The following is a 57,671-nucleotide window of genomic DNA, read 5'->3' as shown; positions in this document are numbered from 1 at the left end:
AAACGGATCCGGGCGGTGTATCAGCAGTAAGTCAAGGTGATCAGTTTTCAGGTTCTGCAAAGAGTTGGTAACTGACTGACGGATATGCGCTTCTGAGGTGTCGTAGTATTTAACACGGCGGTTCGGGTATTTTTCTGACAGCAGCATGATGTCGCATTTCGACACCAACTGAATCTGGTCACGAAGTGAAGGAGTCGCTTCGAGCACCTGACCAAATACCTCTTCACAGGAGTAGTCACCATAGATGTCAGCGTGGTCAAAGGTGGTGATGCCTTGCTCCAGACACGCATCAACTTTCGCGCGAACATGCGCCTCTGAGGTGTTCTCATCATCCGACAAACGCCAAACGCCATAAACTAAGCGGCTGAAAGCAGACAGTGACGGATGCAGTTCTGTGTATTTCATTATTTGCGCTCTCCTGCGCCAAGTGGAGTCAAAGGGGTGGTCGCCGGAACACGGCCGTATTCTTCAGGCATTGAGCAGGTTTTAAGCTCTGGTAGAATTTTCTGGCCGACAATTTCACATTCAGATTTGTGCGGGTAGCCAGAGAAGATAAAGGCGCGGATACCCATTTTCTTGTAGCGTTCAATCTTGGTCAGCACCTGATCGACACTGCCCACCAACGCTGCACCACAACCAGAGCGGGCGCGGCCAACACCGGTCCAAAGATTCGGTTCGGTAAAACCAAACTGGTCTGCCTGTTCACGCTGTTTAGACTGAAAAGCAACACCAAGACTTTTCGAGTCCAACGCGCGCTCGCGAATCGATTGACCAAAGTCGTCGTCGAGCTTAGATACCAGAGACTCAGCATATTCACGGGCTTCTGCTTCGGTATCACGAACAATCATGTGAACACGAAGGCCATAGTCGAGTGTACGTCCATGACGTTGCGCCACTTCATTCACCGCTTTCATGCGTGATTCCAGCATGTCTTCGGTTTCTGGCCACATCAGGTACACGTCACAGTCTGAACCACACAGTTCAAGGGCATCCGGAGAGTAGCCACCGAAGTAAAGAAGTGGACCACCGTTTTGCTGATAGGGACGAACAGGATCGGCAGAAAGCGGGTCGAGTTTGTAGATTTCTCCGTCGTAGCGGATTTCATCTTGCGTCCAGGCTTGACGAAGAATATCGACCACTTCTTTTGAACGGCGGTAGCGGTAAGCGCTATCCGCTTTCTCACCAGGGAAATCAGAGGAGATGACATTCAGCGTCAAACGCCCTTTCATGATGTGATCAAGCGTCGCGACCGAACGGGCCAACATCGCCGGATGCACTTCTCCACATCGAATTGCTGCAAGCAAGTTGATGCGCTCAGTAAGCGGGCCCATCGCGGAAGCGAAGGTCAGGGTGTCTTGCCCAACCTGATACGAGGACGGGCAAAGAATGTTGCGAAAGCCCTGCTTCTCGGCAGTCAAAACGATATCGCGGGTATTCTCCCAGCTGCTTCGCAACGCGCCATCTGGCACACCTAAATAACGGTAATCGTCACTACAAAGCGGCGCAAACCAAGATACCTCGGCGGCATCTAACCCCTCACTCGTGATAGGCACGACACTCATCTGAACTCTCCTGTTCTTATTGTAAAAAGCCAACCAACGTTATTGTTCTTGTTGCTTTTCATTCCCATCGAAATGAAAATGATTAGTGAATGAATTGTTAATAAATGCTATAAGATTTACAAATAAAGTAAATCAATGATGAATGAATTCATTCACTCTCTGAGCGCGGAAACAGAAATAAGCTCAGTAACCTTCTAATATATCGACGGTTATCAATTTTGAGATTTTTAGAAAATGAGTGAATCAACACGATTACCCTTGTTCATCCAGATAAGCGAGTTGTTGCGAAGAGAAATCTCGGCAGGTTATTGGTTGCCGGGAGAGAGGCTGCCTACTGAAGCTGAACTGGCAAAAAAGCTGGGGGTTGCTGTCGGCACGCTGCGCAAAGCGCTGAACGAGCTTGAACAGAATGGATTGCTGGAAAGGATTCAGGGCTCCGGCACTTACGTGAAAAACACGCCTGACAATTCGGCTGTGTATCACTTTTTCCGCCTTGAGTTGAAATCAGGTGGTGGCTTGCCAAACGCCGACTTTCTGAGCGTGGAGCAACACACCAATACTTATGTGGCTTCTTTGTTGGGGTTGGAATCAAACGCGCAACTATGGCGTTTCCGCCGGTTGAGAAAACTCGACCAACAACCTGCTGCCATGGAAGAGATTTGGATCAGCGGAGAGCACAAAGACGATATCGCCCAAGACGATCTCGTGGAATCACTGTATGTGTATTACCGCGAAAAACTTGGCTTTTGGATTTCAAAGGTGCAGGACAGCATCACGGTCGATCATGTACCGGACTGGAAGCACCAAGACTTTAAACCTGAGATTGGCTCTGCATGCGGCTACATAGAGCGCTTGAGCTGGTCAAACCGGGATCGCATCGAAGAGGTTTCTTTCACTTGGTATGACCCGGTAAACGTGCGCTATGCAGCGCGATGGACATAACGACAACGATAGCCTCTCAGGCTACCAAACAAACTTAAGGGACGGACTGAATGACAGATCAAGTAATTCGCTACGGCATCCTCGGCTGCGGCATGATGGGACAAGAGCACATCCGGAACATCCAACTTTTAGAGAATGTAGAAATCACCGTGCTTGCCGAACCTAACGCAGAAATGCGCGAAAAAGCGCAGACGTTAGTGCCAACCGCCCGCACAGTTGAAGGTTTGGATGAATTACTTGAAGCAAACGATGTCGATGCCCTCGTTATCGCGACCCCTAACTTCCAGCATGCCGAGCAATTGCTAGGCATCATGAGCCGCTGCTCACTGCCAATCTTGATTGAGAAACCCATCTGCACGCAGATTGACGATGTGTCGCGTTTGGTTGAAGCTGCAAAATCCCACCCTGCTCCAATTTGGGTTGCGATGGAGTATCGCTACATGCCACCCATCACCTTATTGCTCGATTTGCTAGCACAAGGCGAGATTGGCCAACGCCATCTGTTTTCAATTCGCGAGCACCGCTTTCCTTTCCTGCATAAAGTGGATGACTGGAATCGTTTCAACCACAAAACCGGCGGTACACTAGTCGAGAAATGCTGCCACTTCTTTGATTTGATGCGACTGATGGCCAACGCTAACCCTATTCGAGTCTTTGCTTCCGGCAGTCAAGCCGTCAACCACAAGGACGAATCCTACAACGGCGAAGCACCGGACATCCTCGATAATGCCTATGTCACCGTGGAATTCGACAACGGCACCCGTGCCAGCTTGGAGCTTTGCATGTTCGCCGAAGGCTCCCGTTACCAAGAAGAGATCAGCGTTGTCGGCGACAAAGGCAAGGTGGAATGTCTGGTTCCCGGCCCTGGCCGTTTCTGGCCGACAGAAACCCTTGGCGAGCCCCCTGTCGCCCAAGTCATTTCCAGCCCCCGTGATCCCAAGGGACCAAAACAAATGGAAGTGCCTGTAGACCCGACTCTTCTCGAAGCGGGTGACCATAATGGCTCCACTTTCTACCAACATCAGAAATTCCAGCGCGCAGTGCTAGGTGAGCAAGATGTAGAAGTGTCATTGGAAGATGGTTTGAAAGCCGTGGTAATTGGGCTGGCGGCGCAGGAGGCTATTCGTACTCACAAAGTTGTAACGTTTATCGATAGCGGCCTCGGCTTCAAAGCCGCAAACTAATTGAGTCGTCACTTACCCAGTAGAAACAATTCTACCGATGGCGTTCTGGTATACACGAACGCCATATGAATCACATTTTTCGTCAACTCAAGTGTAAAAGTAAAAAACTCTCGCTATTGTCTACTCTGTAACTTCGTACAGCATTTTATATTGCCTCTTATTACCCACCCGCGTAGACCGTCCTAAATCAAAATTCTTGCACCAAGTTTTTGAGCAAGTCCCACGAATTTTTCCGGTTTTTTTTCTATCGGTACAAACCTATCGTTATCTCTGTAGCAACACGAAATCAATAACAATGCAATTGGAGATACGATTATGAAAACGACAATGACTGCAATCAGCCTGCTATTCGCTTCAATGTCTGTAACGGCAATGCCAAGTCACGGTCTTGATGTTTCAGTTAATGCTCGCAATGGTGCAGCTATCATCGAAGTACTTCGTGACGGTCAACCAGTCGAAGGCGCAAATGTTTCTGCGAAGAACTTTACACAAAGTACAAACGAGAATGGCACCACGTTTTTTAACCTGCTGTCTAACCGCTCACAGTACGTAGATTTCACCATTACTGACGATCAGGGCAACACAGAGACCGTACGCAAGTACGTTCCACGTGACCGCAGTTAATAGCTAACAAGCCAAGTAAAAAGACTCCTTTGGGAGTCTTTTTTGTTTCCGGCGACAGCCAACAATGTAAATTTACGCAAATGATAATCGTTATCATTGAATTCTTCACAAAGGCGACGTATTTTAGGGTGAAGTAAAGTAGTCAGAGAAGAATAATGAAGAAACCGAGCCCGATTCAGCTTACTGTCGAAGCAAGCACAGCCATTACTCCCAATATGCAGCGTATCGTGATGCATGGTGAAGGACTTTCCCGCTTTCCTGCCAACTGCGAAGGCGGATATATTAAGTTAATGTTTGCGCCGGATGGCAGCACAGATCTGAATTCACTTCCAGCGGGCGAAAGGCCTGTTATGCGCACCTACACTATCCGCGAGTTGGATTTCAGCACACACACGATCACAGTAGACTTTGTCCGCCATAAGGTTGATGACTGTGGTTGTGGCCATGCCGCTCGTTGGGCAATGAACGCCAAAGTTGGCGATACCATGACGATTGCTGGCCCAGGCACCATTCAGGAAATCAACAAAGAAGCAGATTGGTTCTTTATGGCTGCCGATATGACTGCCCTTCCAGCACTGTCTGTCAAAATTGCTTCGCTACCTCAACATGCAAAAGGCCATGCGGTCATTGAAGTGCTTTCTCAAGACGACATTCAGCCGATTCAAGCCCCTGAAGGGATGCAAATCGACTGGCTGGTTAAAGGCGAAAAAACACTGGCAGAGCAAGTTCAGGAAAAAGAATGGCTGGATGGTAACGCTGCCATCTGGTGTGCCTGCGAGTTCGATTCTATGCGCTCGCTACGCCAATATTTCCGCAATGAAAGAAACGTCGAGCGAGACAATATTTACATCAGCAGCTATTGGAAAAACGGCGTAACTGAAGAAGGCCACAAAGTGATCAAGCAGAAGGATGCTGAGGCTATTGCTTAAAGATCATCTTCGCTTATCTAAAATGCCGCGTTATTACGCGGCATTTTAGTTCTACCCTATACCCAACTAACCCGCTTTGAGCTTATATTCCTCAGCCAGCATTTCCGCCGCTTTTTCAGCGATGGGGTTCAACAGCCCACTTCCCAGCGCAGCAATAAGACTCTGCTTCATGTCGCGCGACCAGAAGCGGCGAATGTGGGAAGCGACTTCGTCGACCGTCTCTTGCTCGGTTCTGCCATGCTCGAGGTTGTCAGCGATTTGGTTCGCCATCGCATAAAGGCGTTCGTTACGATGAAGTTCACCGTCCATGTTCACTCCTGCTTAATCGCTGCTGTCTTGTATCGCCGCAGATAAATGGGCTTGTTGTTGTTCGTCGAACTCACGGAAACGTTGTTGCCAATCCGCCGGTTCCACTGCCACTTTCACCTGCACCGCCGTCACTTTGTATTCAGGGCAGTTTGTCGCCCAATCGGAATTTTCTGTCGTGATCACATTGGTGCCGGAAACCGGGTGATGGAAGGTGGTGTAAACCACGCCCGGTTGCATGCGGTTGCTGATTTTCGCGGGCAAGGTAATTTCACCTGCACGGCTCGCAATCCGGACTGGAGAGCCATCTGTAACGCCTCGATCTTCCGCATCCAACGGATGGATTTCCAACACATCTTCCTGATGCCACTGACTGTTGTCAGTACGACGTGTCTGAGCACCGACATTGTATTGCGATAGGATACGCCCTGTGGTCAGCAGCAGTGGGAAGCGTTTATTCACTTTCTCTTCTGTTGCCACGTACTCCGTCACCACAAAGCTGCCCTTACCTTTCACAAAGCCGCCGATGTGCATGGTTGGGGTCCCTAGGGGCGCTTCATCGTTACACGGCCATTGAATAGAGCCCAGCTCATCCAGTTTTTCGTAGCTGACACCATGGAAAGTCGGCGTCAGCTTGGCGATTTCATCCATGATTTCGGAAGGATGCTTGTAATGCATCTCGTAGCCAAGGGCGTTGGCGAGATCCATGGTCGCTTCCCAGTCTGCTTTACCGCAAAGCGGAGCCATCACTTTACGCACCGGCGAGATACGGCGCTCTGCATTGGTGAAGGTACCGTCTTTCTCCAAGAAGCTGGCACCCGGTAGGAATACATGCGCAAACTTCGCCGTTTCGTTGAGGAAGATGTCCTGAACGATCAGGCATTCCAGCGATGTCAGCGCCGCTTCGACGTGTTGGGTATTCGGATCAGATTGGGCGATGTCTTCACCCTGCACATACATGCCTTTAAATCGACCTGCGATAGCGGCGTCGAACATGTTGGGGATGCGAAGCCCAGGTTCATCATCAATCGGCACACCCCATTCACCCTCAAACAACGCACGTACTTCTGGATCTGACACATGACGATAACCCGGCAACTCATGCGGGAATGAGCCCATATCACAGCTACCTTGCACGTTGTTCTGACCGCGCAGTGGATTCACGCCCACACCTTCACGACCAACGTTACCTGTCGCCATCGCAAGATTGGCAATTGCCATGACCGCTGAGCTACCTTGGCTGTGCTCTGTCACCCCGAGGCCATAGTAAATGGCGCCGTTTCCAGCTTTGGCATACATACGCGCGGCTTCACGTATCAGCATGGCGGGAACGCCTGTGGCACTTTCCATCGCTTCCGGTGAATGATGTTCATCGGCAATAAAGTCGCGCCATTTTTTGTACGCTGCCATGTCGCAACGCGCTTCAATGTACGACGTGTCTTCCAACCCTTCATTGATGATGACGTGCGCCAATGCATTCAACACGGCGACATTGGTGCCCGGACGAAGTTGAAGATGGTATTGGGCACGGACATGCGCTGCGTTGACCAGATCAATTTCGCGAGGGTCGATAACTATCAGTTTTGCGCCACTGCGAAGACGACGTTTAAGCTGGGACGCGAACACCGGATGACCATCGGTTGGATTGGCGCCGATAACGATAATCGCATCGGCTTTTTGGACTGATTCGAAGGTCTGTGTCCCTGCCGATTCGCCCAGCGTGGTTTTCAGACCATAACCCGTTGGAGAGTGACAAACACGGGCACAGGTATCCACGTTGTTGGTGCCAAAGCCTGCACGAACCAGTTTTTGCACCAGATAGGTTTCTTCGTTAGTACAGCGGGAAGAGGTGATCCCACCCAGAGCATTGGCGCCGTGTTTATCGCGGATCGCTTTGATCTTATCTGCGGCAAAGCCAATCGCTTCTTCCCAACTTACCTTGCGCCAAGGTTCATCAATAGAATCGCGGATCATCGGGTCGGTCACACGATCTTTGTGGGTTGCATAGCCAAAGGCAAAACGCCCTTTCACACAAGAATGCCCCTGATTCGCTTTTCCGTCTTTGTGCGGCACCATTCGGATCAATTCATCACCGCGCATTTCGGCACGGAATGAACAACCTACGCCGCAATACGCGCAAGTCGTCACGCGATAATGGCTCGGAGTGCCAAGTTCTATCACGCTGTTTTCTGTCAATGCAGCCGTCGGACAGGCTTGTACACAAGCACCACAGGACACGCATTCAGAGTCCATAAACGATTCTGACCCAGCAACGATACGGGATTCAAAACCTCGACTTTCCACCGTCAGTGCGTGTTGACCCTGAATCTCTTCACAGGCACGCACACATCGGGAACAGACGATGCATTTGCTGGTATCAAAGGTGAAGTAAGGATTGGAGGTGTCCTTTTCCATATTGAGGTGGTTGTTACCTTCGAATCCGTAGCGCACGTCACGAAGACCAACTGCACCCGCCATGTCCTGCAATTCACAGTCGCCATTCACCGCACAGGTCAAACAATCCAGTGGATGGTCTGAAATGTATAATTCCATCACGTTACGGCGTAACTTGCGCAGCGCTTCATTTTGTGTGGTGACCACCATGCCCTCAGCAACGGGTGTGGTGCAGGCGGCGGGTTTTCCGCGCATTCCTTCAATTTCCACCACACACATACGGCATGAGCCAAACGCTTCGAGTGAATCAGTGGCACACAATTTTGGAATTTGAATATTCAGCATGGTAGACGCATGCATGACCGACGTACCCTCTGGCACTGAGATTGGCCATCCATCAATGGTCAGTGAGATTTGCTTAACGTCTTCGCCTTTAACAGCAGGCGTACCGAAGTCTTTGCTGCCTTGCTCAATGGGAATATAGAACTCAACCATTGTCTTCTCCTCGACGGCTTACTTGCCGCCACTGTTCACTTGGGCACCCGCATCTTTTGCGAGCCCGAAATCTTCTGGAAAGTGCTTCAATGCGCTTTTCACCGGAAAAGGCGTCATCCCACCCATGGCGCAGAGCGAACCCTGCTCCATGGTCTCGCACAGATCGTCCAGTAGTTCTTTACGTTCCAGCTTGTCATCGCCTTTCGCATCCAGCAGTTGATCAATCACTTCCGCGCCACGGACTGCGCCAATACGACAAGGCGTGCATTTCCCACAGGATTCCAGCTCGCAGAATTCCATCGCAAAACGCGCCATCTGGCTCATGTCGGTTTGATTGTCGAACGCGACAATGCCACCGTGCCCCAACATGGCGCCACGGGCAGCGAGATGTTCGTAATCCAGATCTGTATCCCAGTCATGTTCAGCAATGTAAGCGCCAAGTGGCCCGCCAATTTGCACGGCTTTAAGGGGTTTTCCTGTCTTGCTGCCCCCACCAAAATCAAACAGGAGTTCCCGAATCGTCACGCCAAAAGCCAACTCAAACAGACCGGGACGTTTCACATTCCCCGCCAGTTGGATTGGCATAGTGCCGAGGGATCTACCCTGACCAAAGTCTTTGTAGTAGTCCGCCCCTTTGGACAGGATGATTGGAACCGAAGCCAGCGAAATAACGTTATTGATGACGGTGGGTTTACCAAATAGACCTTCAATGGCCGGAAGTGGCGGCTTGCTTCTTACCAATCCACGTTTGCCTTCCAAGCTCTCCATCAGTGATGTTTCTTCACCACAGATATAAGCTCCCGCCCCCATCCGAAGCTCTAAATCGAAATGTTTGCCGCTGCCGCAGATATCCGCCCCCAGATAACCCGCCGCATAAGCGTTTTCTATCGCTTGGGTGAAGATCTTGCAGGCATTCGGATACTCAGATCGGGTATAGACATATCCCTGTGTGGCACCCACCGCGATGGCGCAAATGATCATCCCTTCAATCAGGGTGAACGGGTCGCCTTCCATCAGCATGCGGTCGGCAAAAGTCCCGGAATCGCCTTCGTCTGCATTACAAATCACATACTTTTGTCCTGCAGGTTGGTCTGAGACGGTTTGCCATTTAATGCCGGTTGGGAACGCCGCACCACCGCGACCACGCAGGCCAGAGGTTTTTACCTCGTCGAGAATTTCTTGGGTGCTCATACCCAGCGTTTTTTCCAGCCCGACGAACCCGCCTTTGCTGCAGTAATCTTCAACATCTAACGGGTCAACAAACCCAACACGTTCGAACGTCAGCCGTTGTTGTTTTTTCAGCCAGAGAATTTCCGTGGTCAGCCCCAAACAGAGTGGGTGCTCCAACGCAGCGCTGCCCTCTTCATCTGGCGCAAAGAAACGGAGTGCCAATAGGGAATCCACGTCATCTTCGAAAACCGGACCAAACGCCACTCGACCTTTAGCTGACTCCACTTCAATCATGGGTTCGAGCCAGAACAAGCCGTGGGAACCGTTACGGACAATGGTCAAAGATTCGCCCATGGTGACGGCACTATGAGCCAAACGTTGAGCGACTTTCTCAGCGCCTCGGGAAACAGAAGAAGAGTCGAGGGGAACATATATGCGATAACTCATGGCGCTTTCACCTCGATCACTTGGGTGAGCAACGAATCGACAAGGTTGTCGAATGCCTCATCGTTCATTTCACCGTGGATATCATCACCGACTCTCACACACGGCGAGTACATGCAGTTGCCCAGACAGTAGACGGGTTCGAGAGTGAAGTTGTTATCTTTGGTCGTTTCATGAAAGCTAATACCCAACCGCGATGTGGCGTGCTTTTCCAGCGAGCGTGAACCCATTGACTGACAAGATTCAGCACGGCAAATTTGAATAACGTGCCCACCCGGTGGCTGGTGACGAAACTCATGGTAAAAGCTGATCACGCCATGTACATCGGCATTGGACAAATTCAGTCCGTCCGCAATCATCGGCACAGATGCCGGGGGCACATAACTCAACTGATGCTGAATGTGGTGTAACACTGGCAACAACGCGCCCGGCTTGGCTTTAAGCGAATTGATCGCTTCCGCCACGACCGCGCGCTCTTGCTCCGTCAAAGCGCTACGCTGACCTTGGTTTTCCATTGGCTTTCCTTGCTTTCCAATCAATCACAACTGCCTGTCTACGTACACAGACTTGATCTAAGTGTAGAGCCATTCCACCTCCTTCCTGTTCCCGAATTGAGACCCGAAACAGCGGTAATGCGACGTGCGGGATAGTATGAGCATGGTCAAAACTGGCTGGTTTTTATACAAATTTTTTCTATGCCGTCACACAATGATTAATTGTTGCTCAACAGTAATTGACAGTTTACTCGCCTCATTTAAAACTAACATTTGTTTAACAACCAAACAGGTGTTAAGTGTCATGACGTCGCGCGAAGATGAAATCCTCCAATTGATCAAAGATGATCCTTTCATCCAGCAACAGAGTATTGCCGACAAGCTGAATATCAGTCGCTCTGCGGTCGCTGTGCATATTATGAACATGACGCGGAAAGGCGTGATTCGTGGAAAAGGCTATATTGTTGACCGTCCACAGTATGTGGTCGTGATTGGCGGCACCAATATGGACATTCTGGGTCAGCCGGAAGTGGCGATGGTCGAGCGTGATTCCAACCCCGGAAAAATCACGGGTTCGGCCGGCGGTGTAGGTCGGAATATTGCAGAAAACCTGGCGAGATTAGGCGTCGACACTAAATTGATTTCAGTGGTTGGGGATGATGCCTACGGCAATGTGGTACTGGAAGCTACGCGCAAAGCGGGCGTGGACGTTAAAGCGGTCAGTCAGCTTACCGGACAGACCACATCCACCTATCTTTCTCTACTGGATGCCCATGGAGATATGCTGGCTGCAGTGTCAGACATGTCGATTCTCGATCACCTGAATATTGGGCTACTCGCCCAACATACTGATCTTATCCAACACGCTGCGGCGATTATCATCGATACCAACCTCAACGACGATGTTCTCGCTTACCTGTTTAGTAAGTTTCACGATCAAGTCATCTATTTGGATACGGTGTCGACGGCGAAATCCATCAAAGCCAAACCGTATCTCAAACATATCCACACACTCAAACCGAACCTGTTGGAAGCGGAGACCATTTCTGGTTTACCGCTGAATTCCGATGAGGATATCGACGACATTGCAGACTGGTTCATTCAACAAGGCATCACCCGCTTGTTCCTGAGCCTTGGCGCCGATGGCATCCTCTATCGCTCGGCAGAAGACACCGCCTTAATCCGTCCGTCCAAAGTCAATGTGGTCAATGCCAATGGCGCAGGAGATGCCTTTCTCGCCGGATTGGTGTACGGACAAATGAATAATCTGACTGACGCAGAATCCTGCCGCTTTGCGCTCGGCTGCGCCATGTTAACGATGGAGCACATGCAAACCATCAACCCAACCATTACCGAATTGATGGTGCTACAGCGCCTAGAGGAAGCCTTATGTTAAACCCCTATCTCGACATTCACCCGGACGTTCAGCAAGCCTTGTCAGAAGGCAAACCTGTTGTCGCGTTGGAATCCACCATCATTTCCCACGGTATGCCTTATCCGGAAAATGTGGAAACTGCCCTGCGCGTTGAAAAGGCGGTGCGTGATAACGGGGCAATTCCTGCCACTATCGCGATCCTCAAAGGCCGTTTAAAAGTGGGTCTCAGCGAAGAAGAAATCACGTATCTAGGGCAGCAAGGTCAGTCAGCGATCAAAACCAGTCGTCGCGATATTCCTTTCATTGTCGCGAACAAAGCAGACGGTGCAACCACGGTCGCATCCACGATGATTCTGGCCGATATGGCAGGCATCCGTGTGTTTGCCACGGGGGGCATTGGTGGCGTTCACAGAGGTGCCGAAACCAGTTTTGATATCTCTGCTGACTTGGAAGAATTGGCAGAAACCAAGGTCGCCGTTGTGTGCGCGGGAATTAAGTCCATTCTCGATTTAGGACTGACACTTGAGTATCTCGAAACCAAAGGTGTTCCCGTGATTGGCTATGGCACAGAAACGCTGCCTGCGTTTTATACACGCGAAAGTCAGTTTGGTGTCGACTACCGAATCGACAGTCCTGAGTTGATCGCGGCGGCACTGAAAGCGAAGTGGGAAATGAAACTTAAAGGCGGCGCAGTGATTGCTAACCCTGTACCTGAAGAACATGCTCTGAAGAACGAAGAAATCGATAGCGTCATTGAAGCTGCGATTACAGAAATGGATGCCAAAGGCATAAAAGGTAAGGATTCCACACCATTTTTGTTGGCAAAAGTGGCCGAAAAGACCGCGGGAAACAGCCTAAAAGCCAACATTGCATTGGTACTTAACAATGCAGCACTCGCCGCTAAGATTGCAGTTGCATACAGCGATTAACGCTCACTCTCAATAATACCCTCAAATTTCATTACACCTCTAAACACCTTGAGTGCCGGAAATTCGGCCTCAAGGTGTCCGTTTTTATAAGAAATCTTCATTCCTTTTGTCTTAAAACAGAGCATTTAGCACATGACATCTGTGTTTCAAATAAATTAATTTTACTTTTTTTTAACATTGTCCTACCCATAGGGGAGAAGCTGCGTTCTGGACTGCGCCAATCTCTAAGAGCTGTAACTAAATTAAACAAGGACGGTTTAAAACAAACCGAGAATGGAGAGGTTCCTATGGGCACAGTATCCTCACTACGCCAAACAGTTAACATCGGTTTCTATCTGTGTGACCGCTTTACCATGCTAGCGATGGCTTCTGCGGTTGAAGTATTGCGCATGGCAAACCAGTTGTCAGGCGAGACCTTGTACCGCTGGCACACACTGAGCGAAGATGGCAAAGCGGTATCAGCCAGTGATTCGCTACAGATAGGTGTCGATGAAGGCATCCCTTCTCAGCAAGCTTTGGACATCGTGATTATTTGTGGTGGCTTAGATATTGAAAAGGCAGCCAATCCAAAGTTGCTGAATTGGCTGGGCTCACTGGACAGAAAGCAAGTGACCATTGGTGCTATCTGTACGGGCAGCTATCTCTTGGCGAAAGCCGGTATCATGCAGAACAAAGCTTGCTCTATCCACTGGGAATACCTCGCTGGATTTCAGGAGGCTTTCCCCACCGTCCGTGTCAGCAACAAACTTTTCTCTCTTGACGAGAAGCGCATGACAAGTGCGGGCGGAACTGCACCGATGGATATGATGCTCAATATGGTCACGAAAGAGCACGGCAACAAACTGAGTGCTGCCATCTCTGAAATGTTCATGTGCGAACGTGTGAGAAATACAGAAGACGTTCAGAAGATACCGTTGAGAAACCTGATCGGCACTGCGCAGCCTAAGTTGCTCGAAACCGTATCCTTAATGGAAGCCAATCTCGAAGAGCCTTTCTGCATCGACGAACTCGCTGGTCTCGTACAGCTCTCGCGTCGTCAACTCGAAAGACTGTTCCAACGACATATTCAGTGTTCGCCTTCACGTTACTATCTGCACCTCAGGCTCAGTCGGGCCAAACAACTTCTGATCCAGACCAATCTCTCGATCATCGAAATCTCGATTGCCTGCGGGTTTGTATCCACACCCCACTTCTCCAAATGCTACAGAGATTACTACGGCATTCCGCCAAGAGAAGAGCGTGTAGGCATGCGCCAAGACCAAGAGCCGACGCTCGGCAGTGTCAGCTTAGAGAGCGCACAAATAGCCAGCTAAACGTTGAATATCTTCCAAGACATCAGCCCCGGAATTTCCGGGGCTTTTTTTCTCCGGCAGGATCTGCCATCTCATCTGTTGGAAAAAAGTGTTCAAATTTTGTTCAACATCAATCTCACAGTACCTAACCATCTTTTCTGTGCCGATAATCTAGACGATCCTGACATTTCGATAAGAACCGAGACACATAACGAAACCTGTTTCGTCGCAGACAAATTTGGGGCAAAAATAAAGCCTGCTGCGTTTAACTGCACCCTGCTTAACCCGCGTGCTTTTTAAGCAGACGGCTTTATCCCAAGATGACGTTTGTATTAATTCAACGTTACCCAAAGGGTTATCCACCGTTTCTGTGGGTAACTTTCTTCGCGACACGTAATAGATTGAGTTTATGTGATTAAATCCTGACCTCGCAATTTTTGCGACTGAGGACAAAATTTACCCCCAAACATTCTTTTGTCATCTCAATGACATATAGCCTGCCTAAATCATCGTACAAGAAAGGAGTCATAGGATGAGTACTATTGTGGTTACAGGCGCTGCGCGCGGAATAGGCTTGGAGCTAGTGAAAACTTATCTTGCGAAAGGCGATAAAGTGGTCGCGACCTATCGCACACCAGAGCCACCCGTTGCACTGACTCAGTTGCAAGGAACTGGTCAATTAACGCTTCACCCTCTGGAAGTGACCGACTCACAAAGCATCACAGCGTTTGCTGCATCACTTGCTGACACTCATATTGATGTCTTGGTGAACAACGCAGGTGTTATTGGTCCTGACCATCAGAGTTACAGCAACATGGACGTTGAAGGATGGAAACAAACCTTTGAGATAAACACCATCGGCCCTTTGATGGTTACTAGCTCTCTGCTCAGCAACTTAAAGAAAAGCCCTTCACCGAAGGTCCTCACTATTTCCAGCCAGATGGGAGCATTGAACCGAGAGTCCACGGGAATGTTGGCTTACCGAAGTTCTAAAGCTGCCGTAAACAAAGTCATGCAGGTACTGGCGTTGGAGCTGAAAGCAGAGAGCATTATTGTGTGTCCGGTACATCCTGGATGGGTGAAAACCGACATGGGTGGTGACGAGGCCGATATCACAGCGCAAGAGAGCGCAGAGGGTATTGTAAAACTCACTCAGTCACTGACAATGAAAGACAGCGGCAAATTTTTCACTTGGGAAGGTTATGAACACGCTTGGTAAGCACATTGAATACCTCTGGCTGGATACAGAGTCAGAGCATTATCAGCAGGCTTTGAGCCTTCGTTACGCGTTGTTTTTCGAAGAGCCAGGCCTACCTTGGGAAGTGTTGTTCGATGCGGACGAAGAGAACAGCCGGCATCTCGCGGCTATCTGTGACGGGGAATTGCTGGCTTATGGTCGTTTGACCAAACGGGATGATTCAACCATGCAGATATCACAAATGGTAGTTTCACCAGACCACCAGCGCAATGGGTTGGGAGAGGCCATTCTTAGCCGACTGGTTGCCCACGCTAAAAAGCACTTAACAAAAAATATTATTTTAAGTGCACGCCTGCATGCAATTCCGCTTTATGAAAAGTTGGGATTTAATAAAATAGGTGACGTGTATACCTCTCCCAAAACTGGCATTAAACATATTAAAATGAAGTTAGTGCTATGAAGGGCTGAATGAATCAGCCCTTTTATTTAACGCAACATCATGAAATTTAATTAAGCAATAACTTCTTCTTTGTTTTCAATAGAAGAAGGTGAACCGCCATTGATTGCAATGGACTTAGCTTTCATTGCTTCAGGAATAACTTTCAGAAGGTTAATCTTCAGCAGACCATTTTCCAGATCTGCACCGGTGACCTCAACATAGTCAGCCAGGTTGAACTTACGCTCGAAAGTACGGTTTGCAATGCCTTGGTACAGGTAGTTTTTACCTTCTACCTTCTCTTTCTCACCACGGATTGTCAGCACACCACGCTCGACGTTAATGTGAAGCTCTTCTTGAGTGAAGCCAGCAACTGCAAGCGTTATCGCATACTTGCTGTCTTCAAGCGATTCAATGTTATACGGAGGGTAACCCGCTGCAGCACTTTCTGCGCGAAACGCGTTATCCAGTAAATTGGCAAAACGGTCAAAGCCAACGCTATTACGGTATAGTGGGGTCAAGTCGATAGTTTTCATCATATATCCTCCAATGAAGCGATATTAAATTTAGTTAAATGATTTATCCGAGAGGTCGCACGAATATCGCCACAACCTCTACACCACTATATTTGGAGATGGACCAAAACACTTTCAAGTGTAAAAAGAGAAAAAATTTTTATTTTCTTTTAAATCTTTGATTATTAGGTGGTGGAGTTTTGAAATGTAGACCATTTGTTAATGGCGAATCCGAACCACCAATAATTATATATTGGGGCGATATAGAAAAGATTCAAGGCATGGGATATAAAAAATTAGTAGCTAATATTTTTGTTGTCGATAAGAAGGTTATCTTCCACGAATGTCTTACGCTCTTTATCGTTACACACACGGTGCATGCAAGTGTTTAGGCACAACGCTTGAACCACTTTCTTTGATTGAGCATTTAAACAGCTAAACTCTGCAGCGCACAATTGACCGTTCATAAACAGGCGCTCAAGTGTTTCTACACTGAATTCAAGCTGCACTTTTTCAACGTGTTGAACTGCGGTGGCTCCTCTCCCCCTCACGCGTTTGCTATCCATGTCATTCCCCATCGTCAATCCATCTCATCCATACTTACTTACTTACTTACTTACTTACTTACTTACTTAAATCTAGATGATAATGGTTATCATTACAACCTGAGATAAATTATGGATATGATTTGTATGGGGAGTGCAAGGCGACGTTCAGATGACAATTTGCACTGTAAATTTATTATTCGGTGGGCTCTCTGAGATAGCGACCCGGTGTGTTGCCTGTCATCTTCCTAAAGAAGCTGATAAATGCACTATCGCTGGAAAATTTCAGCGCCGACGCCACTTCTGACACACTTTCCCCTTCCGACAAGCGCTCGACAGATGCCTGCAACCGCCATTGTTGTCGCCAGGACTGATAAGGCATACCCGTTTCCCGAGTGAAGATGCGACTGATGGTTTTGGCACTGGCACCAATACCCTTTGCCATCTCGACTAAAGGCTCTGGCAGCACATTCCCTGCCATCACTTCCTCAAGCCAAACTTTTAGGCGGCGATCAGAAGGGAGTTTCAAAGCGAAGTGCTCTTCTTGTGCATCGCCGAACTCCTGACAAAACAGCGAGAAGATGGCTTGCTGATCTTCTTGTGGCATTTCCCATTCCCAGTAAGCCATACGCTCGATGAGTTCTCTTAGCAGGCCGTTGACAGCGATTATCTTGATGTCTTTAGGAAGGTGCTGGGATATTTGCGCGTCGAAATACAATGACCGATAAGCCACCACATTCCTCATCACTGCGCAGTGAACCGTGCCAGCTGGAATCCAGGCAGCACGGATTGGAGGCAGCACACACCACAACCCGTTCAGGTTGATGCTCATGCACCCTGAAGAAGCAAACAGAAGCTGATGCTTGTTGTGTTTGTGCATTCCCGAGTCATGACGCCCAATCTGTGCGGCAACGCCAATAATTGGCGCTTCCAACACATCTGCGTTAAATCGGGTTTCTTCAGTTATAACTGCCATCTGTCCTTATTTTGATGTTTTTGGTTCTAATAACGTTAATAGGCCAAGTATATCCGCCTGTAGACTCCACGCCATCAAAAACAATGATTGGAGACTTTATGAAAACGCAAACCCCGTCTTTGTGGCTTCTTGGGGCGCTGCTGATGTTTCCCCAAATTGCCGAAACAATTTACAGCCCGGCACTGCCCAATCTAGCTGAAGCCTTTGGCGTTTCCTTTGATACGGCATCACTCACGTTATCGGTTTACTTTTCCGCATTTGCGGTTGGTGTGGTGGTGTGGGGAAGGCTTGCCGATACACTGGGACGACGCACAGCAATGCTCATTGGTTTGACGACTTATGCACTGGGAAGCGTGTTAGCCATGCTTGCGGCCGACTTTCATGTCGTACTTTTAGCCCGAGTAATTTCCGCCTTTGGGGCAGCGACAGGCTCCGTCGTCGGTCAAACCATGTTAAGGGACAGCTACGAAGGCGCTGAATTGGGCAGAGTCTTCTCTATCATGGGAATGGCGACCGCTGTTAGCCCTGTGATTGGACTGATTTTGGGAAGTGTCGTGACCACTTACTCAGGTTACTTGGGCGTATTCACAACATTATTGGGTCTAGCAGTGGTGTTACTGGTTGGGTCTACATTTTCCCTGACAGAAACCAAACCCGTGCATACCCGACGTGTTTCGCTTGCTTCAGTGTGCCGTGCAATGCTGCGCGATGGCTCAATATGGAAGAATGCCGTTTTGGTGGCCGCCTTTAATCTTATGTTGTTCGGCTACTACGCGATTGCACCTTTTACTTTCAAACAACTTGGCCTTAGTTCCATTGAATTTGGGTACACCGGGATTGTGCTGGCGCTGGGATCATTTGCAGGCAGCATGATTAATAAGTCTTTACTCAAACGCGGCTTCGAGACGAATACCTTAGTTTCAGGATCCAGTGCATTGGCTGTGCTCTGTAGCGCCGGCGTTGGTGCACTACAAGAAAGCTACCTGCTTGTTCTGCCAATGATGGGAATCGTCGTCGCGTACGGCATTGCAATACCCAATATTCTCGGTCAAGCATTGGTTAACTACCGACAGTATGCTGGCTCTGCCGGTGCGCTGTTTGGATTGATGTATTACCTCATGCTTGGAATTTCGTTGGGCATTGCGGGAATATTCCAGAGTCTCGGAGGAACCTTGTTCACCGCTTCCTTGATCACACTGCTATTCGTCGTGCCAACCACGAAAAAACGCCTGGCATCAGAGACCAACTCATAAACAGAAGCCCACGGTTATCGTGGGCTTCCTCAGTGCTAGTGTTCTATCGACGTTATCGTATTGCAGTGCAGAAACTGACATCAGCATGATGGGTTTGCATATCAAAGCTGTGGTAAAGCTCGAAGCATGGACGATCATCTGATTCAATGCCCATCTCAATCACTTTACCCATCAGGTCATCCCATGCTTTGGGGTACTGACTAAAGTCCGTGATGTTCTGGCGCATGACTGCATATTCGCCACCGGGGAACTCCTGAAGCTCAATACCTGCAGGGGCATCGGTCTCATCCGGCACCATTAGGCAGATATCCGTCCTGCACTTCTCATTCGGGGTAATTTCAGGGTTATCGTGGTAAATGAAAATACAGGTGTTCCCTGCCAAGCCATTCATGCCCGCCCATTGATAAAGGCGAGCACTCGCTTCTTCATATCCCTGACCATAAGGGCCGGTCACGCGGACATAGGCCAGTCTACTGCGCTCGAAGTGTTGCTTTTCCATTGTCTTGCTCCATGTTGATGTGTCAGAGCCAGTATATGAATCAGTCACTTCCGCTTCGTTTCCAATCTTGCGCAGCGTGTGTCCAATCTTGCTGTTTCGTGCAAGCTCGGAAAATGCCTTGTAGTCTTCACAGTCACGAAAGGCTGTTGGCGTAACGCCAAAATGTTGTTGGAAGGCCTTCGCGAGGCTCTGAGAGGATGAAAAACCAAACTCTAGGGCAATGTTGAGCACTGGTTGCTTGTTCTTAAACAACTCATCAGCCGCCGCTTCAAGACGTAGACGCCTAATGAAATCTGCCAGCGTTTCTCCCTGTACCGCCTTAAATGTACGGTGAAAATGATAAGGCGAGAGATTTGCCAAAGCCGCGACTTCGGGCAGGTTGAGTGGCTCGTTAAAATGTTTTTCTAGATGACGAATGACAGGCAGCAACCGCTTTTGGTAATCAACACGCATGGCTTTTCTCTTCGGACTTATCTACAAACCGAGCCTAAACGATCCTTTCTTTACTTCAACGCTTCCAAGATAAACTTGAGATTCTTTCCATCAAATAGGGAGATTCCTTGCGTTCCTTTACTCCCATTTTCATCATGACCACGGAATCGGAGGTCAAATGAATCAACAAACCAAATGGAATCAGTACTATCAGAAAGTGTCTCCACTGCCACACCGAAAACTCGTGGAAAGAGCAATAAAACTCGATAAAACCGGGCATCGCGTTGCTGTTGATTGTGGCTGTGGAAGTGGCGCTGAAACGGCTTATCTTTTGGCTCAGCAATATGAAGTCCATGCCTTCGATTGCAATGAAGATGCTGTGACGCTAACCCACCAGCGTTGCAAGAATTACCCCAAGCTAAACCTGACGCTTGATTCTTTTTCAGAGTTTGAATTTCCCATATCAAGCCTGATTACAGCCAATAACAGTTTGTTCTTCTGCGAGGCTAAAGAGTTCGATGCTGTTTGGAACCGGATCCGTTCATCACTCATCCGTGGCGGCGTGTTTTGTGGTGATTTCATTGGCCACAATGACACCTGGAACCAGGACCCCAGTCGAGCGCTGGCACCCGTAGATAAAGTCATGTTAGACGACATGTTCAAAGGGTTTGAGATAGTCTTCTCAAAGGAGCGTGACGAGCTAGGAAAAACCGCCATTGGTAACGAAAAACACTGGCATACCTTTACGCTGATCGCGATAAAGCGCTGAAAACTTGCCGTTGGCGAGACGGCGGTCACCAAACTTGCCAATCCTCCTTTAGCCCAGTCTCCCTTGGGTTATAGTGAGCGCACTGAGTTGTATATAGTGATTAGCAATGAGTTTCGAGCAACAACTGGACCGTGCACATGAGGTCCTGACTGAGAAAGGCTTTTTGCCATCTTCCGCCAATCCTCTGATTTACCGTCTTGCGCGTAAATTGGGATTGAAAGTTCCACCACCGCAGTTCTGTTCCTTCAGCATCAACACGCTGCTCGGTACCCTTTGGTTTGGTACCTTGTGGGGATTGATCATGTGGTTTATGCAGTGGGAATCTCTCGGTGTGTCCCTCAGCTATGCGTTTAACGCATCTCTGGTTACCGGCCTGTTTTTCGGTGTGATGATGTCTGCGTGGTACAAGCTTTCCGCGAAAAGAAAACAGCTTCCTAGCTGGGGCGAAATCTAGATCAGCCTGGTTTGCCGACCACCCTGATTAGGGGGATGGGTGGTCAGCAAGCCAGCTATTACTTTTTACCTTCCAGTACTTTCTTCAAGTTTCCTAAGCCAGCCTGATACAAGCCCGTGACACCTTTAACTGCCGCTTCATCTGTCAGATAGTCAGGCGGATTACTTTCTGGAAAGCCACGGTAAAACTCACCGCTCCAACTCACTTCACTCACATTGTCTCCTTTCGAAACCACCGAAATGGTTGAGGTGTAATGCGTGACGGGCAACAAGTCGACATTCTCCTTGATGATTCTGTAATTCAGCGTCATGGTTTTGTTATCAATGCCCATCAACTCCTCTGTCAGTGACGCATCATCCACATAGAGTTTCCTTACCGCCCCAGCTTCGTTCGGCACGCCCGACACCAGTTCATTCTTGGTGATACCCGGAATCCACGAATCCAATCCATCAAAGCTGATGGCTTTGTCCCACACTTCTTTCGCCGGCGCATCGATAATGACCGTTTCCGTCACCGAAAGCTTTTCCAAACCATCCAATGCCATTGCAGGCATCGAGATCATCAATGCTGCCCCCATAAAGGTTTTCAACGTCTTTATCATTCCTTGCATCCTCTGTTAGCGACACGCCATGTAAGCAACACCACCTTGCATAGGTGCCAGATGGAAATGAAATTAGTTGAGAGAGTTGGGATACAGATGAAAGAAAGATGGGAAAAAGAAAACACCCGCATAAAGCGGGTGTTTTGACGCTGTGAGGTAAAGCTTACTCTTCGATGCCCCGCATCTTTGCACTGCGTCGGCGGAGGAACTCCAAGGTTGTCAGCAAAGCGATAGATAACACCACTAACAGGGTTGCAGCGGCCAGTATGGTTGGGCTGATCTCTTCCCGTATTCCCGACCACATCTGAATCGGCAGCGTCGTCTGTTCTGGCCCTGCTATAAAGAGCACCACAACCACTTCATCAAATGATGTGATGAAAGCAAACAGCGCGCCAGAGATAACCCCAGGCGTAACCAACGGCAGGACGACTTTGAAGAAAGTCTGAATCGGATTCGCCCCCAAGCTTGCCGACGCGCGGGTCAAGGAATGATCAAAACCACTCAGCGTCGCGGTGACGGTAATCACCACGAACGGAATACCCAACGCAGTATGCGCCAGAATCACACCTACATAGGTTTGGGTGAGCTGGAAACGGGAGAAGAAAAAGAACATCGCCGCAGCGGAGATAATCAAAGGCACAATCATTGGCGAGATAAGAATGGCCATGATCGCGTCTTTGTAAGGCATGTAACGGCTGGAAAGCCCAAGCGCCGCAATGGTTCCCAGTACCGTCGCCAACAAAGTGGAAGCAATCGCCACAATCACACTGTTTTTGACCGCTGCTTGCCACGAGTCAGAGGTGAAGAAATCCTCGTACCAACGAAGTGAATATCCGGCAGGGTCAAAACTCAGCATTTCAGGTGTAAACGTAAAGTACGGTTCGGCATTGAAACTCAAAGGAATGATGACCAACAAGGGGCCAATCAAGAATAGGAAAATCGCCGCACAGATCAGGCGAAACACCACATACCAAACTTTTTCGCCTGTGGTTGCGCATTCAGGTAAAGCCATCGTTTCCTCCTTACCCTAACTTCACGTTGTCGACGCCGATAAGGCGGTTGTAAACCCAATACAGCAAGATCACCACAATCAGCAGGATGGAAGCGATAGCCGCCGCCAAACCCCAGTTGAGCGAAGTCTGCATGTGGTAAGCAATGAAGTTGGTGATAAAGGTCCCTGTTTGGCCACCCACCAAGGCCGGTGTGATGTAGTAACCAATTGAAAGAATAAACACCAAAATCGAACCAGCGCCGATTCCCGGCAGCGTTTGCGGGAAATAAACACGGCGGAAAGCCATGGTTTGCGTCGCCCCCATCGAGCGCGCAGCCCGCATATAACTTGGTGAGATGGTTTTCATGACGGAGTAGAGCGGCAGGATCATAAAGGGCAGCAGAATGTGCGTCATCGCCACCAGCGTACCGGTCTGGTTATAGATCATCTGTATTCGGTTTTCGTCATCCAGAATGCCAGCACCCACCATGAGATCATTCAGCACACCTTGTTGCTGCAAAATCGCAATCCAGGTGGCGGTACGTACCAAAAGTGACGTCCAGAATGGTAGCAGAACCAGAATCATCAAAAGGTTCGCCTGTTTCATTGGCAGGTTCGCCAACAAGTAAGCAACTGGGTAGCCCAAGAGCAGACAAAGGAAAGTAATGCTCATACTCATGTAGAGCGTTCGCCAGAACAGGGCATTGTAAATTTGTAGATGTTCAGGCTGGGCGACGATACTGCCGTCATCGCCGTATTTAAGGTCAACCGCATTCAGGTAGTAAGAAAGCGTATAAGGCGAAGACTCACGTTCAATCAGCTGCCAGACAGCAATGTCCATCCAGCGCTTGTCGATTTTTGCCATCGCTTCTTTGTAAGGGCCTTCGTTAAGGCGTTTGGATTTTCGCGCTGATTTCATGATCAGCGAACGCATACCGGATTTTGCATAGTTCAGGCGTGACGCCACTTTACCGATATTGCGCGCTTCAGCGCCGATTTTCAGATCTTGCACTAAAGCGGCATACGTTTCTTCACCGGGCAGCTCTTCGCCATTCCAGTCTTGCAGCGCGGCTTTGGTGTTCGGAAGATAGGTAGAGACTTCAGGGTTTTCGACACTGCGTTGAAGCATGTCTACGATGGGAAAAACAAAAGCCACCAGCAAAAAGATCAGTAGCGGCGATACCAACAAAAATGCCCTGATTTTGTTGCGGCGGATAGAGCGCTGCTGACTGACTCTCAGCGAGACACCATCGGCCGTAGTTAATTCATTGACTGGACTTCCCTGCACCAGACTCTCCCAACTTCAAATAAAAACAAAAACGGCGGGCTTCCTTTCAGAAACCCGCCAATTATTTCAGATTACTTCGCTAACCACGCGTTGAAACGCTGAGCCAGCTCATCACCGTTATCTGCCCAGAACTCATCGTCTTTCGGAATCGCGGTTTTGAAGTTTGGTCCATAGGTCGGCATGTGTGGTTTCATGTCGATGCCTGTATCAGCATGCGTCGTTACCATCGCTGCTGAAGAATTACGCGCAGGACCATAAGAGATGTATTTCGCCTGATCGGCAAGACGTTGTGAGTCCGTTGCGAAGCGTAGGTAGTCTTTCACCTTGTCCAGCTTGCCTTTTGGTACAACCCAACCATCCAGTTCGAACACCTGACCGTCCCAGATAATCTCGAACGGTTGCTTCTCATTCACCGCAGCGTTGAAGATGCGACCGTTGTAGGCAGAAGCGAATGCCACTTCTTTGTCTGCCAAAAGTTGTGGCGGCTGTGCACCCTCTTCCCACCAAATCACATTGTCTTTGATGGTATCAAGCTTCTTAAATGCACGCTGTACGCCTTCTTCGGTGCTCAGCACGTCATACACGTCTTCCGCTGCTACGCCATCTGCAATCAAAGCCCACTCAAGGTTGTTGATGGGTTTTTTCTGCAGCGAACGCTTACCCGGGAAGTTTTTCAGATCGAACACATCATCGATTTTGGTAGGCGCTTTATCAAACATCTCTTTGTTGTATGCCACGATGTTCGAATAAACGATAGACGGAACAAAACACTCACTCAGTGAGCCTGCCAGGAAGTCTTTAGTTGCTGGCGTGCCATCTGGCGCTGCCGCCAACAAGGTATCATGATCCAGCGGCTCAGCCAGACCTTCGTCACACGCAACAATGGCGTCTGAAGGCAGGATGTCTACCAGGTCCCAAGTCACGTTGCCAGATTCAACCTGTGCGCGCAGACCTGAAAGGCCATTCTGAGATTTGTCGATATTGATAACCTTGGTCCCGGTTTTTTCAGTCCAAGGTTCGTGGTAAGCCTTAGTTTGGCTAGCGGTGTAGGCACCACCCCAAGAAACAACATTCAAGGTTTCATCGGCTACAGCGTGAGTCGCCATGCTTGCAACGCCTGCCAGAATGGCAACGTTTAACGCGAGTTTTTTCATTTTCCCTTCTCCTCAAGTCTTTCGCTTGTTTACGTCTGAGCATGAGCAGGAATCAAAATCTGCGCGTCACCACGACAGAAAAACTGCGTTCCTTACTAACCCAAATCAGTTGTCGAGCCCTGCACAAAGCACTTGTGCTAGATGTTTCCTTACGAGGCGTCCAACGCCCTGCAATCTTCTTCCGACCAGCCAATGCGAATGGTATCGCCACGCTGAAGGTTCGGGTGCCCTTCCGCATTGGGGGTTTTAATAATGAATTCATCGCTCTCACAGACTGAGACGCGGGTACGCAGGTGATCGCCGAGGTAAATCACTTCTTCTACCTTGGCGTCAAAAATATTGGAAAGCACGCCCTGCTCTGGATTAATCACAATGCGTTCTGGGCGGAGGGAAAGGGTGGATTGTTCGCCAGTACTACCGACAGCCACTGGCTTGGCAGTGATGATGTCGCCATTCGGAATTTTGACCTGACAAGCCTGCTCATTCATTGAAATGACATCGCCGCGCAGACGGTTATTCTCACCAATAAACTGCGCAACAAAAGCGTTAACCGGGCGTTCATAAAGCTCTTCTGGTGTTGCAAGCTGCTGCACCACACCGTCGTTAAACACCGCAATACGGTCTGACATGGTAAGCGCTTCTGACTGATCGTGAGTCACGTAAATCATGGTCACGCCGAGATCTTCCTGAATGTGTTTAATCTCGTACTGCATTTCTTCACGGAGATTTTTATCCAGTGCGCCCAATGGTTCATCCATCAATACCAGTTCTGGTTCAAACACCAATGCACGGGCAACCGCAACACGTTGCTGCTGACCACCGGAGAGGTGTGCAGGACGGCGATGACCGAAATCAGACAAACGCACCATATCCAGCGCGCGTTTCACTTTCTTTTCGATTTCAGATTTAGACAGGTTTCTGACTTGTAAAGGGAACGCGAGGTTTTCCTCTACCGTCATGTGGGGGAAAAGTGCATAGTTTTGGAACACCAGTCCAATACCACGTTTGTGTGGCGGCAGCTTTTTGATTGGGTTGCCATTCAGATAGATTTCACCATGAGTAGGCTGCTCAAAGCCCGCCATCATCATCAAAACCGTTGATTTACCTGAACCTGAAGGCCCTAGCAGTGTGATGAATTCACCTTGCTCGATATCCATCTCAAATCCTTTGACCACCAAGGTTCTTCCGTCGTAGCTTTTTTGCACATTATCAAAGCGCACAAAAGGCATACCGGAATTCCCATCACTCCCACTCTGCTGCATAAATTACGCATTCCTTTACATCACTAATCATTTAGAGCCTATAACAGGGTTTTAACATTGATCAAAAAGCGACCGCGCGAGTGAGAGACTGATCATGAGCGCGTCTTGATTCTGTGAAACATTGCACTTACTTCATGCTCATAGAAATGATGCAAAAGTCACGAATATCATTATCTTTCAGATATCGTTTTCAACACTTTTGATAAATTGGAAACCACTATTAAAAGACGTTCTATCGTCACAAATGGAGTCGCTCTCTATGCAATCCCGCTACTTACCTTTCGCGCTACTGGCGCTTTCCCCCTTTGCTTCTGCTGACGAGTGTGGTGATGTCACCATCGCTGATATGAACTGGAATTCCGCGACCCTGATGGCGCATGTTGATCAGTTCATTCTGGAAAATGGATACGGCTGTAACGCCGAACTGGTTCCTGGCGATACCATGCCAACCGGCGTATCGATGACGGAAAAAGGCGAACCTGATATCGCGCCGGAGTTCTGGAGTAACTCTCACAAAGAGATGCTGCAAAAAGGCGTTGATGCGAAGAAGCTGCGCTTTGCTGGCCCTGCGTTTGCAGAAGGCGGTGAAGAAGGCTTCTGGATACCAAAATACATGGTCGACAAAAACCCAGAGCTGGCAACGATTGAGGGCATCAAGGCTAACGCCAAGCTATTCCCTCATCCTGAAGATGATTCCAAATCGGGCTTTATGACCTGCCCTGCTGGTTGGACATGCCAGATCACTGCAGGTCACCTGTTTGATGCCCTTGGCCTTGAAGAAGCCGGCTTTGAAATGATTGACCCAGGTTCAGGCGCTGCGCTGGCAGGTTCAATTGCCCGCGCAAATGATCGCGAGAACGCATGGTTTGGTTACTACTGGTCACCAACACCTGTTCTGGGTCGCTATGACATGGTGAAAGTCGATTTCGGTGTGCCGGCAGATTCCGCGCACTACGAAAGCTGCATTACTCAAGCTGACTGTACCGATCCGAAAGTGACGGCTTACCCACCTTCTGCCGTGAACACCATCACCACAGAAAGCTTTGCGACGGAGTCGCCAGCCGCATATAACTACATCAGCAACCGCGCATACTCGAATGCAGATATGAGTGCCATGATGGCGTGGATGGAAGAAAATCAGGCAGACGGCGAAATCGCTGCGTTTGAATTCCTCGAATCCTACCCGCAAGTTTGGACCCAATGGGTACCGGCAGACGTGGCTGAGAAAGTCAAAGCTGCGATGTAACCGCCCATTCATTATCTCAAAGGGAGGCATCGCCTCCCTTTTCTATTCTTCTGATTTTATTTTTAAGAACTTCACTCTGTCCCAACTTATAAACACGGCAGTCCGTCAGGTTGCATAATACTTTCCGCATTCGTCGCTGTTTAAAGTGAGTCTGCATGAAGCGGTACGCTGTTCACCTAAAGGTTTCCGGCATTTCAAACATGCCAATGCACGCCCTTCTTCCTCTCTTTTCGCCAGTTTTGGCGACGCTGCCTTTTTTCGCTGAAACAACGCCAAGCCGCAACATGTCGCCGGGGAGATCCACGCATGAGTAAATGGTTTATTGGAATGGTGGTTATCGCGGTTCTAGCCTTTGGCACCGTGATTGGCTTTAACCTCTTTGTGAATAAAAAGATTGAGACCACACTGGCTAACCTGCCCGAACCGGTTTATCCGGTCACGGTTGAAAAGCTCACGCCAACGGTCTGGCCACAAGGTATCAAAGCCATCGGCTTTATCGAGCCCAACCAAGGCGTCTCTGTCTCAAATGAAGTGGCGGGCATTGTCACCGCCATCAACTTCGAAAATGGTGCCAACGTGGAAAGTGGCACTGTGCTGGTGAGCCTTGATTCATCGGTTCAGAAAGCACAGCTCAAAGCGCAGCAAGTGCAACTGCCTTCCGTTCGGGATGACTACAACCGACTGCGCAAACTCTATCAGGAACGTTCTGTCTCGGAACAAAGCGTCGAGGCGGCACAATCCAAGTACGAAGCCATGCAGGCAAATATTGAAAGCCTGCAGGCGACCATTAATCAGCGGGAAATCAAAGCGCCATTTAGCGGAGTGCTCGGCATTCGCAATATCAATCTGGGTCAATATGTTTCTGCGGGAACAGACATTGTCCGGCTCGACGATCTCTCGGTGATGCGGGTTCGTTTCAGCGTGCCGCAGGCAGAGATTGGCAAGCTTTCCGTTGGACAAGCCATTTCACTAACCGTCGAAGCGTTTCCAGGTCGTGAATACAAAGGGAAGATCAACGCCATTCAGCCTGTGGTCAGTGACCAAACCGGTCTGGTGATGGTACAGGCAGAGCTGCCCAACGAAGACAAAACCCTGCGCGGTGGCATGTTCGCCGCAGTGAATGTCGCGCTGTCAGATTTGGACAATCAGGTAGTTGTGCCGCAAACCTCGATTGTCTTCGCCCTCTACGGAAATTCTGTGTTTGTAGCAGAGAAGAAAGACGATGAAACCCGCGTCAGGCAGGTCACGGTTGACGTGCTGCAACGGGATGGCAACTTCGCCTTGGTCAAAGGGGATTTGAAGTTTGATGAACAAGTCGTCACGACCGGCATTTTGAACCTTGGTAACAATACCAAGGTAAATATCGTCGACAACCCGATTTCGACACCAGACAGCATGCCGCAACTGTGAGGAACAGATCATGAGCTTCACAGACATATTCATCCATCGCCCCGTCATGGCGGCATCATTAAGTGTTCTGCTGCTCTTACTTGGCCTCAACGCCATGAAAGATTTGCAGGTTCGGCAATACCCGGACATGACCAATACGGTCATCACCGTTACCACGCCCTATCCCGGCGCCGATGCTGAACTGGTCGAAGGCTTTATCACCCAGCCGCTTGAACAAGCCTTGTCGCAGGTAGATAACCTCGACTTTATGACCTCAGCCAGCCAACTCGGATCGTCGAGCATTACCCTGAACATGATGCTGAACACCAATCCGGAAGCGGCACTGGCTAACGTGCTTTCTCAGATAAATTCCGTTACCAACCAGTTACCCAAAGAGGCCTATAACCCTTCTGTTACCTCTTCGACTGGCTCCACAACCTCCATCATGTATATCTCGTTTTTCAGTGGAGACCTGAATTCCAGCCAGATCGCCGACTATCTCGAACGGGTGGTCAATCCACAGCTTTCCACCGTCAATGGCGTTTCCAATATCGCCATGATGGGCGGCTCGCCGTTTGCTCTGCGCATCTGGCCCGATCCGGAGAAGTTGGGGCAGTACGATCTCTCGACCTCTGAGCTTGTCGGCATTTTGCAACAGAACAACTACCAGTCCGCGGTTGGTCAATTCAAAAGTTACTTCACCGTGCTCAACAGCACCATTGATAGTCAGGTCGACACGGTTGAAGGTCTGAAGAATCTGGTGATCAAAAGCTACAAGGGTCAGGTGGTGCAACTTCGGGATGTGGCGGAGGTGAACCTCAGCAAGAGCAGTGACAGCTCGCGCGCACTGGCTAATGGACGGGAAGCGGTGATCATCGGCATCAATGCCACACCCACCGCGAATCCATTGGATGTGGCGGCAGGCATTCGCGTGCTGTTCAAATCCATTCAGAAAAACCTGCCTTCGACCATTGAAGCCAGCGTGCTTTACGATTCCACCTTGGCGATCACTGACTCCATCAATGAAGTGGTCAAAACCATCGCTGAAGCCGCCGTCATCGTTATCGTGGTGATACTCCTGTTTCTTGGCTCTTTCCGCGCTGTGGTGATCCCTATTGTCACCATTCCGCTGTCACTGATTGGCGTCATGGTCGTGATGCAAGCCTTTGGCTTCACCTTAAACCTGATGACGCTGCTTGCCATGGTATTGGCGATTGGATTGGTGGTAGATGACGCTATCGTGGTGGTGGAAAACGTCGACCGTCATATCAAAATGGGCACCAAACCTTTTAAAGCCGCCATTGAAGCCACGCGGGAAATAGCCGTTCCGGTTATCTCCATGACGATCACTCTCGCAGCGGTTTATGCGCCCATAGCCTTGATGGGTGGCGTGACAGGCTCGCTGTTTAAAGAGTTCGCATTAACGCTGGCAGGCTCGGTGTTTATCTCAGGGTTTGTGGCACTCACGCTGTCGCCTATGATGTGCTCGAAGATGCTCAAAACACACACTCATCCGAGTAAGTTTGAAGAAACTGTTGAGAGGGTACTCGGTGGCCTCACCAAGCGATATCACCACGCGCTTCTGGCCGTGCTTGACCACAAACGCGTTGTCGTCATCTTTGCCATTGTGGTGTTTGCTTCACTGCCGGTGATATTCAAATTCATTCCTTCACAGCTCGCGCCGGATGAAGATCAGGGGGTGGTGGTAGTGATTGGCAGCACGCCTTCCACCTCCAACAATGACTACATTCAGGCCAACATGGAGCTGATTTCCAACATCATCGCCAAGCAACCGCAGGCCGAGGCATCACTGGCGATGATTGGCGTGCCAACAAGTAGCCAGGGCATCGCTATTGGCCCATTGATTCCCTGGACAGAGCGGACGCTCAGCCAGAAGGAAGTCTCAGCCAATATCAACGCAGAGGCGAAGAAACTCCCCGGCATCAACGCCACGGCTTACCAAATGCCCTCGTTACCTGGCGCATCTGGCGGCTTGCCGATCCAGTTTGTGATCACCAGCCCCGCAGATTTCGAAACCCTTTATGCGGTCGGCAACAAGATTCTGGAGAAAGCCAAAGCCAGCCCGTTGTTTGTGTATACCGACGTGAACCTGAAATACGATTCCGGCTTGGTGCAGCTCAAAATCGACCGCGAAGCGGCAGGCGCTTATGGCGTGACCATGCAGGCGATTGGCGCAACACTCGGCACCATGATGAGCGGCGGCTACATCAACCGCGTTAACATTGATGGCCGTTCGTATGAAGTGATTCCGGAAGTGGAGCGGGTTTACCGCGCCAACCCTCATTTGATTTCGCAGTTCTATGTGAATGCGCAAAATGGCGAAGCCATCCCACTATCGAGTTTGGTGAGCTTTACTGTGAACGGACAAGCAAGGTCATTGCCCCACTACAATCAGATGAACTCCATTTCCGTTGAAGCTGTGCCTGCACCGAATGTTGCTATGGGCGATGCGATTGCCTTCTTCGAACAGTTGGCCACCACCGACTTACCGCAAGGTTACACCTACTCCTTTATGGGAGAAGCCCGCCAGTTCGTGGAAGAAGGCAGTTCGCTCTACCTGACCTTTGCCCTCGCCTTGGCGATTATCTTCCTTGTGCTTGCGAGCCAGTTTGAGAGTGTCCGCGACCCGCTGGTCATTATGTTTACCGTGCCGCTTGCCATTAGTGGCGCGTTAATCGCCCTTGGGTGGACGCATATCTCTGGCGCAACCTCGATGAACATCTACTCTCAGGTCGGCTTGATTACCTTGGTCGGATTGATCACCAAGCACGGCATCTTGATGTGTGAAGTCGCCAAAGAGGAACAAGTGATGAAAGGGGTTTCCAAACAAGAAGCGATTGTGGAAGCTGCCACCGTCCGCCTTCGCCCAATTCTGATGACCACCTCTGCCATGATTGCAGGTCTGATTCCTTTGTTGTTCGCAACAGGCGCAGGTGCCGCATCCCGATACAACATAGGCTTAGTGATTGTGGCAGGTCTGGCGGTAGGCACCCTGTTTACCCTGTTCGTACTTCCTGTGGTTTATATCTACATTTCAGGCGGCCACAGATACCATGAAGGAGAGCTTGATGAAGATGTGGATGAGGTGAACGAAGAGCATGCTTATCCTAGCCAGTAGAGCTTGGGTTAGATAGAGAAAAAGCAGGGGATTCCCTGCTTTTTCTCTTTGGGTGAACACCCTTAAACATGTCTTCGGATCTGCCTTTAAGAGACGTGGGAAAGCAGCAATGGTTATTTGCAAAATCTATCGCTCAGGCAAGCCAACCAACATTGCTTACGCTCAATCAACCTCTAGTTCAATTTCGCAATGAACATTAATCTCCAGCCAATCGCTATTGATTCACAACGAAGCCCAAACAACACAACCTGCAGCGTCTCCTATCAGCATGTGGGAACAAGAACAAGTAAGAGCAATCACCGTTACCTCAGCGCCAGTTGGGCGCCGGAGTATGACAGCTTCATCGCTCTCATCTAGTTCACAGAGAAAAACAGCACCGTCTCGATAACCCGCTAACACAGCACTATCGCTAGAAAAAGCGCGTACACACGTTACCACCTGCTCACCACGACGACCGATACATACAGGAGCGCGCCTCAGTGGGCCATCCTTCCCATCAAACGGCCAACAAATCACTTCATCCGCACCAGAAGTAGCAAGGTATGGTGTCTCACCCATCCAGCTATAGCTCTTCACTTTCTTGGGATATCCCGACATTTCAAGGTCGGCTCCGTCCGTCAAGCGCCATATGTGAACAGCATTTTCTTGCATCAGTGTGATGAGGAAACGTCCATCCGGGCTGAAGTCAACGGCACCATGAACACCCTTCCAGGGTAAGAGCAAAGACGTCCACTGACCGTTTTTTTGCTCCCATAGAGTAACGCCGCCATAGTGAGTCACTGCCATTTGTTTACTACGTTCATCGAAGGCAATCCCACCGACAGTGCTTGGGTGCTCCAGCAATATAGGTGAGGACTTTTCATCAAACCAAAGATAAACCGTTCGACCTGATGAGCAAGCGAATAAACCCTGCGCCGCCCCAACACAATCCACCCATTTGGTACCAAACGTCGCGATTTCAACTATGTTGCCATCGGGTGTTACCCGCAAAAAGCGTCCGTCGTCACCACCGCTCAGTACGCTTTCCCCATCAGTAGTGAGACAGAGGACGACACTCTCGTGAGCTTGAACTAGAACCGGCTCATCGTCGAATCCAAAGAAAGCAATTTCTCCGCTACCAAACCCAGCAGCGACTCCTTGACCAAACGAAACGGCTCCAGTCACCGATGCCCCCATCTTTAGGCTAATGCCTCGGCTCTCAAGGTAAGTTTCCTCAGCTTCATGCCCAAGAGACGACCCACCCAACGCACTTAGGGCTATTTTATCTTGCATGCTTCAAATCCTTCCTTCAGTTCCATGCTGTTTAGGTTTCGCCCAATAAACACCATTCTGGAACTGCGGGGCTTGCCTTCAGGCCAAGCCCCCATCATGGAACCATCCATCAGCATGTGTACTCCTTGGAATACATACCGTTGTTCTTGCCCTGCAAAGTCGAGAATGCCTTTTGAACGCAAGATGTCCTGTCCATGCAATTGTAAAAGCCGACCAAACCATCTTTCGAATTTTTCAAGATCAAGGGGAGTATCAGTTGTGAAAGAAAGGCTAGTCACATCATTATCGTGCTCATGAGCATGCCCCGACTCTAAAAAATCCGGTTCGAACTCCATCACTCGTTCGAGGCTGAAAGCTTCCAATCCAATAATTTCGTTTAGAGGGGCGTCGCATCGGGCTGTTCGAATGATTCTTGCAGAGGGATTGCTTTTGCGAATACGCGCTTCAACTTTCTCAACGTCACCTGCTTCAGCAAGATCAGTCTTGTTAAGCAAGATAACGTCAGCGAAGGCAATTTGCTCGTCAGCTTCATGATGTTCAGCTAATTGCGAATTAAGGTGAACAGCATCTGCCACCGTTACAATGGCATCTAACCTCGTTCGTTCAGCGACGTCTTGGTCAACAAAGAATGTTTGAATCACGGGAGCGGGGTCTGCTAGACCTGTCGTCTCAACAATGATCGCATCAAACTGACCAGCGCGCTTTATCAACCCACTTAGGATACGGATGAGGTCGCCACGGACCGTACAACATATACAGCCGTTATTCATCTCAAAGACTTCTTCATCAGCATCAACAACCAAATCGTTATCAATGCCTTCTTCACCGAATTCGTTAACGATGACGGCATAGCGATATCCATGCTTTTCGGTAAGGATTCGATTCAATAGCGTTGTTTTCCCCGCACCAAGAAATCCAGTTAACACGGTGACAGGAACTTGTTCTGTTCGGTTCATCGTTTTTCGCCCTAGAAATTTAAACAACCAATGACGAGGATGAGATATCTCAGCGATTTTTAACTCGCTACTTTCCTCATAGTAATTTGAAGTAAATGAAACGTTATAACATTACACCACTAGGAAATTTCTAGGTATCTACGATCTGATACACCCTTTATTTTGCTACACAGAGCGTTCAAAGGGGTCTTTTCTATCCGGGGAAAGTTCATACTAAAACGATCAATCGCAGCCCAAAGCTAATGATGAGAGACTATATGAGGACAGGCATAACAATAGAAATATGGGCAAATATGTTTCTCCCATTCGGTAAACCACAAATTTAGGCAGCTATTTACGAAATTAAGCCTTAGCTTTGGAGCCTTAACGGAGTTTGGCTAGATTTATCTCGGTCTTGGGCAGCAGAAACATCAGGCACAGGCCTGATTGTTTGAGGACAGAATTGAGAGAGGACGATTAGCTGTCAGGTAAGCGCACTCCTGACACTCTTTGGCGCTGAAGAAGCGGTAATGCTGCTTTTATGGCGTTGTCCGTCCCCACCATATTGCCAGCTTCGATGTTTGAGGTTGTTCTCAGCCAAAGAGATGTTTCAATCCCTAGGCGTTCCAGTAACGGCGGTAACTTAGTATCTATCTGGCCACGCTTATCATCACGAACTTGCCTACCCGTCCAGTCAACCAACTCCAGATAGTCCAATAACCGAAAAGGAATGCCTTCTGGTTGGTCTTTACGCGGATATCCCGCGAATACATGTAAGCCTTCAGCATTAACCTGGTTATTTCTCAGTGCTTCGATTCGTGCTTTGACCGACGTGTACTCAGAGGATTCAGGCGAATCGGCGATATCTGCTCGTATCGGGTTGAGGTCAACATAGGCCATCGCGGCAGCTAGCGCCTTTTCATCCAACAATGCCTGGCTCTTAAAACGCCCTTCCCAGAAGTGCCCGGTGCACTGGTCTTCACGGTTTGCTTCTGCCGCAATATATTGATTCAAAAGCCGCATAAACCAACTGATGGAGGTCAAGCGTTCTCGCCACGTTTCAATGAGTTCCAGACATCGTTCATTTTCTGCTTCAGACATTTCTTCGCCACGCATAAAGCGTTGTATCCGCACAGGGCCTTGATGAAACGACAACCACCGCTCAGCCACCTCTAATGGTGATAACACCTTGGCACTCTCTATGTTGATATGGAGAACGACATGGTAATGGTTGCTCATAATGGCGTAGGCGCACGCATCGATACAGAAGGCCTTTGATAATGAGAGTAGGCGTTTCTCTATCCATCCTCGACGGTGCTCAAAGCACTTTCCCTGTGCGTTATCAAAGCCGCAAAGAAATGAACGACGAACGCAGCGAGACACACAGTGATAGTAAGGTGTGGCATCAACATTAATGAGTGAGGCGCGAGCGGTTGTCATAGTGAATTCGAGTACTTATCGTCTTCACTGAATTCACTTACACTAACTTAGCTGGCCCATCCCTGCTGGATAAATGAACAGGTATGAGGCAACGTGCAAGTATGCATGAAACTGATAATTCAAGCATTTTCTAAAAGTGTCTGTCCTTCCAAGACTGTTCCAAGACTTACTTGGAACGATCCTGCTCTGGCTGCGTTATAAGTTGCTGGGTATCAAACGATGCCTTTGTGGAGGCTTGAGCCGTATGCAGTGAAAGTTGCACGTACGGTTCTTAGGGAGACGGCACTTGGCAACAAGTGTCGTCCACCCGACAATACCTTCTCAGGACCAAACCCCATCCTAACCTTCCCCTTCGAAAGGGGTGCGTTAAAAGTGCCTGTCCTGCCAACAGCCGTTTGCAGCCTTCGATATCACCCTGTTCAATGAACTTGCAGTTGACGAATGTCGTATCGCGCAAGTCAGCGCGTCGAAAGTCGTAGCGAATAAATGTACAAGCAGTGAACGTGAGAGCACTTAAGTCTTTATGTGAAAAGTTGTGGCACCGATATGTATGATTGTAAGTTTCCATGAGTACTCCTTGCTGGACTGGGTGCAAGGCTATCCAATCACCTGAAAGAACATTTTTGCACTGAGCATGACGCAAAGGATACCGATGAATTTCTTGAGTGTTTCACTTGGGAAATAGTAGGCCAAACGGACACCCACATGCGTGGTTAGATAGCTACTGATTGAAAAAGCAATCAACGCTGGCAGATAAATGTATCCCAAAACCATGTTGCTCATATCTGTATTGTGCAAGCCGTTTATGAGATAGCCAAAGGTGCCAGACAGTGCAATAGGAAAACCGATAGCGGCAGAAGTACCAATTGCCCGCTTTATCTCAACGTTTTGTTGGACAAGGTAAGGGATGGTCAATCCAGCACCGCTTATTGAAACAAGCGCAGAAACCGATCCAATTGAGAAGCCAGTAAAAATATTCCCCAACGGGCCTTGCGGATTCTCGTTATAGTGATACTCCTTCTGCCTGAACATTTTGAAAGCCACATAAAGCATGAATAAGCTGAAGAATCCCGCCAGATAAACCCCATTTAGATACGATGCGATGAAAGTGGCCAAAAATGTTCCGACAAGTACAGCGACCGACATTCTAGTTGCCATTTTTGTATCCACGTTTCCTTTTCTCAAATGGGCTTTCATGCTGCCAAAGGTGGTGAAAATCATCGCAGCCATTGATGTGCCCAGTGCTAGGTGGACCACATCATCATGCCCAATTCCTTGTTTTGTGAATAGAAAGGTAAAAATGGGTACGGCCATGCCTCCACCACCAACACCGACAAGCCCGGCAAGTAACCCAATGCCGAGGCCTGCTGCTATGTAGTAGGAAATAAACAGGTACTCGTTCATAAGAACTCCATTTCAGACATTCGGTTGGCTTTCTGAAATACTAAGTGAACGTTAACATGTTGTGATAATGTTATTCGGACATTAAATAATGAAAAATGGCCATCTATGAAACGGCGTTTACAGAGTGATAATTGTGACTATAGCGATTGGAGGGAGGGTGCCGAACTCATTGCCCGACAATGGTTACATGAACGTGAAGACAAGCTCTCTCGCTCTCAGCGACCCTATACAAGCCATAAGCATTATCGGGGGCAGCTAATTTGTATCGATGAAGGACTGATACAAGTTAACACCGAAGAGGGGACTTGGTTATTGCCTCCTCACCGTGCAGGATGGATACCACCGGAAGCAATGCACAGTGTCTACTTTCATGGTTCTGTGAAAGGTTGGTCACTGTTACTTTTACCTTCTGCCTGTCATCAACTCCCAAAATCCCCATGCGTTATCGGTATGAATGATGTGATTAAAGTACTTGCGAACCGGATACTAGGTTGGAGTAAAACCACGGAGGTCTCGCCAGACCAATCACACATTCTCTGCGTTATTCTTAATGAAATTCGCCGCGCTCCCCATGAAAATCTTTACTTTCCGCTACCGAGAGACCCAAGGTTACAAAGGATAGCCCATTCAATGCTGGATAATCTTGGTAGTACAAAGTCTGTCGAGCACTGGGCCAGTATCGGTGCTACGTCTTCGAGAACACTGAGAAGATTGGTACGAACCGAGCTAAATATGAGTTTTAACATGTGGCGGCAACAGATACAGTTGATCCACGCAATGGAAATGCTGGCTCGTGGGAAATCCGTCGGAGACGTTTCATTCGCTTTGGGTTACGCGACACCGAGCAACTTTATTGCCATGTTTCGCAAAGTCTACGGCGAGTCCCCTGCACGTTATTTTTCCAAACGTCCTGCAAAATATAATACCTAGTCCAACTGAGTTCTAGCATCGTTAGCTAGATTGGGTATACGTGATTATGAATTCGTCTTAGAAGGCCAAGGGAAAATGAAAACCAAATTAGTCATGTCGTTTGCGTTAACTCTGTTGTGCTTCAGTGTGAGTGCCGCTGAACAGAAATACCATTCTTCGCTGACGGTAAAGTCGGTATTCAGCAGTGACAGAAACAAGCCTGTCGATGTGTATTACTGGTATCCCACGACCAAAGAAAAACCAATTTTACGTTTGGTAATAGCAACATTTTTGAGGTGGTCGAAACGCAGTTAGATGCCCCTTTAGCTGGTGAGAAATTTTCTATCGTTCTCTTGTCTCAAGGCCGAACACGGTCAGCCTTTTCACACAGTGGGTGGATAGCATCAAGCTTGGCACAACAAGGTTATATCGTTGTTGTGCCAAAACCTCCTGAACCCAACGAAATCACGGCAGACAAAGCAGTCGATGAAATTACACTCAGAGCCAGTGATTTGAAGCTTGGGCTGAACACACTAAAATCGGTTGAGGCACTATTCGGCGGGGCGGATATGGGTGAGGTTTTCGGTGTCGGCTTTTTTCTGGGCGGTACATCGATGCTGATGCTATCCAGCGCCCAAATAAGCTCAGAGAAATACCTGGCATCATGCGACAGCACCAAAAATATAGACTGCCGTTGGTTACGCAATAACAACATAGACGTTGCTACTATACCGGATGAAAAATTCCGCCCACTTCAGACTGAAAACAAACTGAGATCAGTTGTTGTTATCAGCCCAGAGCTAACTGCACCTTTGCTGACGATACGCTGACCGTGATAGACAATCCGATTACGTTGATTAAGCTGTCTGCCAATCAACACCCTGCATTGGTGCCTACCCAATCAATGATTGAGCTTCCTTCAGTAACGCTTGAAGACATTCCAGGCGCGAACCAGTTTAGTGCATTTCTGAGTGTACTGAGAGTGGTTTCAGCATCCTTGCCTTAGAAGGAGAAGAAGCACTTTGTCAGGAACTGGGGCAGGTTTCCCGAGCGGAAAATCATCAGGAAATTTTAGATGCGATTTTGACTGCTCTGACTCGGTAGGAAACAAGGACCGAAAGAGCGAAAGAAGGACAGTCACTTTTAGCTATCATTAGGTGAATATTACAATCTGTTTTTTAATACTACGGGTGTAAACAACATAGTTATTAAAACAGAAAAAGCAGCTGCAAATCCAATGTCTTGAAGATAAGTAATATCAGAAAATAATAAAATTATTGCCATACCGAAAATAGCTATTTGGGAAAAACCTATAACGCGCCTTTTTCTAGCGCTACCTTGGCCACGAAAGATCCAAATCAAGGTGATTGATAGAGATAATAATAACAGAATAAATAGTGGTAAAATTGCCCCTGCTCCTCCGTGTGTCACCTCAACCTCCTATACACCTAACGTCGCAATAACGGGCGTTTACCAAGCCGCCAAAATTGCTTTAATCCTTTGTATTCACAACACTTTGAAAGGCTGCCGCATTGACAAAGCGTCCCGTTCATGACTTTGTTATACCGATTTTAGGTTGTGCCACCAGTGCCTACACCCTTTCCCACATGACAGCCTTCTTCGACGAGAATCACTTATGGTGAAAAGCGACATAAGCAAGCACCAAGATTTATCAATCTCGATATCTGGCAACAGAATAATTTTGTACAAAGCAACACTGAGATCAAACTTACTTATTAACACGCATGGTGTGAAATTTGGGTTTAACCCAGATATAACAATTGCCTTGCTTACTTCTTCATTTGTCGGGTGTGACTGAGTTATAAACTTAGATAAGGACCTCAGAGCTTCTGACTTTTCCTAATTTTTCAAATTTTTGAACCATAGATTGCCCTGCTCTCCCGTAAGAAAACCTTGGGCAATTTCATTGATTCTCAGCTCAATCTCACTCATATAATCCTGAGGTATAACGCCTCGCTTAACCGGCGCAAAATAGCAGGCTAAAATTAGCGACAAAGGAGCGCAAGCCTGCTGTTTTGCGTCCTTGGTTTAAGCGTTTGTTAGCTATATGCCGAAATCAGCCTGAAGCTTTTTAAGATCGCTCCACTCTTTATCCTGATAGAAATTAACCTCGATAGGATAAACTTCATGACCAGATAAGGCTTCATTAAACTGTTTCATGAAAATCTCCCTATCTGCGATATAAAATACAAACTCTTTAAGATCATTTCCTGTCGCTGAGTATACGTCGAAGTAGAGCTCTTCGCGGCCTTTGATTGTTTCAAGGCCATCTTCAAGTTTGATCATGAGTTCATTTACATGCTTTGGCGGCATCCCGTTATTAGTAGAGCCATCATACTTCCATGAAACTACAGTCAGCCACTCCATTTTTGAACGAGTACTATCATCAGGAAACTCATTCATAAACTTATAAACGACAGGTTTTCCTTGAATTGTGGCTTCGCCAACAGACCATGTTTCCTCTGACCACGCCATGAATGAAACTCCCAGAATTAGAATTGATAAAAGATACTTGAACATATAGCTAACGCCTCATTCAGAGGCAAATAATTGCTGGCTAAAATCGCGACGCAGGAGCAAAGCCAACTGTTATTTGTCCTGCTGCAATGACTTGTTAGGCATATTTTCACCCAACTTGTTTATTAAAGAATTTGGTACCATTATTTTAAACAAATCCAATGGTAAGAATTTACTGATTTCACGCATTGATTGATAATGCGATTTTGTAGTTCCGTAACTAATACCGGGATAATTTAGGGCTGTATTTGCAAAGTACGCAGCTTCCATAAGCAATTCCTTGATATCAATTTCGCCCATATAAGCGGGTGGAACAAGTAAACGACCTATAGTAGTTCTTTGTAAGTTAATTTGACCAATATACTCACTAATTTCATGGTCAGTATCTTTGCCGTATTCAAATAAAAAAGCCGAACCCTCAGAATACCAATCGGTTTCCATAGCGTCTTCCCATGAGATTTCACCTCTACAAAGTTTCTCAGCAGCTTCAACACCTTTTCTACTACCAGAGTCAGGAAGTAGCTCCCAGATTCGCCTACAGCATTCAAGTAAGTATTTTTGAATAATGGTCATTGATTCGGGATCTTTAAGGTGGCCAAGTTCTCTTAAAAGATAAATAACCTCCCAAGAAGATTCTTCACATGCTTGATCTACAGGTTGAATATTATCGACAGGGTTCACCATATGTCTAACGCCCTGTTAAGGTGTGAGCAACGCAATACTGAAGCTCCCGCATACCACCTTAAACACCAAACACAACGCATAGTAAAAATGCCACGCGTGCCGAATCACTCTTGAACAATTTGTTATGTTTCTAACTCACGTTTGACGGCAATAGCCTCAGAATCTGTCAAATCGTAGAATTTACGTTTTGCTATTGCACTCACTGGGTTATCTAGCTTTCTGATATTTTTTAACTTCCATGCCAACCAGCCCTCTTCAAACTCTGACTCATCACAGCCTGAATGTTTGCAGTCCTCTTTTACCCATGGTTCACTTGAGACAATATCAACAATAGCCACAACTCGACCATCAACATCTTCGTCACCGTCTCTCGTTAGACGTGTGTTATTTTGAACCAAAGCAACATTTAGCATTGGTAGTAGCTCTGGACTCCATGATCTAATTTCCAATGACTTTAATCCATTGGCGATCATTGTTCCCCACGGCTCAACTACTGATAGAGCTTTCAAGTTTTCCTCCATGAAACATAACAACTTATTAGCGGGCATAAAGCCCGTTTAGTACAAAATCGAGACGCCCGATTAGTCCGCGTACACTTAAGACACTTTATCATACAGCTTAGTAGAATCAGTGGATTAGCTTATTGGCTTGTGGTCCAAAAGTGAGAAATCGGGCGTCCCGAATTTAAAGCGTTCACATTTTTACTATATACATATCCCTGTATTTTTATACATAGGGAATGCAATAGAAAAATTTGGCCATTGTACGTCGATTCAAGTGCTGGATTGTTCGAAATGCTAACTCACTTTGGGCAAAAACGTGCCAGAGCAGATCGGCCTAGCACGAGTATGGACAAAAGCGAGTTAGGGTTGGTGCTCGAAAGCGTCTGATTCAGATAACTTCAGGTAGGGAAAATCGAAGTAGACGACTTTGTTGTTCGAGAGCATTGGCTGCTGGCGCAGCCAAAAGAATGCTATTGCCTATTGACCGGAGAAGGGCTCATATGTGTTATACGCTTGCTGATTTACCATGCCAAAACACTTCTTCGTGCCAGTAGTGAAGTACCCACGACTTATCTTTTGGCCAAACAGAAACGTCATCACTTGCACCATAGCAAAAGTCATCCCAGTACTGAATAAACAAGTCTGTATTTGTAAGAACTGCAGTATCTGGTTGCCATGAAACGATAATATCGCATTTTGGCAATCTGTTAGCTAGCCACTCTCTCACTTTATTTTGATCGATTGCCTCAATACTAGAAATATCAGTAAAAAGCTCATTATTGGGAGAAAAGTCATTTTTATCAGATGCGAACTTTAATGATGTTTCCCAAACTTCCTTGGCTGATTCTTGTGACAATGGAGTAATCTGAGCCAGTTCATCTTGGCTAAGTAAGCAATATTCTTCCTCAGTCCATCTCCACTTTAGTGGGAATTTATCAATGCTAGCTGTTTGCACGATGCTTGATTCCTAGGAGCGTATAACAACTTATTAGTGGGCATAAAGCCCGTTTAGTACAAAACCGAGACGCCCGTTTAGTCCGCGTACACTTAAGTCACTTTACCATATAGCTTAGTAGAATCAGTGGATTAACTTATTGGCTTGTGGCCCAAAAATGAGAAATCGGGCGTCCCGTATTAAAAGCGTTCATATTTTTGCTATATACATACCCCTGTGTTTTTATACAGAGGAAATGCATCAGAAAAATTCAGGCTTTGTGGGATGATTCGAGCACTCAGATGGCCTCAACGTTAACTCACGTTGAGGCAAAACCATATAAGAGCCCCCAAATCCTAACCTTCCCCTTAAAAAGGGGAAGTCCCCAAGAGCAAGTTAAGCCTTACTAAACGTCCGCGCACTCCACGTCGCTTCTACTGGTTGCTTACCGCAACACAGCGCCATGATGATGCCGAAGCATGCGCCTTGGGTGATCATTGCGGTGCCGCCGTAGCTGATAAATGGCAGCGGGCTTCCCATCACGGGCAGCAAACCACTTACCATGCCCAAGTTGATAAAGGCATAGAGGAAGAAGCTCATTGCCAATGCGCCGCTGACTAGGCGGGAAAACGGTGAGGCTGTGTTGACTGCCAGCCATAAAGCGCGGCCTGAGATAAACAGATACAGCGCAATCATGACGGCACTTCCCAAAAAGCCCCACTCTTCTGCAAAGGTTGAGAAGATAAAGTCAGTGTGGCTTTCAGGGATAAATCCCAACTGCCCTTGTGTGGCGTGCATAAAGCCTTTACCGCGCACTCCGCCAGAGCCAATAGCAATCAGGGACTGGATAATCTGATAGCCTGCGCCGAGTGGGTCTGATTCCGGGTTTAAAAACTGGGTGACGCGAAGTTTCTGATAGTCCGCCATAAAGAAGAACCACATCACCGGTACTGTCGCCGCAACTGCTGCTAACACTGAGCCAATGATCTTCCAGCTCATACCCGCAAGGTACAGCACGAACAGAGCATACATCACGGTAAAGATCGCGCCGTCCAAGTCAGGCTGAATCACAATCAACCCTGCGGGTAATGCTGTGACGAACGCGCAAAGCCCAATCTTTTGCAGACCCGGCCTGCCGGGATCTCGCACTATCAGCCATGCGACAATCATAGGTACCGCCACTTTCACAATTTCAGAAGGCTGGAAACGGATTGGGCCAAGCGCGAGCCAGCGTTTGGCACCATTGACCGTGTCCCCCGCCACAATCACGCCAAGCAGTAAAACAATCGCCAAACCAAAAAGGTGCGGCGTGAGTGCCCGGTAGGTTTTTGCGGGGATCAATGAGAAAAACAGTAAGGCAAGAAGCGCAATCATGGCGCGGGCGACGTGTCTCTCAAGGGTAGGCACACTGTAGCCGCTCGCGCTCCATACGCTCATTGAGCCAAGGGTGATCAGCGAGACAATCGCGATCAGCAACGGAATATCCAGTCGTGGGCGCAGTATATTCATGGGTTAAAACGTCTTCGTTAAGATCAGAAAAGCCACGCCGGTTTTGCAAGCGACGTGGCGATGAAATAGGTCAGGGTTAAGCTTGCGCTGAAGGGGGCTTATTGCCTCTCAGCAATTTGCGGACTCGCCAGGTAATCGCAGTCAGAATCGCGGCACAAAGCGTGATAACAGGAGCAGCCATCAGCCCCATGGTTACTGCACGTCCAAGCGCGTCTGGCAGCGATGGCAGCAGGAACCCGATGCCCGCCAGCAGGAAGACCCAAAGGGTCGCACTCAACCACGCGAAGTAATGGAAACGTGGTGCTTCTTTCACGCGGATGCCCATCATCATCGGCACAATCGAGCGAACACCCGGAATAAAGCGCGCAGCAAAAAGAGCCACCAAACCATGCTGACGCAGTAAAGCATCGACGGTTTTCATGTTCTTTTCCGGCACTTTCTTCAGCCAGGATTGCACCATTGGCAACTTGTTCAGCCAGCGACCTTGCATGAAGGCCATCCAGCTTCCCATTGAAGCAGCCACAATCAGCAGCGGGAATGCGATAGCAGGCGTTAACACACCGACTGCCGCCAAAGTACCGACCAGTACAACCACGCTGTCGCAAGGTAAGGGAGCCGCCGGTAAAAAGCCGCTTTCAAGGCAAATCAACACGGCCACGATGATGTAGATTAGGGTCGCGCTGCCGGGAGCCAGCAGCGCATCGAAATCCTGGTTCCACAAGGCCACCAGCACTTCCTGAATTGCTTCAAACATATTATCTCCAAGAATCAAAATAAACAGGGTTAGGTGATGCTGGAGAAGGCTTCCCTAGAGTGGATAAAGCGGAACTGGAGATGGCAAGGTGCGAAGAAGCCTGTGATGTTCTGTCGACTCTGGCGAGTGCAGAAGTAGCCTGACGACAAAAGGCCAAAGAGAAGCAGAGAAATGCCTGAAGCAGGAAAGGCTGGCAGTGATGAAGGTTCGTCATCGATAAACTCGACGTCACCGGGCAGAATGCGTGATGTCATGGTGCGAAGCAGCGAATACTCTTCCTTCGCCAGCGGCACGCCTTCTCTATCCTGCAAAGCTGCGTGATGCCCCTGCGCCAAATCGACCCCAATAACACCCACAGCACCACTTAACAGCAGCACCATCATCAGAGCAACATAGAGGGGAAGTCGCGTGGTCGGCGTTTTCACAGCGTATTCTCAAAGGTCAATTCAGGCAGAATTTACTGCTAAAACCACAAAAAGAACACCACTTTTTATCGCTTATGACGACCTTGCACAAGGCGGCGATTTTCCAATCAAAAACCGCCTGAAAAGCGCGCTATTTTTCGCCGTTTATCGACCAGTCTTGGCGCGCAGATTCACTGAAAAAAGTCCATGCCACAATACGCGTGACTTTCTGCCCTTGCGCCATTTCGATGGTGCGGACATCTTCGACTTTTAACGCTTTCAATTGCTTGTAGATACCCGGCAGGTTTTCTTTCTTGGAAACCATGGTGGTGAACCACAGGCATTGGGTTTTGAAATCGGCGCTTTGCTCTATCATTCTCTTGATAAAAGCGGCTTCGCCTCCCGGACACCAAAGCTCTGCGTTCTGTCCGCCAAAGTTCAGCACTGGTTTGCCCTTGCCTTTCATTGGCTGCGCTTTGAAGGGTTCTGAGCCTTTCTTGCGGGCATTGGCGGCAAGGTTCTTCACTTTGCGCTCAGAGCCTTTCGTTGCCTCTGCCATAGAAGCATGGAAAGGCGGGTTGCACATGGTGAAATCGAAACGCTCTTTGGCGTTAATCATGCCTGCGAAAATGTGGTCTGGGTTCTTTTGAAGGCGGCATTGAATGCCGCCTTTGAGGCTTGGGTTCATCTCCACCATCAGCTTGGCGCTTTTTACGGATACTGGGTCAATATCCGCACCCACGAACTGCCAGCCATAAACGCGGTGGCCGACCATGGGGTACACGCAGTTTGCGCCCATACCGATATCCAGCCCCTTCACAGCTTTGCCTTTTGGAATTTCTCCACCGTTGGATTCAGCCAGCAGATTTGCCAAGTAATGCAGGTAATCCGCGCGGCCGGGAATTGGCGGGCAAAGATAGCCTTCTGGAATATCCCAGAAACTGATTTGGTAGAAGTGTTGCAACAGTGCCTTGTTGAGGGTTTTCACCGCTTGCGGGTTGGAAAAGTCGACAGACAAATCACCGAACGGGTTCTTCTTCACAAAGGCTTTGAGCTCTGGGGTGCCTTTCATCAGCGCCGGGAAATCGTATCGCGCACGATGGGGATTTCTTGGGTGCAGACCTTTCTTAGGTTGTGAAGTGGTTTTGTTCGGTTTTGTCATGATGACGCCTAGTCGACTTTGTCCGGAAATTGCAGGGCAGCGATTCTAGCACGACAGCCAGAAATTCCGAGCTGATTTCCTCTACTTGTCAGGTCTTTCGATACTGTGTTCAGTCGGCTGCGGTGTCACTGTCATCACCTTCACGCCACTTGGCGTATCAAAGCGGTGCCAGACATTTTCCGGCACCACAACCAACTCTCCTGCAGACAAGGAAATGGGTGTTTCTCCTTCGCTATTGAGCAGAAAGATGGTGGTTTGCCCTTCCAGCACATGGACCAGTTCGTCGGCCGGATGACGCTCCCATTCGCTCTTTCCTTCGTAGTGGGCAATGAAAACGCCACCATCTCGGTAATCTGCCAGTGTTGCAAAGGCATCTTCCCCTTCACCGCTCAGCGAGTGTTCCGGCGTTCTATCTTCAAGGAAAGTGACTTGCTCAAACGCATCCTTGAGGTTGACTCTGCTTCCTTTCATGCCCTTTCCCCTCTCTGGGTAAATTAATTGAGCTTCTTAAACCATTGATCCAGCTTCTCGCCTGCTTTCTGGCCGTGTTCTGTTTTCACGTGCATCACGACCGCTGCCGCAGCGGCTGCAAGAACACCCAAATCATCGGAAAATCCAACGGCAGGTGTCAGATCAGGAATGGCATCAATAGGCGCGATAAAGTAGCCAAGCGCGGCGAAAATAGTGGTTTTCGCCCATTTGGGTGTATCGTCATCTGTCGCGGAATAGTAGAGCTTAAGGGCATTTTCCAATACGTCGTAACCTGCCTTTTGCGCAAAGTTACGGGCTTTGGTCCAGAATCCATCGTCGGAAAATTCATCCAGATATTTGTTGTCACTCACGGCGCGATCCTTTTCGTAAAGAATGACTGTTTTCAATCTACACGCTAATCAATGCTGCTGCCTAACCCGAATCTGAGAACTTTTTCACAGTCGGCAAAATTGAGAAATTTGCTGATGGATTAGACTGTTATAGTGGCACGCTAGTTTGAACTCTAAGAAGGTTAAGGAAAACGGCTGATGAACAAGTGGTACATGGTTCGCCGATGGATCACCTCTCAATTTCAGCGTTTAAGCGGGAAGCACGTTATTACTGCAGTGTTGGCCTACGCAGTCATAAGCTGGGTGCTGCTTCGCTTAGCGGGAGAGCATGCACTGACTTCTCCCTTCGTTGATTATATCTATTATCTGTTAGTGACCGCTTCTACAGTGGGTTACGGCGACATGTCTCCCACTACAACGGCGGGTAAATGGATTGTCGCACTGTTTGTGATCCCTTGTGGACTAAGTATTTTTGCCATCGGTGTAGGCCGCTTGGCGGGTATTACCATTGAGTATTGGCGCAAAGGACTGTTAGGAAGAAGGAGCATTGACGTGTCCGGACACATTTTGATTTTGGGTTGGAACGAAAGCCGAACCCTTCACCTCATCGACATGCTTCTGCACGAAGAAAAAGACAAGCGCCCCATCGTGCTGTGCGTGCGTGCTGACATTGAAAACCCTCTGCCGAAGGAAATCGATTTTGTCCGCACCACAAGCTTTACTGATGAAACCGCCATGAGTCGCGCTGGCGTTTCCGATGCAGACTGCATCATCATCGACAACCCGGAAGACGACATCACCTTCGCGGCGGCGCTATTCTGTGCCAGCAAAAATCCGGATGTTCACATTCTCGCGTACTTCCAGGAGGAAGTCCTTTCTGACCTTTTGAAAACCCACTGCCCGAACGCAGAGTGTATTCCTTCTGTGTCGGTGGAAATGATGGCGAAATCAGCTGTGGATCCGGGCTCTTCTGAGCTTCATCATGAGCTTTTGAACACCCGCAAAGGCATGACGCAATACGCGGTCACCTACCCTGGCGATGCGCAATACACCACGGTTGAAGCGCTCTTTCTACGAATGAAGAAGGAGCATGATGCAACGCTGATTGGTTTCCGACGCGATAGCAATGTCAGGCTGAACCCGCCGCTTGATCAGGAAATCAAGCCCAACGATTTGCTGTTCTATATTGCCGATGAAAGGGTGTTGGACTTTAAGTGGGATTGATTTAACCCCACAGATAGCAAATACAAAAAAGGAGCCATTCGGCTCCTTTCTCTTTAGTTATGGCGCTTAAGCCAGATTCAGACGCTGACGCAGGTTACGACGAAGCAGATAACCTATTTCACGTCCCTGCTTACCCATATACGCACCAAGCAATCCGCCAAATCGTGCGCCGCCACGCGAGCCTTCGTAGATAGAATCAAACAGGGTGTTTTCCACTTCCACTACGTAATTCATGCGGTCATCGCTATCAAACCACGCCAGTGATTGCTTATTAAGTGGCGTGTCGACCAAGGTGATTTTTTTCTCTGCTGGCAGTTTTGCCACGATTTGGTTCAGCAATTTGATGGTGTTGAACGGACGACGACCTTCGCCGTTTGAGCGCTCAAAATCTGCCGCATAGCAAATTGGTGCGATCTCAAGGCCGGACTCATCCAGCATGCAGTGACGAATCAAAGACGCCGTGCTTTCCGGCCAGATTTCCACTTCTGGTGACGGCGAATCGTTAAGGAAATCCCACTCATAGCTATGGCTGGCAATATCCACTTTGTTCAGTCCAACCACCAGACGGTTATCAAGCTCCTCGCCTAATGCTGGCACTATCACATCACAAATCAGTCGATAGCCTTGGTTAAGATTGCGCTCTGCAGCGTCCAGCACCACGACGACCATGTCGATGAGCGGGTTACCGTCGCCATCGCTTTCGCTCAGCGTTGACCCAATCTGCATATCCAGCATTTTGTCATGTTGTTCATCGCCGTTATGACCGGGATAATCCCACACCACCAGATTGCCATTTTGGAAGCGGGTAATACCGGAAGAAGCATTGAATTCTTCAGTCAGGTTATCGCCAAACACCGCTTTGATGGTGGCGGTTTTACCTACACCTTTGGGGCCGGCAACCATAATGTTTAATGGCTGATCTTCCAGCTCATGCAGACGCAGTTGCAAGGTGGACTTTTTGAACTCGTCCACCAGTGAAGAGTGGCTGATGTCCCAGGCCAGTTGTTGAGAAAATGACTTGCTGTTTTGCATGGGTATGTCCTCGGTAAATACTTCCTATACCCAAGCGTTTTTCACGCCAGCGACTTCCTGTCAGCTTGGGTATTACCATTCACGTAACCAATTTATCATCTGCAACTATACGCAATGCACAAGTGGCGATTTGTCTCGCTCTTGATAGCATTTAACAATTTGTTTACTTACGGAATGATGTGCGGTTTGAAGCTGATGAAACTAGAGAAGTTAAGGGCTCACGAAGTTGCGAGCCCTTTTGGAGATTTATATGGAAATACCCAATTGACTACGGATTTCGTCTGAAACAATGTTTCCAAGCGCACGGCCATGACGCCCCAAAAACGCACCTAGCTGACCGCCAAAGCGATCACCATCGTGCGCGCCAAGATGGATGGCATCGAAGCAGGCATTTTCAATGAGCTGCAGATACAGCAAATTGTCATCATGCTCACGCCAGTGGTCATCTCCACGACTGAAGACATGGTTGAACAAGGTGAGTGATTTATCTTCCGGCAAGGTTTCCATGGTGCGGGCCAGAAGTTTAAGCAGGTTGAAAGGACGACCACTTGGGGACTCTCCCGCTTCGGCGCTGAAAGCCAAAGGACGGGTCTGAACACCTACGTTGTCAATCAGTCGATACCGAAGCGTGGCAGCCGTGCAATCTAACCAGATCTCTGCATCCATCGGCATCACATCTTTTACGTACTCTCCACGAATGGCATGAGCAACTTTGTCGCACTTGCTGAAAAGTACCATCAATCGACCATCAGCGTTTCTGCCCATCATGGGGATGATCGTGCGGCAGATATCGAGGTAACTATCGTCAATGTTGCTGGAGGAGGCATCAAGCACCACCATGACCAGATCAATCAGTGGTTTGTTATGGTCATCGGTTTCAGACAACAACGCAGACAGTTCTTGTATTAGCGGCTTAGATTCTGGGCTGTAGTCCGGAAGGTTGGCTTCCCAAAGCGTCACTCGGTTGAGTTCTGTTCGCTGAATCTCGTTCGCCGAGCGAGACCAATCCCTCTCTCCAAACATTGCTGACAACATGGCGGACTTGCCTGTTTGGGGCGAGCCGAGCACAAGAACGTTTAATGATTCATCGGCAAGCACCTGAAGGCGACGCTTCAATCTCGCTTTGTACCCATGTTCCATTTCGACGCTGTTTTCGACCTGGCTAAGCACGCGGTCAAAGAAGGTATAGTCGGACACAGATGAATTGGCATTCTCATCTTTTAAGGCGCTCAGTTTTTTGAACAACTGAGTATCGACATAGTGGTTTCCCTGCATGGTGGTGGTTCTCCTCTTCAATCAGATTCACAACGGAACCATCCACCACTATATGCATTAAATGTCGTAACCAAGTGTCTCGCTGTTGATAGCACTCGATGATTTTCTACTGGAAGAGTGCGGTAAAATCGGTCGCTAAAAGGCTGCAGGCGAGAAAAAGCCCGCAATTGCGGGCTTTTTCTTCAGTACTCTCCGGCGCTCAACTTCTGTTGCGCTTCAGAAACGGTTATTCGCCCAAACAATATATCCATCATGGCCTGAATACGTTTGTTGTCATCACCATACTTCGAGAATGTAGCGTGGTTCGGCGCTTTAAATTCTACTTCTCCTACTTGGGCATCATTCTTGTAGGCTTTGATTTTCGCATCAGCAACAAAGGTTCGAATATCCCAACTCCAGCGGGAGATATATGTCAGGGTCAGTTCACTTGGATCGGGCGTGGTATTGGGTTTCGCCACTTTGCATTTTTTGCCTTCATCCATACACCACGTCAGCATGTTATCGAGAAACACACTGCGGGTCGCTGGGTGCTCTACGATGGTAACCTCGGTGCTTTGATTCGCTTCGCTGATTGGCGTCGCTTTGTATTTGGGACCAGAGCAACCAGCAAGTATGGTTACCAGAAACAAGCCAAGGGTAATCTTCTTCATTGTCATTCATCCGTGTTATTTATTTCCTTTTGTAGAAATAATATATGGGTATAGCCATGTTCCAACCCCTTACGCGTCGATTTAATAAGAAAAGCTCACCGAAGTGAGCCATTCCAAAAGACAATTGTTGATTTGAGTTTGGTTTAGCGTTGTCGCCTTATCGCCCCAACCAGCGCCTTCAATCCCGCTTCCACTTTCGAACGCGGACAGCCCAGATTCAGGCGGACATAGCCTTCACCCGACTCGCCATAAACGCTGCCGTCCATAATGGCGACATTGAAGTGTTCGATCAGATCGCTCTGTAGCTTTTGCATATCTAGGTTTAGAGGTGACAAATCAATCCACGCCAAATACGTCGCATCAGGCACCACATAGTTCAGTTCAGGAAACACACTGAGTGTGTCGCGCACAAGCTCATGGCTTTCACGCACGTAAGCATTCAAAGCATTGAGCCATTCTTCACCGTGATTGTAAGCAGCCATCATCCCTATCACGCCGAGAATTGAAGGCGATGACAGCCCATCCACTTCTTTCAGTTTGAACAGGTAATCATTACGCACTTTGTCTTCGGCAATAAACGCGTAAGCGCCATTCAATGCCGGAATGTTGAAAGACTTGGAAGCTGAGGTCACCAACGCCCAACGCTGAGTCGTGCCAAAGCCCGTCCAGGGGGTATGCGCTTTGAAGGCGACATCCATATGGATTTCGTCGGAGATTAGCGCCACATCATGCTCATCGCAAAGCGTTGCGATGCGCTGCAACTCCCCCTTTTTCCAAACACGACCGGTTGGGTTGTGTGGGCTGCACAGCAAGAAAATCGTGGTGTCCGCTTCTGCCAATTGCGCTTCCAGCAAGTCCCAGTTTATTTCCCAGCTGGATTCTGTTTTGACGAGTGGGTTTCGCACACAACGACGCCCTGCCCCTTCCACCAACTTGTCGAACGCATCGTAAGCGGGCGTTTGGAATACCACGCCATCACCTGCATGGCTCCACTTTTCAATCAGCTTGGCGATGATGTAAATCACTGAGGGGCCGTAAACGATGGTGTCTTTGTCGATTTGCACGTCGAAGCGGCGTTGATACCAGCTTTCAATCGCGCCTTTAAAGTCATCGTGATTCCAGCGCGAATAGCCCAAAACAGGATGTTCCAAGCGCGCTTTCAAGGCTTCCATCACAGGTGCTGGCGCTGCGAAGTCCATGTCTGAAATCGTGAATGGCAGCAGCCCTGCTTTGCCGAATCTGTCCTGCACATAGTCCCATTGAGTGCAGTAGGTGCCCATGCGGTCAATGGGGGTATTAAAATTAAATGTCATGTGTGCCTTCTTGCCGTTTTTTATGTTCTAGACAAACAGGAAAACCCCCGACTTATTAAGTTGCGGGGGTTTAGGGGGATAACAGATTAGCTTGCTGTTGCGGTCATCAGTGCCTGCATTTCATTTTTCACCAGGTGAACCTGAGTACCAATCACGACTTGCAGGTTGTGAGCGTCCAACTTAACCACACCCAGCGCACCGTATGATTTCAGCTTGTCTGCATCTACCAGTTCCATGTTGTCGACAGACAGACGCAGGCGGGTAATGCAGTTGTCCAGCGCGGTGATGTTCTCTTTGCCGCCCAGTGCTGCCAGAATCGCTGCACCTTTACCAGATTCGTTGATGAACGCTGCTTCCAGTTCTGAGTCTACTTCTGCAGTATCCACTTCACGGCCCGGGGTTTTCAGGTTGAACTTGGTAATCGCGAACTTGAACACGGTGTAGTAAACCGCAAACCATGCGCCTGCCACGACTGGAACCAGATACCACTTGGTTGCTGTGCCTTGCAGAACACCGAACACCAGGAAGTCGATGATGTTGCCGTCGGTGTTGCCGATAGTCACATCCAGCAGACCCATAACCATGAAGCCAAGGCCAGTCAGGATAGCGTGGATGAAGTACAGTGCCGGTGCCACGAACAGGAACAGGAATTCCAGAGGCTCCGTGATACCGCCAACCACACACGCCACCACACCAGAGATCAGCAGCGCTTTAATCTTGCTGCGGTTTTCAGGTTTCGCACAGTGGTACATCGCCAGTGCTGCACCCGGCAGACCACCTAGGAATGCTGGCATCTTGCCTTGAGACAGGAATGCGGTCACTTCAGGACTGAAGCCGTTGGTGTCTGCACACGCCAGTTCAGAGTAGAAAATGTTCAGCGCGCCAGAGACTGTCTGACCACACACTTCCATGGTGCCACCCGCTTCAGTAAAGCGGATCAGCGCAACCAGAATGTGGTGAAGGCCAACAGGCAGCAGCAGACGTTCACCAGTACCAAACAGGAACGGACCGAACGCGCCAGCACCTGCAATCAGGTTACCGATACCGTTGATGCCTGCCGCAAAGTAAGGCCATACGAATGGGATCAATACACCCACGACACCCAGCGTGATTGCTGAAATGATGGGAACGAAACGTGCGCCACCGAAGAACGCCAGTGCATCCGGCATCTTGAAGGTGTAGAAACGCTGGTGGAGTTTGGCGACGATGATACCCACCATCACAGCACCCAGAATACCGGTGTCGATAGATTCAATGCCGATAATGCTCTTCACACCATAGGCTTTGCGTTCCAGCTCGTCACCCAGCACGCCGTTCACGGTCAGGAAGAAGTTGATCGCCAGGTTAAACGCGGCATAACCCACGAAACCTGCAAAGGCTGCGACACCTTTCTCTTCGCGTGCCAGACCCAGCGGAATCGCAATTGCGAACATCACTGGTAGATAGATGAATGCCACCAAGCCAATCTTGGTCATCCACATAAACAGGTATTGAAGCAGGGTGTTATCTAAGAAAGGAATCGCTTCGCGGATGGCATTACTCGACAGCGAGCTACCCACACCGAGCAAAATACCTGAGAACGCCAACAGCGCGACAGGCAACATAAAGGTTTTACCAAGACTTTGGAGGAATTCCCACATGGTGGTTTTGGTGGCTTTCTTCGTCATTACAACTCTCCGAATTATGAGCATATGACTGGTGTGGAGTCCTCAACCAAAGCATGAATCGGTTGTCTGCCCCACACACGGGACTATGTGTTTTCGCCGCTCATATTAGGGAAACAAAATTTTGGTAAAACGTTTTATCAAAACATTTGTGATCTGCGCATCGATGCTTAATCCACAAATTTGATCAGGTTTAAATAATGGTAATTTAGCAGTATCCTTTCTTGGTAAAACGTTTTACTAATGTCACGCTAACCCCATATTCAAAAGACATGAGGATGCTCGCTGAATCCTGCATTTTCACGTCGTCTGGTTATTAAATATCAAATAAGGAATTCACTTGAAGAAAGTGACGATCACGGATGTCGCTGAGCACGCAGGCGTCTCAGTCACCACGGTCTCAATGGTTTTGGGCAACAAAGGACGTATCTCTCCGGATACAGCTGAGAAGGTCAACAAAGCCGTGACTGAACTTGGCTATGTCCGAAACCGTGCTGCTGCTAACCTTCGCTCCAACAGCAGCGAAATTGTTGGCCTGATCCTGAAAGACATCAGTGACCCTTATTACGCGCAAGTCGCCGCCGGCCTTTGCGAAGAAACCGAAAAACAAGGCTACATGGTGTTTCTGGCGCAAAGTGGTGATGCTGAAAAATTTGAACAATGCATGCTGACCATGGCGCGTCAGGGTGTGGGCGGCATTGCCTTCTGCCCGACCAATGAAAACCAGCAGGTTGATGCGGATGTGCTTAAAGCGCATAACTTGCCGTTGGTGTGTATCTCACGCGCATCGGTCAATCACCAGATTGATTACGTCGGGCCGGATAACGCCAGTGCGGCGAAAATGGCGACGGAATACCTGATTGAACAAGGTCATCGTCGCATTGCTTATGTCGGTGGGAAAAGTAGCTCACTTTGTCGCGCTGAACGCGTGGGCGGCTATTGCAGCACGCTAATGCAGTTTGGTTTGCCATTTAAACCGGAGTGGGTGGTGGAATGTGAACCTGGCCAGGCACCCGCAGCAAAAGCAGTCGAAGCATTGCTTGCCAGCCATCCGCAAATCAGTGCGGTACTTTGCCATTATTCGTCAACCGCAGTCGGCGCGGTGCAGGGCGTTCTCCGACTTGGCAGAAATGTCGGGAACGACACCATCTTCAATAAAGAAATCTCCATCGTAGGTTTTGATGCCGTTCAAGAAGCGGAACTCACCGAGCCGCCCATCGTGTTTGTGAATTCAGATGCCAAAGAAATTGGCCGACAAGCCGCAAAACGCTTGATTGAGCAGTTAGAGAAAAGTGATTCCGCCCCGCGCAAAATCATCGTCGCGCCTTCATTGACTAACCACTCGAGTTAGAGAAATTCGGCGCTAATGCTGGTACATTAGCGCCAACGTTTTCTGATGAAGCACTAACACTTTGGAACTATTCAACATCACCTGTCTCGGTAAGCCTCTGCGTCTTGAAGGATCGCTGGCGGGCTGGCAAGCACTTTACTGGGACAACCAACTCGTTTCTCAACTCGCCGCAAGCGCCGATAACGACGGCGAGAAAGTCCACACTTTCCAACTGACGGCCAACGACCAAATCATTACCGTCGATGTCTCCTCCAGCCTCAGTTGGCAGCCGTTCAACATCGACTACAAAGTCGCGGTCGACGGAGAAGTGGTGGAGTCTGGCTCGCGCAATGAAAAAGACATAGAGCGCCAGCAGCCGGAAGTGAAACCTCAAGCCAAACAGAAATTCAGCCTGATTGGTCTGGCGTCACTGGGCTTGAAACTCTTCAAGAGTGCCAAGGTCATCAAAGTGGTACTCGCGGGCGCAAGTGTCGCTGCCTATTCCTGGTTGTTCTCCTGGCAATTCGCCCTGGCGTTGATTGCTTGCCTAGTGGTGCATGAATACGGCCACATCCGCGCCATGAAGTACTTTGGCATGAAAACCAAAGGCATTTACCTCATCCCGTTTATGGGCGGATTGGCGCTTTCGGATGAGAAAATAAATACGCGCTGGCAGGATGTGGTGATTTCCATCATGGGGCCAACCTTCGGCCTGTTTATGTCTTTGGCGGCGCTCGTGGCTTATTGGGTAACAGGGAATGTGTTCTTTGCCGGTCTCGCGACCTTTAATGCATTATTAAACCTGTTCAACCTGCTACCGATTTTGCCCCTTGATGGCGGACACATCCTCAAAAGCATCAGCTTTTCGATGAACAGCGTTGCAGGCTTGGTAGCCTGTATTGCCGGTGCGGCGGTGGGGGTATATGTCAGTTACGCATTCGGATTGGCTCTGCTTGGCTTCCTGTTGCTGATTGGTAGTGCTGAAATTATCTTCGAATGGAAATACCGTCATCACTCGCATCTGTTGCCGCTGAGCCGTTACGGCCAAATCTTCAGTACCGTGTGGTATTTCTCAACGGTTGCCGCTTTGGTCGGCGTGATTATCTACTTCGCCACCAAAGGCGACGAGATGTTGGCACTGCCGCTATTGATTCTACAGAGCTAACTGAAAGCACTTCTCATAAAACGCCAGCCATTGCTGGCGTTTTTTCTTTCCAGCTTCAGCACAAATTCATGATGTGATTTATATCGCACTAAAATGAAAACCGATGTAGGATGCGCCACCTCTTTTATTTCGGTGTGTTTTACGTGATTACTCCATCATCAAATGCGCTGTATACAGATCTCTCGGGTTATTACGATCTGATGTGCGCAGACATTAACTATCAGTCTCAAAGTGACTGTGTGCGCAGGCTTCATCAACTGTTTGGTAACCAAGGGAAACGTCATCTTGATCTGGCGTGTGGTACAGGCCCACACATTCGTTATTTTATCGATACTGGCTTTTCAAGCGATGGTCTTGATCTGAACCAGCCAATGCTGGACCAAGCGAAACTGCGCTGTCCGGAAGCACAATTCTCGCTGCAGAATATGTGTGAGTTTGTGGTAGATGCGCCGTATGACCTCA

General features: G+C 48.8%; 57 protein-coding genes and 2 pseudogenes (2 of these 59 running past the window's edge). 22 read left to right on the top strand and 37 right to left on the bottom strand.

Translation table 11 applies throughout. From position 1 onward, the window contains the following. Together D515_RS15830 and D515_RS15825 are read right to left on the bottom strand one after the other, a co-directional pair. Window positions 1–405: the start of an aldo/keto reductase gene (locus tag D515_RS15830; protein ID WP_002540004.1), read on the bottom strand. 498 nt of this gene lie to the left of the window's left edge; the window shows 405 of its 903 coding nt (coding positions 1–405); its start codon is at window positions 403–405; its stop codon lies beyond the left edge, outside the window. Then, complete coding sequence (locus D515_RS15825; RefSeq protein WP_002540003.1) at window positions 405–1,562, bottom strand: LLM class flavin-dependent oxidoreductase; 1,158 nt, start codon at window positions 1,560–1,562, stop codon at window positions 405–407. The genes D515_RS15830 and D515_RS15825 overlap by 1 nt, the downstream gene beginning before the upstream one ends. A gap of 234 nt (window positions 1,563–1,796) precedes the next feature. Between D515_RS15825 and D515_RS15820 the strand changes: the two genes are divergently transcribed. The 4 genes from D515_RS15820 (at window position 1,797) to D515_RS15805 (ending at window position 5,241) form a co-directional block, all read left to right on the top strand. Further along, entirely contained in the window at window positions 1,797–2,504 is a 708-nt protein-coding gene (locus D515_RS15820; RefSeq protein WP_039850197.1) for a GntR family transcriptional regulator, read from the top strand. 50 nt (window positions 2,505–2,554) lie between these two features. Then, entirely contained in the window at window positions 2,555–3,688 is a 1,134-nt protein-coding gene (locus tag D515_RS15815) for a Gfo/Idh/MocA family protein (protein ID WP_002540001.1), read from the top strand. A 315-nt stretch (window positions 3,689–4,003) separates the two neighbouring features. Continuing rightward, window positions 4,004–4,312 (top strand): hypothetical protein, encoded by a 309-nt coding sequence (locus D515_RS15810; protein ID WP_002539999.1) that lies wholly within the window; start codon window positions 4,004–4,006, stop codon window positions 4,310–4,312. Window positions 4,313–4,467: 155 nt separating this feature from the next. Further along, on the top strand, window positions 4,468–5,241 hold the full coding sequence (locus D515_RS15805) for a siderophore-interacting protein (RefSeq protein ID WP_002539998.1): 774 nt from the start codon (window positions 4,468–4,470) through the stop codon (window positions 5,239–5,241). A 66-nt stretch (window positions 5,242–5,307) separates the two neighbouring features. Here the strand turns inward: D515_RS15805 and D515_RS15800 are convergent, their stop codons facing one another. The 4 genes from D515_RS15800 to D515_RS15785 are packed head-to-tail and all read right to left on the bottom strand — an operon-like array spanning window position 5,308 to window position 10,565. Further along, complete coding sequence (locus D515_RS15800; protein ID WP_002539997.1) at window positions 5,308–5,550, bottom strand: formate dehydrogenase subunit delta; 243 nt, start codon at window positions 5,548–5,550, stop codon at window positions 5,308–5,310. Between the two features lie 12 nt (window positions 5,551–5,562). Beyond that, window positions 5,563–8,436 carry a formate dehydrogenase subunit alpha gene (fdhF, locus tag D515_RS15795; protein ID WP_002539995.1) on the bottom strand — a complete coding sequence of 958 codons (2,874 nt, stop codon included), beginning with the start codon at window positions 8,434–8,436 and terminating at the stop codon, window positions 5,563–5,565. Window positions 8,437–8,454: 18 nt separating this feature from the next. Further along, a complete protein-coding gene (locus D515_RS15790; RefSeq protein ID WP_002539994.1) occupies window positions 8,455–10,053 on the bottom strand; it encodes a formate dehydrogenase beta subunit in 1,599 nt (532 codons plus the stop codon). Continuing rightward, window positions 10,050–10,565: a formate dehydrogenase subunit gamma gene (locus tag D515_RS15785; RefSeq protein WP_002539993.1), complete on the bottom strand. Its 516-nt coding sequence runs from the start codon at window positions 10,563–10,565 to the stop codon at window positions 10,050–10,052. Before D515_RS15785 ends, D515_RS15790 begins: the two co-directional genes overlap by 4 nt. 283 nt (window positions 10,566–10,848) lie before the next feature. On the opposite strand from D515_RS15785, the gene D515_RS15780 reads away from it, so the two are divergent. From D515_RS15780 to D515_RS15760, 5 genes are all read left to right on the top strand, one after another. After that, window positions 10,849–11,940: a PfkB family carbohydrate kinase gene (locus D515_RS15780; RefSeq protein ID WP_002539992.1), complete on the top strand. Its 1,092-nt coding sequence runs from the start codon at window positions 10,849–10,851 to the stop codon at window positions 11,938–11,940. After that, window positions 11,934–12,848 (top strand): pseudouridine-5'-phosphate glycosidase, encoded by a 915-nt coding sequence (locus tag D515_RS15775; RefSeq protein WP_002539991.1) that lies wholly within the window; start codon window positions 11,934–11,936, stop codon window positions 12,846–12,848. Before D515_RS15780 ends, D515_RS15775 begins: the two co-directional genes overlap by 7 nt. A 287-nt stretch (window positions 12,849–13,135) precedes the next feature. After that, a complete protein-coding gene (gbdR, locus tag D515_RS15770; RefSeq protein WP_002539988.1) occupies window positions 13,136–14,161 on the top strand; it encodes a choline metabolism transcriptional regulator GbdR in 1,026 nt (341 codons plus the stop codon). A gap of 511 nt (window positions 14,162–14,672) precedes the next feature. Beyond that, entirely contained in the window at window positions 14,673–15,359 is a 687-nt protein-coding gene (locus tag D515_RS15765) for an SDR family oxidoreductase (protein WP_002539985.1), read from the top strand. Further along, window positions 15,343–15,798 carry a GNAT family N-acetyltransferase gene (locus tag D515_RS15760; protein WP_002539984.1) on the top strand — a complete coding sequence of 152 codons (456 nt, stop codon included), beginning with the start codon at window positions 15,343–15,345 and terminating at the stop codon, window positions 15,796–15,798. Before D515_RS15765 ends, D515_RS15760 begins: the two co-directional genes overlap by 17 nt. 50 nt (window positions 15,799–15,848) lie before the next feature. On the opposite strand, the gene D515_RS15755 is transcribed toward D515_RS15760, so the two are convergent. From D515_RS15755 to D515_RS15745, 3 genes are all read right to left on the bottom strand, one after another. Beyond that, on the bottom strand, window positions 15,849–16,310 hold the full coding sequence (locus tag D515_RS15755) for an Hsp20 family protein (RefSeq protein WP_002539983.1): 462 nt from the start codon (window positions 16,308–16,310) through the stop codon (window positions 15,849–15,851). Window positions 16,311–16,585: 275 nt separating this feature from the next. Next, a complete protein-coding gene (locus D515_RS15750) occupies window positions 16,586–16,855 on the bottom strand; it encodes a hypothetical protein (RefSeq protein WP_051997521.1) in 270 nt (89 codons plus the stop codon). Window positions 16,856–17,030: 175 nt separating this feature from the next. After that, window positions 17,031–17,810, bottom strand: coding sequence for an AraC family transcriptional regulator (locus D515_RS15745; protein ID WP_002539981.1), 780 nt, complete (start codon window positions 17,808–17,810; stop codon window positions 17,031–17,033). Between the two features lie 98 nt (window positions 17,811–17,908). Here D515_RS15745 and D515_RS15740 point away from each other — a divergent pair, with 98 nt between their 5' ends. Then, window positions 17,909–19,063, top strand: coding sequence for a multidrug effflux MFS transporter (locus D515_RS15740; protein ID WP_002539980.1), 1,155 nt, complete (start codon window positions 17,909–17,911; stop codon window positions 19,061–19,063). Window positions 19,064–19,115: 52 nt separating this feature from the next. On the opposite strand, the gene D515_RS15735 is transcribed toward D515_RS15740, so the two are convergent. After that, the gene (locus tag D515_RS15735; RefSeq protein WP_002539979.1) at window positions 19,116–20,015 is read right to left on the bottom strand and encodes an AraC family transcriptional regulator; all 900 of its coding nucleotides are present in this window, start codon (window positions 20,013–20,015) and stop codon (window positions 19,116–19,118) included. 157 nt (window positions 20,016–20,172) lie between these two features. Between D515_RS15735 and D515_RS15730 the strand changes: the two genes are divergently transcribed. Both D515_RS15730 and D515_RS15725 read left to right on the top strand, forming a co-directional pair. Beyond that, entirely contained in the window at window positions 20,173–20,763 is a 591-nt protein-coding gene (locus D515_RS15730) for a class I SAM-dependent methyltransferase (RefSeq protein ID WP_002539978.1), read from the top strand. Window positions 20,764–20,869: 106 nt separating this feature from the next. After that, entirely contained in the window at window positions 20,870–21,217 is a 348-nt protein-coding gene (locus D515_RS15725) for a DUF6404 family protein (RefSeq protein ID WP_002539977.1), read from the top strand. 58 nt (window positions 21,218–21,275) lie between these two features. Here D515_RS15725 and D515_RS15720 read toward each other — a convergent pair whose 3' ends face one another. The 5 genes from D515_RS15720 to D515_RS15700 form a co-directional block, all read right to left on the bottom strand. Continuing rightward, window positions 21,276–21,818: an SRPBCC family protein gene (locus D515_RS15720; protein ID WP_002539975.1), complete on the bottom strand. Its 543-nt coding sequence runs from the start codon at window positions 21,816–21,818 to the stop codon at window positions 21,276–21,278. 163 nt (window positions 21,819–21,981) lie between these two features. Further along, window positions 21,982–22,830, bottom strand: coding sequence for an ABC transporter permease (locus tag D515_RS15715; RefSeq protein WP_002539974.1), 849 nt, complete (start codon window positions 22,828–22,830; stop codon window positions 21,982–21,984). Window positions 22,831–22,840: 10 nt separating this feature from the next. Next, a complete protein-coding gene (locus tag D515_RS15710; protein ID WP_002539973.1) occupies window positions 22,841–24,097 on the bottom strand; it encodes an ABC transporter permease in 1,257 nt (418 codons plus the stop codon). Window positions 24,098–24,168: 71 nt separating this feature from the next. Further along, window positions 24,169–25,251 (bottom strand): ABC transporter substrate-binding protein, encoded by a 1,083-nt coding sequence (locus tag D515_RS15705; protein WP_002539971.1) that lies wholly within the window; start codon window positions 25,249–25,251, stop codon window positions 24,169–24,171. A gap of 149 nt (window positions 25,252–25,400) precedes the next feature. Further along, entirely contained in the window at window positions 25,401–26,513 is a 1,113-nt protein-coding gene (locus D515_RS15700; protein WP_002539970.1) for an ABC transporter ATP-binding protein, read from the bottom strand. 259 nt (window positions 26,514–26,772) lie between these two features. Between D515_RS15700 and D515_RS15695 the strand changes: the two genes are divergently transcribed. From D515_RS15695 to D515_RS15685, 3 genes are all read left to right on the top strand, one after another. Continuing rightward, entirely contained in the window at window positions 26,773–27,759 is a 987-nt protein-coding gene (locus D515_RS15695; RefSeq protein WP_002539969.1) for an ABC transporter substrate-binding protein, read from the top strand. 306 nt (window positions 27,760–28,065) lie between these two features. Further along, a complete protein-coding gene (locus D515_RS15690) occupies window positions 28,066–29,169 on the top strand; it encodes an efflux RND transporter periplasmic adaptor subunit (RefSeq protein WP_002539967.1) in 1,104 nt (367 codons plus the stop codon). 10 nt (window positions 29,170–29,179) lie between these two features. Further along, window positions 29,180–32,287: an efflux RND transporter permease subunit gene (locus D515_RS15685; protein ID WP_002539966.1), complete on the top strand. Its 3,108-nt coding sequence runs from the start codon at window positions 29,180–29,182 to the stop codon at window positions 32,285–32,287. Window positions 32,288–32,509: 222 nt separating this feature from the next. On the opposite strand, the gene D515_RS15680 is transcribed toward D515_RS15685, so the two are convergent. The 5 genes and pseudogenes from D515_RS15680 to D515_RS15665 all read right to left on the bottom strand — a co-directional run bounded on the left by D515_RS15680 (window position 32,510) and on the right by D515_RS15665 (window position 37,338). Next, a complete protein-coding gene (locus tag D515_RS15680; protein ID WP_002539965.1) occupies window positions 32,510–33,559 on the bottom strand; it encodes a WD40 repeat domain-containing protein in 1,050 nt (349 codons plus the stop codon). Further along, window positions 33,544–34,515: a CobW family GTP-binding protein gene (locus tag D515_RS15675; RefSeq protein ID WP_002539964.1), complete on the bottom strand. Its 972-nt coding sequence runs from the start codon at window positions 34,513–34,515 to the stop codon at window positions 33,544–33,546. The genes D515_RS15680 and D515_RS15675 overlap by 16 nt, the downstream gene beginning before the upstream one ends. 456 nt (window positions 34,516–34,971) lie before the next feature. Further along, entirely contained in the window at window positions 34,972–35,934 is a 963-nt protein-coding gene (locus tag D515_RS15670; RefSeq protein WP_039850193.1) for a transposase, read from the bottom strand. Between the two features lie 397 nt (window positions 35,935–36,331). After that, window positions 36,332–36,502: pseudogene (locus D515_RS26445) on the bottom strand (fluoroquinolone resistance protein); the annotation flags it as partial. A gap of 29 nt (window positions 36,503–36,531) precedes the next feature. After that, window positions 36,532–37,338 carry a sulfite exporter TauE/SafE family protein gene (locus D515_RS15665; protein WP_002539958.1) on the bottom strand — a complete coding sequence of 269 codons (807 nt, stop codon included), beginning with the start codon at window positions 37,336–37,338 and terminating at the stop codon, window positions 36,532–36,534. A 312-nt stretch (window positions 37,339–37,650) separates the two neighbouring features. Between D515_RS15665 and D515_RS15660 the strand changes: the two genes are divergently transcribed. The 3 genes from D515_RS15660 (at window position 37,651) to D515_RS26210 (ending at window position 39,253) form a co-directional block, all read left to right on the top strand. Continuing rightward, complete coding sequence (locus tag D515_RS15660) at window positions 37,651–38,268, top strand: AraC family transcriptional regulator (protein ID WP_239643987.1); 618 nt, start codon at window positions 37,651–37,653, stop codon at window positions 38,266–38,268. A gap of 389 nt (window positions 38,269–38,657) precedes the next feature. After that, entirely contained in the window at window positions 38,658–39,077 is a 420-nt protein-coding gene (locus tag D515_RS26215; protein WP_002539954.1) for an alpha/beta hydrolase, read from the top strand. Between the two features lie 2 nt (window positions 39,078–39,079). After that, window positions 39,080–39,253 (top strand): hypothetical protein, encoded by a 174-nt coding sequence (locus D515_RS26210; protein ID WP_239643986.1) that lies wholly within the window; start codon window positions 39,080–39,082, stop codon window positions 39,251–39,253. A gap of 158 nt (window positions 39,254–39,411) precedes the next feature. Here D515_RS26210 and D515_RS15650 read toward each other — a convergent pair whose 3' ends face one another. The 12 genes and pseudogenes from D515_RS15650 to D515_RS15600 form a co-directional block, all read right to left on the bottom strand. Then, a complete protein-coding gene (locus D515_RS15650; RefSeq protein ID WP_039850192.1) occupies window positions 39,412–39,678 on the bottom strand; it encodes a hypothetical protein in 267 nt (88 codons plus the stop codon). 129 nt (window positions 39,679–39,807) lie between these two features. Next, window positions 39,808–40,095 (bottom strand): annotated as a pseudogene (locus tag D515_RS26440) (DUF5958 family protein); the annotation flags it as partial. A 216-nt stretch (window positions 40,096–40,311) separates the two neighbouring features. Then, a complete protein-coding gene (locus tag D515_RS15645; protein WP_039850190.1) occupies window positions 40,312–40,743 on the bottom strand; it encodes a DUF695 domain-containing protein in 432 nt (143 codons plus the stop codon). Window positions 40,744–40,857: 114 nt separating this feature from the next. Then, window positions 40,858–41,469: a hypothetical protein gene (locus tag D515_RS15640; protein WP_039850189.1), complete on the bottom strand. Its 612-nt coding sequence runs from the start codon at window positions 41,467–41,469 to the stop codon at window positions 40,858–40,860. A 122-nt stretch (window positions 41,470–41,591) separates the two neighbouring features. After that, a complete protein-coding gene (locus D515_RS15635; protein ID WP_160167792.1) occupies window positions 41,592–41,978 on the bottom strand; it encodes an ASCH domain-containing protein in 387 nt (128 codons plus the stop codon). Window positions 41,979–42,477: 499 nt separating this feature from the next. Continuing rightward, window positions 42,478–42,927 (bottom strand): hypothetical protein, encoded by a 450-nt coding sequence (locus D515_RS15630; protein ID WP_039850188.1) that lies wholly within the window; start codon window positions 42,925–42,927, stop codon window positions 42,478–42,480. Between the two features lie 375 nt (window positions 42,928–43,302). Further along, window positions 43,303–44,415, bottom strand: coding sequence for a rod shape-determining protein RodA (gene rodA / locus D515_RS15625; RefSeq protein WP_002539948.1), 1,113 nt, complete (start codon window positions 44,413–44,415; stop codon window positions 43,303–43,305). Between the two features lie 76 nt (window positions 44,416–44,491). Further along, window positions 44,492–45,169, bottom strand: a complete 678-nt coding sequence (locus D515_RS15620; RefSeq protein WP_002539946.1) for a DedA family protein — start codon at window positions 45,167–45,169, stop codon at window positions 44,492–44,494. A gap of 29 nt (window positions 45,170–45,198) precedes the next feature. Next, the gene (locus tag D515_RS15615; protein ID WP_002539945.1) at window positions 45,199–45,594 is read right to left on the bottom strand and encodes a hypothetical protein; all 396 of its coding nucleotides are present in this window, start codon (window positions 45,592–45,594) and stop codon (window positions 45,199–45,201) included. A gap of 130 nt (window positions 45,595–45,724) precedes the next feature. Then, window positions 45,725–46,735, bottom strand: a complete 1,011-nt coding sequence (gene rlmF / locus D515_RS15610; RefSeq protein ID WP_002539944.1) for a 23S rRNA (adenine(1618)-N(6))-methyltransferase RlmF — start codon at window positions 46,733–46,735, stop codon at window positions 45,725–45,727. Window positions 46,736–46,816: 81 nt separating this feature from the next. Continuing rightward, window positions 46,817–47,206 carry a cupin domain-containing protein gene (locus D515_RS15605; RefSeq protein WP_002539942.1) on the bottom strand — a complete coding sequence of 130 codons (390 nt, stop codon included), beginning with the start codon at window positions 47,204–47,206 and terminating at the stop codon, window positions 46,817–46,819. A gap of 23 nt (window positions 47,207–47,229) precedes the next feature. Beyond that, window positions 47,230–47,577: a YkvA family protein gene (locus D515_RS15600; protein ID WP_002539941.1), complete on the bottom strand. Its 348-nt coding sequence runs from the start codon at window positions 47,575–47,577 to the stop codon at window positions 47,230–47,232. Between the two features lie 177 nt (window positions 47,578–47,754). Here D515_RS15600 and D515_RS15595 point away from each other — a divergent pair, with 177 nt between their 5' ends. After that, window positions 47,755–48,780 (top strand): ion channel, encoded by a 1,026-nt coding sequence (locus D515_RS15595; RefSeq protein ID WP_002539940.1) that lies wholly within the window; start codon window positions 47,755–47,757, stop codon window positions 48,778–48,780. Window positions 48,781–48,846: 66 nt separating this feature from the next. On the opposite strand, the gene D515_RS15590 is transcribed toward D515_RS15595, so the two are convergent. The 5 genes from D515_RS15590 to malX form a co-directional block, all read right to left on the bottom strand. Next, entirely contained in the window at window positions 48,847–49,812 is a 966-nt protein-coding gene (locus tag D515_RS15590) for a GTPase family protein (RefSeq protein ID WP_002539939.1), read from the bottom strand. Window positions 49,813–50,058: 246 nt separating this feature from the next. Further along, window positions 50,059–51,087, bottom strand: coding sequence for a GTPase family protein (locus tag D515_RS15585; RefSeq protein WP_002539938.1), 1,029 nt, complete (start codon window positions 51,085–51,087; stop codon window positions 50,059–50,061). A gap of 182 nt (window positions 51,088–51,269) precedes the next feature. Then, entirely contained in the window at window positions 51,270–51,737 is a 468-nt protein-coding gene (locus D515_RS15580) for an Sbal_3080 family lipoprotein (protein WP_002539937.1), read from the bottom strand. 143 nt (window positions 51,738–51,880) lie between these two features. Further along, entirely contained in the window at window positions 51,881–53,050 is a 1,170-nt protein-coding gene (locus D515_RS15575; RefSeq protein WP_002539935.1) for a MalY/PatB family protein, read from the bottom strand. Window positions 53,051–53,136: 86 nt separating this feature from the next. After that, complete coding sequence (malX, locus tag D515_RS15570; RefSeq protein ID WP_002539934.1) at window positions 53,137–54,717, bottom strand: maltose/glucose-specific PTS transporter subunit IIBC; 1,581 nt, start codon at window positions 54,715–54,717, stop codon at window positions 53,137–53,139. Window positions 54,718–55,048: 331 nt separating this feature from the next. Between malX and malI the strand changes: the two genes are divergently transcribed. The 3 genes from malI to D515_RS15555 all read left to right on the top strand — a co-directional run. Continuing rightward, entirely contained in the window at window positions 55,049–56,065 is a 1,017-nt protein-coding gene (malI, locus tag D515_RS15565) for a Mal regulon transcriptional regulator MalI (protein ID WP_039850187.1), read from the top strand. Between the two features lie 61 nt (window positions 56,066–56,126). Beyond that, a complete protein-coding gene (locus D515_RS15560; protein WP_002539932.1) occupies window positions 56,127–57,209 on the top strand; it encodes a site-2 protease family protein in 1,083 nt (360 codons plus the stop codon). Window positions 57,210–57,319: 110 nt separating this feature from the next. Beyond that, on the top strand, window positions 57,320–57,671 hold the start of the coding sequence (locus D515_RS15555) for a class I SAM-dependent DNA methyltransferase (protein ID WP_002539931.1). 434 nt of this gene lie beyond the right edge of the window; only the first 352 of its 786 coding nucleotides appear in the window; the start codon lies at window positions 57,320–57,322; its stop codon lies off the right edge, out of view.

The organism is Grimontia indica (assembly GCF_000333895.2).
In the GTDB taxonomy this organism is placed as follows: Bacteria; Pseudomonadota; Gammaproteobacteria; order Enterobacterales; family Vibrionaceae; genus Enterovibrio; species Enterovibrio indicus.
This window is presented reverse-complemented; position numbering and strand designations above follow the sequence as displayed.

What these genes read in the sequence shown, in the direction of transcription:
- D515_RS15825 (WP_002540003.1), bottom strand. Translation starts at nt 1,562, where the DNA reads ATGAGTGTCGTGCCTATCACGAGTGAGGGGTTAGATGCCGCCGAGGTA.
- D515_RS15820 (WP_039850197.1), top strand. Translation starts at nt 1,797, where the DNA reads ATGAGTGAATCAACACGATTACCCTTGTTCATCCAGATAAGCGAGTTG.
- D515_RS15815 (WP_002540001.1), top strand. Translation starts at nt 2,555, where the DNA reads ATGACAGATCAAGTAATTCGCTACGGCATCCTCGGCTGCGGCATGATG.
- D515_RS15810 (WP_002539999.1), top strand. Translation starts at nt 4,004, where the DNA reads ATGAAAACGACAATGACTGCAATCAGCCTGCTATTCGCTTCAATGTCT.
- D515_RS15805 (WP_002539998.1), top strand. Translation starts at nt 4,468, where the DNA reads ATGAAGAAACCGAGCCCGATTCAGCTTACTGTCGAAGCAAGCACAGCC.
- D515_RS15800 (WP_002539997.1), bottom strand. Translation starts at nt 5,550, where the DNA reads ATGGACGGTGAACTTCATCGTAACGAACGCCTTTATGCGATGGCGAAC.
- fdhF (WP_002539995.1), bottom strand. Translation starts at nt 8,436, where the DNA reads ATGGTTGAGTTCTATATTCCCATTGAGCAAGGCAGCAAAGACTTCGGT.
- D515_RS15790 (WP_002539994.1), bottom strand. Translation starts at nt 10,053, where the DNA reads ATGAGTTATCGCATATATGTTCCCCTCGACTCTTCTTCTGTTTCCCGA.
- D515_RS15785 (WP_002539993.1), bottom strand. Translation starts at nt 10,565, where the DNA reads ATGGAAAACCAAGGTCAGCGTAGCGCTTTGACGGAGCAAGAGCGCGCG.
- D515_RS15780 (WP_002539992.1), top strand. Translation starts at nt 10,849, where the DNA reads ATGACGTCGCGCGAAGATGAAATCCTCCAATTGATCAAAGATGATCCT.
- D515_RS15775 (WP_002539991.1), top strand. Translation starts at nt 11,934, where the DNA reads ATGTTAAACCCCTATCTCGACATTCACCCGGACGTTCAGCAAGCCTTG.
- gbdR (WP_002539988.1), top strand. Translation starts at nt 13,136, where the DNA reads ATGGGCACAGTATCCTCACTACGCCAAACAGTTAACATCGGTTTCTAT.
- D515_RS15765 (WP_002539985.1), top strand. Translation starts at nt 14,673, where the DNA reads ATGAGTACTATTGTGGTTACAGGCGCTGCGCGCGGAATAGGCTTGGAG.
- D515_RS15760 (WP_002539984.1), top strand. Translation starts at nt 15,343, where the DNA reads ATGAACACGCTTGGTAAGCACATTGAATACCTCTGGCTGGATACAGAG.
- D515_RS15755 (WP_002539983.1), bottom strand. Translation starts at nt 16,310, where the DNA reads ATGAAAACTATCGACTTGACCCCACTATACCGTAATAGCGTTGGCTTT.
- D515_RS15750 (WP_051997521.1), bottom strand. Translation starts at nt 16,855, where the DNA reads ATGGATAGCAAACGCGTGAGGGGGAGAGGAGCCACCGCAGTTCAACAC.
- D515_RS15745 (WP_002539981.1), bottom strand. Translation starts at nt 17,810, where the DNA reads ATGGCAGTTATAACTGAAGAAACCCGATTTAACGCAGATGTGTTGGAA.
- D515_RS15740 (WP_002539980.1), top strand. Translation starts at nt 17,909, where the DNA reads ATGAAAACGCAAACCCCGTCTTTGTGGCTTCTTGGGGCGCTGCTGATG.
- D515_RS15735 (WP_002539979.1), bottom strand. Translation starts at nt 20,015, where the DNA reads ATGCGTGTTGATTACCAAAAGCGGTTGCTGCCTGTCATTCGTCATCTA.
- D515_RS15730 (WP_002539978.1), top strand. Translation starts at nt 20,173, where the DNA reads ATGAATCAACAAACCAAATGGAATCAGTACTATCAGAAAGTGTCTCCA.
- D515_RS15725 (WP_002539977.1), top strand. Translation starts at nt 20,870, where the DNA reads ATGAGTTTCGAGCAACAACTGGACCGTGCACATGAGGTCCTGACTGAG.
- D515_RS15720 (WP_002539975.1), bottom strand. Translation starts at nt 21,818, where the DNA reads ATGATAAAGACGTTGAAAACCTTTATGGGGGCAGCATTGATGATCTCG.
- D515_RS15715 (WP_002539974.1), bottom strand. Translation starts at nt 22,830, where the DNA reads ATGGCTTTACCTGAATGCGCAACCACAGGCGAAAAAGTTTGGTATGTG.
- D515_RS15705 (WP_002539971.1), bottom strand. Translation starts at nt 25,251, where the DNA reads ATGAAAAAACTCGCGTTAAACGTTGCCATTCTGGCAGGCGTTGCAAGC.
- D515_RS15700 (WP_002539970.1), bottom strand. Translation starts at nt 26,513, where the DNA reads ATGCAGCAGAGTGGGAGTGATGGGAATTCCGGTATGCCTTTTGTGCGC.
- D515_RS15695 (WP_002539969.1), top strand. Translation starts at nt 26,773, where the DNA reads ATGCAATCCCGCTACTTACCTTTCGCGCTACTGGCGCTTTCCCCCTTT.
- D515_RS15690 (WP_002539967.1), top strand. Translation starts at nt 28,066, where the DNA reads ATGAGTAAATGGTTTATTGGAATGGTGGTTATCGCGGTTCTAGCCTTT.
- D515_RS15685 (WP_002539966.1), top strand. Translation starts at nt 29,180, where the DNA reads ATGAGCTTCACAGACATATTCATCCATCGCCCCGTCATGGCGGCATCA.
- D515_RS15680 (WP_002539965.1), bottom strand. Translation starts at nt 33,559, where the DNA reads ATGCAAGATAAAATAGCCCTAAGTGCGTTGGGTGGGTCGTCTCTTGGG.
- D515_RS15675 (WP_002539964.1), bottom strand. Translation starts at nt 34,515, where the DNA reads ATGAACCGAACAGAACAAGTTCCTGTCACCGTGTTAACTGGATTTCTT.
- D515_RS15670 (WP_039850193.1), bottom strand. Translation starts at nt 35,934, where the DNA reads ATGACAACCGCTCGCGCCTCACTCATTAATGTTGATGCCACACCTTAC.
- D515_RS15665 (WP_002539958.1), bottom strand. Translation starts at nt 37,338, where the DNA reads ATGAACGAGTACCTGTTTATTTCCTACTACATAGCAGCAGGCCTCGGC.
- D515_RS15645 (WP_039850190.1), bottom strand. Translation starts at nt 40,743, where the DNA reads ATGGCGTGGTCAGAGGAAACATGGTCTGTTGGCGAAGCCACAATTCAA.
- D515_RS15640 (WP_039850189.1), bottom strand. Translation starts at nt 41,469, where the DNA reads ATGGTGAACCCTGTCGATAATATTCAACCTGTAGATCAAGCATGTGAA.
- rodA (WP_002539948.1), bottom strand. Translation starts at nt 44,415, where the DNA reads ATGAATATACTGCGCCCACGACTGGATATTCCGTTGCTGATCGCGATT.
- D515_RS15620 (WP_002539946.1), bottom strand. Translation starts at nt 45,169, where the DNA reads ATGTTTGAAGCAATTCAGGAAGTGCTGGTGGCCTTGTGGAACCAGGAT.
- rlmF (WP_002539944.1), bottom strand. Translation starts at nt 46,735, where the DNA reads ATGACAAAACCGAACAAAACCACTTCACAACCTAAGAAAGGTCTGCAC.
- D515_RS15605 (WP_002539942.1), bottom strand. Translation starts at nt 47,206, where the DNA reads ATGAAAGGAAGCAGAGTCAACCTCAAGGATGCGTTTGAGCAAGTCACT.
- D515_RS15595 (WP_002539940.1), top strand. Translation starts at nt 47,755, where the DNA reads ATGAACAAGTGGTACATGGTTCGCCGATGGATCACCTCTCAATTTCAG.
- D515_RS15590 (WP_002539939.1), bottom strand. Translation starts at nt 49,812, where the DNA reads ATGCAAAACAGCAAGTCATTTTCTCAACAACTGGCCTGGGACATCAGC.
- D515_RS15585 (WP_002539938.1), bottom strand. Translation starts at nt 51,087, where the DNA reads ATGCAGGGAAACCACTATGTCGATACTCAGTTGTTCAAAAAACTGAGC.
- D515_RS15580 (WP_002539937.1), bottom strand. Translation starts at nt 51,737, where the DNA reads ATGAAGAAGATTACCCTTGGCTTGTTTCTGGTAACCATACTTGCTGGT.
- D515_RS15575 (WP_002539935.1), bottom strand. Translation starts at nt 53,050, where the DNA reads ATGACATTTAATTTTAATACCCCCATTGACCGCATGGGCACCTACTGC.
- malX (WP_002539934.1), bottom strand. Translation starts at nt 54,717, where the DNA reads ATGACGAAGAAAGCCACCAAAACCACCATGTGGGAATTCCTCCAAAGT.